This window comes from Shewanella sediminis HAW-EB3 (assembly GCF_000018025.1).
Classification (GTDB): Bacteria; Pseudomonadota; Gammaproteobacteria; order Enterobacterales; family Shewanellaceae; genus Shewanella; species Shewanella sediminis.
The window spans coordinates 1499456-1557126 of sequence record NC_009831.1 but is presented as its reverse complement, the minus strand read 5'-3'; the positions used below and the strand labels follow the sequence as shown (position 1 = coordinate 1557126).

Genomic DNA, 57671 nt, shown 5'->3' with positions numbered 1-57671 from the left:
ATTTTAGTGCTTTGTAGGGGACTATTTTGAATACTAAATTCTTGAAAATATTTGCATCTCTTTATGAAACACAAAACTTTACTCAAACATCAAAAAATTGTTTTATAACTCAACCAGCGGTTTCAAACAGCATAAAAACATTAGAGAAAGAACTTGGAGTTCAATTATTTAAACGCGATAGCGGCCATGTTGAAACAACACGCGAAGCAGAAAACTTGTACCCTAAAGTGATACGATTACTAAGTCAATTTGAGTCACTAAACCAAATTGGCACTGACGCTAAAGAAAATCAGATAACTATTGGATTGCAAACCGATTTATGTGCTGAAAAAGTAGATTTGATTTTGTCCTCAATACGCAAAACATTCCCAACAACCTTGCTACACCTTGTTCGACCTGGTGAAAATTGTGATTTCTACATTGCAGCCGATTTTAATATCAGAGAAGGGGATAAATTGTTGCCTTTATGGCGAGAGCAATATCAATTGTTCGTACATCCAGAGTTAATGTCGCGTGGTGAGCATATTCCTATAATAAGCGATGAGTGTGACAAATTGTCAAGACAACATGGTGGTGATATTCGATTTACCTCGCCTAAGAATGTTGAGTTTGTTGTAGATCGTCATCGAGACGTAGATATTCAAGTTCGTGAATTCGTTAAAGCAGGTTACGGCGCAGCTCGATTCGCCAGCTCATGGGTGACGAATGAAGTATTAAGGCCGATACCTAACACTCAGAGTCAATGGGTTGATATAGGGATAGTATACTCTGAACTCTCTCAACGAAAACAAATTATTAACGCAATAAATACTATTGCAAATATTCATTTTTGAACAGAAATTTAATCCCCCTAAAATAAAATGCCACCTTTTCAAATTAAGTTGGCATTTTGCAATAGGGCTTTTCCTTCCCCCTCTTTAGTTATTCATAGCTACGAAGAATGCTTTTTGTTTGGGGGCAATGGGCACTCCTCTGCGTAAGGCTTTTTACTATAAAACCGCTTGGCATGCTCGACTATCAATGCATGAAACTCCTGATAAATTATTACCAACTTTTCCCCTTTCACTATATTAGATAATTCAGTCTCAACAGCCACTTTTATATCATCATATTTCGCATTTTCTGGAATAAGCTCCAACTGGTGAAAGATTCGTGTAGTATACGCATCAACTTTAAATTGTGGCTGTTTATAGCCGTAAAGCAAAATCGAATCAGCGGTTTCTGGCCCAATGCCTACGCAACTTAACAATCCCTCTCGACTTGGGACACCACCATTGAGTTTAAGGAAAAATGGGATAAATTCACGGATGTAACGCGATTTTTGGTTGTAATATCCGGCAGGACGTATCGCTTGCTTAAAATTATCATAATCTAAAGCTAATATCGCTTCTGGCGTTAAGGCCTTCAAGTTGACCAAATTTATTAGTGCTTTTTCAACTGCAATAAAATTGGTGTTCTGGGTTAAAATTGACCCTAAACATACTTCAAAAACTTGGTCGATATTCTGCGGAAAGTCATACCTTTTTGGGTGATAACCATTGGTGGCCCCACGCTTAGTCGGGTTGCTACCAGCATATCCTGTTTGTGGCCACCAACCTTGAGGACCATATAAGTTATACAAGGTTTGGTAAATAGCGTAAAAAGGCTTCATATTATCAGTCATCAATATAAACGAGTGCTTGTGGGGTTAAGTTTTAAATTTAATTCCCAATCGTTAATCCAAATACGCAACAGTTTGGAGAAGCCTCGATAATACCCAGTGACAGAATTTTCATCGACAGCATCTAAAAATGCACTAACCCAAGGAAGCAAATGCACTTCTAATAATGATGATACGGCTTGAAGGTGCTCTGGGTCTGATTGTTTCAGTAAGGTGCTCAGTGCTCCAAGAAGTAAACCTACATGGTCTGTAGGTTCGTTGCCATCAAGCTCAAATTCGATACCATGAGAGAGACAAAAATGTTCAAAAGCTACAGTTGAATCTCCAAACAGCAACTTTTCCTTATCGGTATAGACAGACCCCCAAGGATAAGCGTGTCGTTTCCCAGGGCCAACAAATAAAGCATGGTAGTCTTCGTCAAGCGTAGTCACATCATCGATTTCTATTGAATTAACAATATGTTCTATGGCCATTTTGCTAGGGACTGTTTGTAACGGCCACTGCTTAAGTATAGATGATAATGAACACAAAAATTCAGGAGTTGGTCGTGAATAAAACACATTATGCAGTATGCCTGAGGCAGCACTTGCCAGTAGTAATTGATGTTTGGTTTGCATAGTAATTATACTCTTTAAAATGCCGGGATGAATCTCCCGGCAGATATTGGTTAGACCTCAGTCAAATTCTCTATTTTACCTTCACTTGAACCGCTAGGACGAGATAAGCGGTTGGTGCTGATCAACAAGTTAGGACTGGTAATGCTGGCTTGTGGCAACGGTGCCACATTAGCAATACTGCTTCCTGGATATTTGGCTTTTAAATCCTCAATAAGGCCAAAATCTAACGCACGCTGAGGGCAGCCTTCTACACACAAAGGTTTGCGGCCTTCTGCTATAAGTTCAAAGCAGCCATCGCATTTAACCATGACCTTTTTAACAGGATCGAGTTGAGGTGCATCATAGGGACACGCCTTGGCGCAACTACTACAGCCAATGCACAAATCCGAAGAAACATGAACTAGTCCATCTTTACTCCTTTTATGCATTGCGCCCGTTGGACAGGCCTTGACACATACTGGCTCGCTACAATGATTACAACTAATCGAGGTGTAATAAGCAAAGGTGTTACTCGTCACAGTGCCATCATTATTGTCAGCATAACCTCCGCCAACGTACTCATAAACTCGGCGAGGTATCACGCCATCTTCACCATCAAAACGACTTTTGCAAATAATGTGACAACCTTTGCAGCCATTGCATTTGCTGGCGTCGTAATGAAATCCGTATTGGGTATTATTAGTCATTGTCAAACTTCCTCTTAAGCCTTGTAAATGCGTACACGGTTGGTGTGTTGTGGATTACCTTTGGCGAGTGGGCTAGGACGACCTTGAGAGGTCAGAGCGTTGACACACCCGCCGACATCGACATCGTTCTTGGGATCAAACCAAGCCCCCTGACTTAAGGACATCACACCCGGCATAATACGATTGGTTACGCGTGCTTTTACTTTAACTTTGCCCCGCAAAGATTCGATGATGGCGTATTGATCGTCGACAATGCCGTATTTGATCGCATCATCTGGATTGATCCAAACTGCGTCACCGTTAACCGCTTCTTTAAGCCATTTAACGGATCCGAAAGTTGAGTGAGTACGCGCCTTGGTATGGTGACCAATTAACTGTAACGGTTTATCTTTAAGTTCAGGTGATGGGTCTTGATAACTCTCTAGGCCCACCCAATATTTAGGGATAGCGTTAAGATAGTTGTCTTTATCCAGCCAGTAATCTGGTACTTCCCAAAGATCTGATAGTTCTTGCAGTGCATGAGAGAATATTTCCAACTTGCCTGATGCAGTTTTTAAGGTTCCACCGTTTTGAACGTAATCCCACATGGCACAATTGACCTTGGCCGACTCCTCGCTATCATCACAAGGGCTAAATGTTTTAACCACTCCAATGTCTTGCATTTCTTTGGCTGTCGCAGGAAATAGCTCTGGGTCTAAAGTACGTACTTTTGTTTGGTAATAATGCTCAATCCATTCATCAGTAGTTCGACCTTCGGTGAAGATTTCTTTAACTCCCATTTTTTCTGCTAAATCGGTACATACATCGAAAGAACCACGGCATTCGCCTAAAGGTTTGATCCCAGTTTTTAATGCCGTCATGTAGCTCACGGCACCTGCATAGTAGGTTTTGTTCGCAAAGTCGGTCGATTCCAACCAAGTATTATCCGGCAGGATATAATCAGCCAACTTGGCCGAAGAAGTCATGTGATTATCGATTACCACTATCATTTCGCATTTAGATTCGTCTTGCAAAATACGAGTAGTCCCAAAGGCATCGCCATGCTGATTAACCAAACACCCACTAGCAAAGTTAATTATCGCCTTGATATTTGTGCCTAATTTACCATCACCATTTTCATCTAACTCTTCTGCTGGTAGCTTAACTCCATCACGGAGAACCGTTAGGTTTTCGCCATTTTCAACGGCTTGAGTCCAACTAAACATAGAAATTTTGGCATCATCAATAGACACTTCCTGCTGTTCACTTACAGTAGGTAACCCTTTAGAGTAGATTTTTCGTGGTGATTTTGGGTAGTCACCGGTATTGGTGCCGCGCTTGCCAATAGCGCCCACTAACATGCCTAAAGTCATTACTGAACGAATATTATCTTCGCCGTTAATGTGCCGTTGCATACCAAGACCCGGAGCCAGATATGGGGCTTTTGCATTGCCAATTTGGCGGGCAATGTTACGTATTGAGTCTGCGGGGATACCACAAATTTCAGCCGCCCATTGAGGTGTTTTGGGTTGACCGTCTTTAACACCTAAAATGTGTGCTTCATAGCTGTCTTCATATACAACTTCTGGCAACATTTTGCTCGAATCGCGAGCATCTTGAATTGAAGGTTCTGCACGAAAACCGTAACACTTATCAGACAAAAATTGTTCATCTAATAATTCTTCGGTAATTAACACATATGCCATTGCTTCACACAAAGCGGCATCGGTACCAGGACGACAAGGATAGTATTCACTTTCACGGCCCATTGCAGAATCACTGTAGCGGCAATCAATATGGATTACTTTCTTACCTTCGGTAACAGTTTGCACTTCAAAGCCTTCACCACTACCGCTCATGCGAGTTTCTAGCGGGTTGTAACCAAAGAACACTAATAGGTCACTGTATTTCATTTCCCTTGGCGTGGATGACTTACGACTACCGAAGATGTATGGCATGATGGTACGGACCATGGAAGAACTATATGAACCATAATGCTTAAGCCCCCCCCCCATACAGTTTAATAAGCGTCCCCATGCATATTTACCATTAATGTCATAAAACGCACCACTACCGCGATTTTGATAAACTGCACGAGGACCATATTGATCATAAGTTTCCTTTAGCTTCATCCCTATTTCACTGGTAGCCTGTTCCCAGCTGATACGTTCAAATTTACCTTCACCTCGTTTAGCATTTGCAATTCGTTTCATGGGATACATTAGGCGATCGGGGTTATATACACGTGCACGGTTAGCATGCCCACGTAAGCACGGTCGAATATGAGGTGAATCAAAGCTGTCTTCGCCGTAAGTTTCAGGCTCAATACGTGTGATTTTTCCATCTACGGTGATCACCTTTAACGGACAGTTAGAGCCACAATTACCTAGACACGCACTCCAAAAATGTTTTTCAGATACAGGTACTTCGGGAATGATTGTTTCGGTTTTTTTACTGCCGCAAGCAGTAACACATGTTACCGCGCTGGCTGCTGCGCTGAGTTTTAGAAATTCACGTCTTTGCATGAGCTGTTCCTTTGTAGAATTGATTACAATGCGTAACTAAATGTCAGCATTAATTGATGGGCGTTGTAGTTACTCCCCATGTTGCCTAGTGTGGTTAATTCTGAAAATGTCTCGTCGGTAACGTCGCGATAATCGGTGTCGTAATATCTTTCATAGCGATAGTTCGCGTGAACCTTAGCCCGCTCACTTAAGGCGAACTCGGCATATAACCTGAGGTTGTGTGACCAGGAATAATACTCTCCGTATGGCGTCGTTCTTGTCACTGAGGTCTCGGACTCTGACTCGCTGTAGCTGTAGTTAAGACCCACAACTAACAGCTCCTGCATTAACCCACTGTAGCTTGTGCCTAGTCCTATGTGGCTGAAGCTGTCGTCAACATTGCCAGTCCAATCTGCACTGCTGTAACCTTGGCTGCCATATCGGGTTGACTCGATCCATTGTTGACCGCCAAAGGCGTAGATATCCAACTTTGCTATAGGCTGATAACTAATAGACACGTCATAACCATTGTCTATGGACTCACTTAGCCCTAACTCACTTTCACTATAATCGTCCAGTGCGTAACGATAGCTTAGGTTAATCCCGAGGTTGTCAAATGAGGTGTTGCCAACTTTCAACTCTAGCTCAGTGCGATCACGGTCAGCCAAGTGGTACTTACGAAGTAACTCGTTATCTTCCGAGGAGGTGGCCGATGAAGCTTGGTAGGTGGAGCCGTCTCGATTACCATATTCACCTTCCAGGCTAATCCCCCACCCCTTGCTTAGGTTGTACTTTAGCTTGGCAAATACTCTGTCTTCGCTTGTCTTTTCTCGAACTGTATTCGACTGTTCCTTATCCGTACGCTGATAACCACCACTAAACCTCAAAGCTTTACGAAGCCGATAATTAACATCTACCTGATAGCTGCTCTTCTCACTATTTAGCTGCACATTTTCAGTCGCTTTGCCTGACATTTCGTCGTAATCAATACGGTTGAACATTTGCACGGGTGTTTTGTTGTCGCGGTCACGATAGTCTGCTTTAAAGCCGACCTTAAGCCCGCGGCTGAGTCGGGTAGACACCTTGAAGTTTGCGTCCAAGGTGGCGACCTCACCATTGAGATGACTAATGCCATTAGGGACACCCGTCAGGTCGATGTAGTCATCATTTTGATATAACCAGCCTTTTACGACTCGCCCCGTTAGATACGTGCTATCCAGGCGGTATTGCCCTTGTGCTATCACTTGATGTGCTTCGTTACCCGGCTCAAACGCCTGCAGGCTTTCCATCTCTCCGTTGTATAAACCGCCCAGGTCATTCTCGAACAAACTCCCTTGGTAAGACAGTGTTGCAATCCAGTCTTCACCCAGCAATTCGCCTCCTGCTTTCAAGATTTGACTAGTGCTATCAATGGGCTTTACAAAGTTCACCGGTCGCTTGTTAACCTGAGTAGAACTGGCTTGTTGCCCCGTTTTCTGTTGATAAAGGTAGTCCGCAAATCCACGCCAGGCGATCCCACCTCCCATTCCCCAGTCTTGAGCTTTTACTTCCGTACCCAGGGTCCATGTCTCTCGTTTCTTCTCAAGATCGGTACTGCGTACATTGCCAGTATCCACCAGGTTGTAGCCGCCATTACCGCGACTTTCCATGCCGTAGTCCGTCAGCGCTTTATCAGTATCGACTCGCAATTGACTCTGGTAACCCACGTCAAAACCGTATCGTTCACTGTCGTAAGCGATGCGTCCATTGCCCGTTTCCATGCCAAGGTTATTGGCCTGCACACGAATTCTCGCACCCTCTTTTTGATACAATGCATCGGCTTGCAGCGCCCCGGCAAATTCACTGTCTTCGCCAAAACTGTTCGCTGCACGTGCATTATCAGTATCCGTTCCAACAACCGACACGCCCATCTCACCGCTCACCGCCGTCGACTCACAGCTTCGACAGCGCCACTTGACCGTGTTAGCTTGCTCAAGATTAGCGCCAGACAAGCTGAAACCCACTGCGTTAGCGCTACCCACTTGCACTATCGCAAGCGCGATTACACTTAATTGAAATTTCATAATGATTCTCCTTATCGCTGAAACGCGTTGCCCAATGGATGGTTGGAACCATGAATAGAGCCGTGACAGTTCAGACAACTTTGACCACCACCACTAAAGGCGGAATTGTCGTCACCATAGGCACGACTGGCGTGACCATCACTGGCATGACAGTCTTGGCATAAAAGGGGAGCACGAGAATTTAGCAGGGGTTCGTTAACACTGCCGTGAGGGTTGTGACATGTTGTACAATCTTCAACAACAGGTTCATGCTCCCATAAAAAGGGACCGCGCTTTTCAGCATGACACTCATAGCAGGTTTCATTGATACTGACTTGTTTGAGGCTAGCATCGGTCATTGAACCATGGCTACTGTGACAACTAGAGCAGGTCATTGAACCTACTTTGGTGCCGGTGGCCAAAGGATGACTGCTGCGCTTATTGATATCGAGCTTTTGCTCGGTATGACATTCGGTACAAATAGATACCTCAAATGCCGGGTTCATTATTTTGTCCTGGCCCGTATGAATATCATGGCAACTGGCACAGGATTGCTCCTCAGCGTGTAATGCGTCGTGCCATCCCATGCGTTTGCTGTCTTGATGACAAGATAAACACACACTATCTTGCAGTTCATTGGTCACATTGCTGTTGGCACCAAAGGTTATCATCGGCTCATTTTTGCCTCTGTGCTTTCCTTGAGGTCCATGGCAAGACTCGCATTGCAGCTGCGCCATAGGGCTCTCGCTGTTGCCCATTTCACCATGCACACCATCAAATAACGCCATCACTTTGGAATTATTCTTGTGGCACATCAGGCAAGTGTCCGCCCCCTTGTTTGAATATTTACCGACTTCAAATTTGTCTAATAATTGCTGCTCCGTAGTATTGCTTAAGGCAACATTGGACCAACATCCAGTACTGAATACAGCGGTTAAAAGTAGTTTAAATAAAAGACGTCTCATCTCTTTTTCTCTGTGTTAAAGCCCAGTAAAACCGAGCGGTACATTAATATACCCACTGAAGGCCTGACATTATTAAACCCTAAATAACTTAAACCTTAAGTTGCATACATAATTTGTTTTCATTGTTAAATGCAATTATCTTGTCTGCGGCAAACATTTAACATTAGACAGGCATTACCTTTCCAATTGATTAACTTTATAGGGTGTTATTAGTTTTTTATAAAAATACATTTACCAAGTAAAACGCTGAAATGACTTGAAATCTTCTATACTTAAGCGGTTAACCCTGTGTCTAGCTCGCATTTTTTTAACAAAAATGATATTTATCACTATTTGGCCTCATCAAAACGATAACGAAAACATAGGTGTAATCATGAAGATTAAAACGAAATATTTTGCAGAGAGCTTTATACACACGCATGCTTATTGTTCAGATCACAAACAAACCATAAATCGTTAACTTCGAACGCAATGGTATAATTTTTTTTGATATTGAAATATAAATAACAAAAATAGGCTCACATCTATTATTAATGTTATCTTTATTCAATGAGAAACAGCTTTAAATCACTTATAAATAATTGCGAGCATATAAACATGCCAATAACATGCTTTATTCAATACAAGATAAACCCTTATAAAGTCGACTTATTTGAACAGTATGCTAAAAACTGGGGGGAAATAATCCCGCATTATGGCGGTGATTTATTGGGATACTTCATGCCTTACGAAGGAACTTCAGATATCGCATTTGGCTTAGTTAGCTTTCAAAGCCTGGCCGATTACGAACGTTATCGGGATAAACTTAGGCAGCTACCTCAAAGTGTAGAGAACTTCGAGCTGGCTAAAGCGGGAGAATTCATTATCGAAGAAAATCGTAGTTTTCTTCGTTCTGTCGAGGGCACCTATAAACAAGCCCCAACATCTGCTATATAACATAAGGATTAGAAATGTACGCCGTGATATTTGAAGTGACACCGAAAGAAGATGGAATAGAAGAATATCTGGATATAGCCAAAAAATTGCGAGTTTTACTAAAGGATAATCCAGGGTTTATTTCTATAGAGCGGTTTCAAAGCCTGACAGAGCAAAACAAGTTGTTAAGTTTGTCATTTTGGGAAACAGAAGCTGCAATTGCCAATTGGAAGGAAAACATTGACCATCAATTGGCCCAGCAAAGGGGTAAGGACAGTTTATTCAAGTCTTATCGTATCCGGGTCGCTAAAGTGGAACGTGATTATGCATCAATCGCATAAACAGTGCCAATTATAAATATTTATTTTCAATATAACTTGTCTATGTATTTTCAGTACATTTGCATAACTAGCATTTTGACGCTTTACATTTTACTGAGCCAAACTCTATCATTTTAAATTTTATCATAAGCATCTGTTAAACAGACGATATTTTCTGCGACCTAACTATTTACATTGAAGTTGTAAAATAGTTAGGAGCAATGATAGTTTAATTATTTACTAAAGTGCGGCTTTATAGGCGAATAATGCCAATCAAAAAATTCAATTCATTCTAATTAGTTAATAATTATTGGTTTAGCTGAATATCCATAAATCATAAAAATCTTAAGCAGATCTAAAACTTTGCATTCATACTTGTGGTTCTTGGTGAAGATGAAAGGATAGGACAATGTATTTATATGCAATGTATTTAAACGCTAGAATTACTCACAAAATTTTACAAAGGATAAACCCTTGAGCGTCATTCGTTCCGCTAGTTATCAATGGAAAAAATCAGAGTATTCAAATCAACTGCAAACTTTCTTTAGTCAAGAGCCCAAGCTGAATGAGTTATTCATTGGTGCGACGAACAGTGAGACTATATGCAACTTAATATCAGCTTTGATTATACTACCAGAAAAAAACAAAGGTGAGGCTTATGAAATTGAGTTTGAACAGGCTTTCGATGCTCTATTTCAATGTTTTACTCTGCTATTCATTAAAGAAGTTGAACATGAAAACTTATCTCAAGCTGAACAACTAGTGCAATCAATTACTCTTTATTATGCAAAAAAAGTAAACCAAAACCATGATACCTATAGTCCCTTTACCGTTAATAAAGCGCAAAAAACGACCATTGCTTTAAAGGCATTAGAAGAACAAAGAAAACAACTTCGTAAAGAAAATCTGAATATGAGGAGCTCTTAATTTCGTAATAAGAAGGTGTATTACGCCCTCATCTTTATCTTTGAAAACATGTACTCGGTGCGCATAATCGCATAGCTAACACACTATGCGGCATTTCCTTGTTAGCTAACTAACAAATATAACTTAAATCGAAGAAACAAATAAACAAGTGTAGATAATGGAATGGACCCATCCCCTTTTAATCGGCCTCGCAATGGGCCACGATGAAGTTGCTCCAACTCATCAGAAAGAGGACAGGTCCATCATGAAGATTACTACAATTGGTTTAGATATCGCAAAGTCTGTTTTTCATTTTGTTGGCATAAACAAAGTAGGCAAGGTAATTATAACGATGCGCTTGCTATAGCTGAAGCGGCTCAAAGACCTAACATGCGTTTTGTTCAACTAAAGCCAGTCAAGCAGCAAGACTTACAGATGCTTCATCGAATGAGGGAACGTTTAAACAAACAGTCTACCGCCTTAATTAATCAAGTTAGAGGTATGTTGACCGAGTACGGCATTGCGATAGCAAAAAGCAAAGCGGCTTTTAGGACGACTTTTCCAGATATTTTAGCTGATGAGGACAATGAACTTACAGTGAAGGGGCGGTTTATATTTAATGAGCTTTATGAAGAGTTTACAGATATCGAGAAGCGACTCAAAAGCTGCGACGACCAAGTGCTAGAAGAGAGAAAAGAGAACCAAATTTGCCAACGTTTAGAAACTGTTCCCGGCATTGGTCCTGTGACTTCAACAGCTTTTTACGCAGCAGCTGGAGAAGGAAAAGATTTTACCAACGGTAGACATTTTTCAGCTTGGTGCGGCTTAGTGCCAAAGCAACATAGCAGTGGCGGTAAAGATAACCTGCTAGGAATAAGCAAAAGAGGCAAGGTTAATGATATCTTTATCCAGCCCCTTTTGGGCCATAACCAGCCTTATCCGTGTCGGACCATGGCCTTTACTGATGTGACTGCAGATGAGTAACTCAGCATAGCGACTATCATCGAGAAAACCACTGGCCACATCTGCCTAACACCTCTTCAATCTCAACGGCTTCAAAGCCCTTGAGTCTGAGCTTGCTCTTAACTTCAACGCAAAAAAATCGCGGCGCGCAAGTTGCGCCACCGCGAAATAGTGTGCCGAATGGCTTTCAGCTTTACTCATTTAAACGTTTAAACGCTTAACTCACTGGCGTGATTAAAACACTTCACCCGTTTCAAGATCGATGTTTTCATCTCCGGTTGCAGAATCTGCAACTGGCGCTGCCGGTGTTAGCAGTAAGGCACGAAGGGCTACATCAATTTCTTGTGCAACGGCAGGGTTCTCAATCAGGTACTTACCGGCATTAGCACGACCTTGGCCGATCTTATCCCCTTTATAGCTGTACCAGGCACCCGCTTTTTCAACGAGCTTATGGGCAACACCCAGGTCGACAAGCTCGCCGGTGCTGTTGATACCCTGACCGTAAAGGATCTGGAACTCAGCTTGCTTAAACGGCGCTGCAATCTTGTTTTTCACAACCTTAACGCGAGTCTCGTTACCAATAACTTCATCACGGTCTTTGATTGCACCGGTACGGCGAATATCGAGACGAACCGAAGCATAAAACTTCAACGCATTACCACCCGTGGTGGTTTCAGGATTACCGAACATCACACCAATCTTCATACGAATCTGGTTAATGAAAATAAGCATGGTGTTGGTTTGCTTGAGGTTACCCGCAAGCTTACGCATCGCCTGGCTCATCATACGAGCCGCAAGTCCCATATGGGAATCACCAATCTCACCTTCAATCTCGGCTTTAGGCGTCAATGCCGCAACCGAGTCGACAACGATAACATCGACGGCGCCTGAGCGAGTTAAGGCATCACAAATCTCCAATGCTTGCTCACCGGTATCAGGTTGAGAACAAAGTAGGTTATCGATATCCACACCTAACTTTTTAGCGTAGATAGGGTCCAGTGCGTGTTCCGCATCGATAAAAGCACACACTTTACCCTCACGTTGGGCTGCAGCAATAACTTCAAGCGTCAAAGTTGTTTTACCCGAAGATTCAGGGCCGTAAATCTCGACGATACGTCCCATCGGAAGACCGCCGGCGCCCAGGGCTATATCCAGAGAGAGTGAACCGGTAGAGATAGTCTCAACATCCATTGAGCGATTCTCGCCCAACTTCATGATAGAGCCTTTACCGAATTGCTTTTCGATCTGCCCTAAAACGGCGTTAAGTGCTTTCTCTTTGTTCGCGTCTATCTTCATTTCAATATCCTCAGAGGCACAGCGATTACGCTGATATAAATCTCGTGTTGACTCCACGACTTAACTTTATCAAGTAAACATATCCAGTCGGGGAGCCTCAATATGCAAACTAGTATACTGTACAATCATACAGTATCAAGTACTGTTCATGATTATTTTTTCTCGCACTCAATTCGACTATCGAAGCCTCTGTTACGGCTAATAAAATTCAATCTCACGATTTTTCACGACAAAAGGCTCAACAATGGCGAAAATATTGATAATATTGGCGCCAACTATTTATGGCACTCAATTCGTTGAGGTAGCCTGTTTAATACGTCAGAAAAGAGACGACTTGTAGATGAATGCTATCGATACCCAAAATTTAGAAAAACACACACCTATGATGCGTCAATACCTGACGCTAAAAGCTGAACATCCGGAGATGCTGCTCTTTTATCGCATGGGTGATTTCTATGAACTTTTTTATGATGACGCTAAAAAGGCTTCTGAATTATTGGGGATCTCACTCACTGCCAGAGGAAAAAGTGGCGGCGATCCCATTCCTATGGCGGGCCTGCCTTATCATGCGGTTGAAGGATATTTAGCCAAGCTGGTCCAACTCAGGGTGTCTGTCGCCATTTGCGAACAAGTGGGCGATCCGGCGACATCTAAGGGACCGGTTGAGAGAAAGGTCGTACGCCTTGTGACGCCCGGTACATTGACCGACGAGGCCCTGCTGCAAGAAAAACAGGATAACTTGCTCGCCGCCGTTTATCATGGCAAGAGCGGATATGGGTACGCCACCTTAGATATCAGCTCGGGTCGATTTGTCGTCGCAGAACTTGCCTCGACCGAGGCACTTGAAGCCGAGCTGCAACGGACTAACCCTGCCGAGCTACTCTATAGCGAAGATTTCTCTGAGATGGGATTAATCTCCGGTTTTAACGGTAAACGCAGACGTCCTGAATGGGAGTTTGATTTCGATACCAGCCAAAAATTACTTCTGGATCAATTCGGCACAAAAGATCTCCGTGGTTTTGGCCTGGACAATGCGCGCCTCTCACTTCAAGCTGCCGGCTGTTTAATGCAGTACGTGAAAGACACGCAACGAACGGCATTGCCACATATTAATTCAATCGTTCGCTTCAACCAAAGTGACAGTATCGTCCTTGATGCCGCAACCCGGCGTAACCTCGAACTCACGGTAAACCTCCAGGGCGGTCATGAAAATACCTTAGCCTCTGTACTGGATAATACGGCAACGCCTATGGGTAGCCGTATGCTTCAGCGCTGGATCCATGAGCCACTAAGAAACCAACAGCAGATCGAGTCTCGTCAGAGTGCATTAACCGAGATATTAGACACTAATCTGTTCGAGACCCTCGAACCTCAGCTAAAAGCTTTGGGCGATGTCGAGCGGATCACCGCAAGGTTGGCCCTTCGTAGCGCAAGGCCAAGAGATTTTGCCCGCCTGAAGCAAGCCATATCCCTGTTACCCGAAATTCAGCAATCTCTTGCTAACTGCCAATCGGCTCACCTGCATCATCTGGCAAGAATGCTCGGCGAATTCCCCGATGAACTTGAGCTATTAGAGCGCGCGATTGTAGATAACCCTCCAATGCTTATCCGCGACGGTGGCGTACTTAAAGAGGGCTATAATGCCGAGCTGGATCAATGGCGAGCACTGAGTCAAGGCGCGACCGATTATCTGTCTGAGCTCGAAGCCAGAGAGAAAGAGCAAACCGGTATATCGACACTTAAGGTCGGCTATAACCGGGTCCATGGCTACTATATTGAGGTCAGCCGAAGAGAGTCTGATCTGGTTCCACTGAGCTATCAGCGCAGACAGACACTCAAAAATACTGAGCGCTACATCATCGCAGAGCTTAAAGAGCATGAAGAGAAAGTGCTATCCAGTCAGGGAAAGGCGCTGGCACTCGAGAAACAGTTGTGGGAACAACTCTTCGATCAGATACTGCCTAAGCTTCATGACTTACAACTATTTGCACAGGGCGCCGCCGAGCTCGATGTAATAAATAACTTCGCCGAGCGTGCCGAAACATTAAATTACAGCTGCCCGACACTATCACAAAAATCCGGTATACATATAGAAGGCGGGCGTCACCCTGTTGTGGAACAGGTGAGCCAAACGCCATTTATTGCTAACCCGGTCACCTTGAATCCTGCACGAAAAATGTTAATCGTGACCGGACCGAATATGGGCGGTAAATCTACCTACATGCGCCAGGTAGCCTTAATTACTTTAATGACGCACATAGGTTGTTATGTACCCGCCCAGAGTGCAGTAATCGGTCCTGTTGACCGCATATTTACCCGTATCGGTGCAGCCGACGATCTTGCTTCGGGTCGTTCAACTTTTATGGTTGAGATGACTGAAACGGCAAATATTCTTCATAATGCCACCACGGAAAGTCTGGTACTGATGGATGAGATTGGTCGAGGAACCTCGACATATGATGGTCTCTCTCTGGCCTGGTCAGCTGCCGAATATTTAGCTCAGAAAATTGAAGCTATGACCCTATTTGCCACTCACTATTTCGAACTGACTCAACTTCCCGAGCTCATATCCAACGTTGAAAATGTGCACCTTGACGCTATCGAGCATGGTGACACTATTGTGTTTATGCATGCTGTTCAGGAAGGCGCTGCAAGTAAAAGTTATGGTTTGCAGGTTGCCGCACTGGCAGGGGTTCCAGGCAAGGTCATTACCGCCGCAAAGCATAAGCTACACCACTTAGAAAGTCGTGACACGAACAGCGCCGTAGACTCGATGACTACCTCAAATCAACAGAGTATGGTATTTGATGAACCAGTAAATTCCGCCTTAAATGACGCATTAGATAAGATACATCCCGATGAATTGAGCCCAAGACAGGCACTCGATATCTTGTATGAGCTTAAGCGGTTAACGAGCTAATACCAATCAGAAATGGTTGTATTTCAAATAACAAAAAGCGCACATAAATGTGCGCTTTTTAGTTATCCTGAATGCCTGATATAAATCATCATTTATCTACAACGAATACTGACAAACCAAAACCGATAAATATGATTATAAAGAGATAAGGACTCATCAGAGCATTATCATATTAAGTAATTAACTGCCTAAAAAAGTCAGAACTCTCAAATGCGTTAAGCAGTTATACAAGCTAAATTTTAAAAATAGCCTCAACCGATAATCCCTGAGATCCGAGCAGATCTTTGAGTCGTTTTAATGCTTCTACCTGGATCTGACGAACTCGCTCTCTGGTTAACCCAATCTCTTTGCCCACATTTTCAAGTGTCGATGGTTCATATCCCAACAATCCAAAACGGCGCGCTAACACCTCTCTCTGTTTTGTATTGAGTTCATCTAACCATTTTACTACCGATTTAGACATATCCTCATCTTGAACTTTATAGTCCGGGCCAACACTATCATCATCGGCAAGCACATCGAGTAATGCCTTATCATTATCTCCACCTAAGGGCGTGTCAACTGAAGTGATCCGTTCATTTAGCTTTAACATGCGGCTGACATCTGCACTGGGAAGATCAAGCTTTTCTGCGATCTCTTCAGCCGTTGGCTCATGATCTAGCTTATGTGCCAGCTCTCTGGCAGTACGCAGATAAACATTGAGCTCTTTAACCACATGGATCGGTAAACGAATCGTTCTGGTTTGATTCATGATCGCACGTTCAATAGTCTGCCTGATCCACCAGGTTGCATAGGTTGAAAAACGGAACCCTCTCTCGGGATCAAACTTCTCAACAGCCCTGATCAAGCCTAGATTTCCCTCTTCAATGAGATCCAATAGCGCTAAACCACGATTGTTATAACGACGGGCAATTTTGACGACAAGTCTTAGATTACTTTCTATCATGCGATTACGAGATTTTCCGCAGCCTTTTAGGGCTTTACGGGAAAAATAAACCTCTTCTTCCGCACTCAGTAGGGGGGAAAAACCAATTTCACTTAAGTACAGCTGAGTAGCATCCAGATTTTTTTGTAAATCATCCTGCACTTGCTGTTCAAGCTCATTTTCTTGTGCTTTATTTCCTTTCTTAGTGACACTATCAGACTCGTTCTTAGACAAGTCCACTAAAGGCTCCGCTATTGCGGTACTGTTTTTACGACCCATAAAATGATCTCCCAAATTTTTTCAAAAATTACTGCACTTTACTATCCTCCAAATGCCAAAATTGGCTCCTAAACCATTATTGTTTAGGTAAATATTTTAGTGGGTTAACGGATTTTCCATGGTAACGGATCTCAAAATGTAGCATAACCCGATCAGTACCCGTACTACCCATTTTTGCCAGCGTTTGCCCTACTGCTACAAACTGCTTCTCTTTGACTAAGATCTTATCAGCATGTGCGTAGGCGCTTAAGTAATCATCACTGTGTTTGATAATGACTAAGTTTCCATAGCCTCGAAGTGCACTTCCCGCATAAACAACACGCCCATCGGCTGCGGATTTTATGATGTCACCACGATTCCCTGCTATCTTAATTCCTTTATTCCCCTGCTCTTTGGCAGAGAAAGTGCCAATCAACTTGCCTCTCCTTGGCCACTGCCACTTGCTTACCTTCTTTGGAAGGGTACTCGTTGGCCTGTGGATAGGCTGGTTAACATCTTGTTGATTGCTTGTTACAGAATACGCAGACTTGCGATGTTGATCAAGTGATTTTTTTGACTGTGTCGCTTTTACTTCCCGAGCCGAAACATGCCTACTATCCACCTGTTTATTAGCGACTTTCTGCTTCACAGGTACAACTTTCGGACTATTATTTGACGCGCTTTTAGACTGTTGACTATTTGTAACAGGGCGTGTCAAATTAAGGTTAAGTTTCTGACCGGGGAAGATAGTATAGGGCTTTTTCAGCTTGTTTTTATTAGCTAATTTAATGAAATCATTGTTAGATGCCCACGCTATTGAGTAGAGGGTATCACCTTGCTTTACGCGATAAGAATCAGATTTTAATGAACCTTTGTTATAAGCTGTCTTAACAGGAATATTGACGCTTGCCACAGGTGCAGGCCTATCAGACTGAAAACTGCAGCCGACTAAAATTAGCGATAGGAAGCAAAAAAACAGACCGCCCCAACAGGTCTTAAACGCAACTACCAAAAAATGCTCCTAAACTTAATTCTCGGCCACAAGCAGAATGCTATGCCAGTTCACCATTAACCAATGGCACAAACCGAACCATTTCGACCACTTCAGAACTGAAGGTATCGCCATGACGGACCACTTTGAGTAATTGTTGAGACTCATCACCTACAGGTATAACGAGCACGCCTTTGTCCGCTAATTGAGTAAGCAACGCCTCAGGGATAGTGCTGGCAGCGGCCGTAACCATAATGGAGTCGAACGGCCCTTTATTAGCCCAGCCTTTCCAACCATCTCCATACTTAAAAGAGATATTGTGAAGATCCAGCCTCTTAAGACGCAGTCTTGCTTGGATCTGTAAGCTCTTTATGCGTTCAACCGTGCATAGTTCAGGAACAAGCTTTGCTAAGATGGCGGCTTGGTAACCTGAGCCAGTGCCTATCTCTAACACTCTTTTAGGTGCATTTTCCAATAAAAGTTCAGTCATTCTTGCGACAATATAGGGTTGAGAGATAGTTTGTCCCTGCCCTATGGGTAATGCTGTATTCTCATAAGCCTTGTGACCAAGCGCCGCATCCAAAAACATCTCTCTTGGCGTATCAGCCAAGGCTTTTAAAACACCTTCATTTTTAATCCCTGCCTCATACAAGCTTCTCGCCAGATTCAACGCGGACTTTGTCGCTACCCCATTCATATCTTATCTATCCATTGTTGCATTGTTGAGATCTGTTCAAAAGCTGTCAAGTCAACCGTCAATGGCGTTACAGACACATAGCCATTAGTCACGGCATGAAAGTCGGTGCCATCACTGGCATCTTGCTCATCACCGGGCGGACCCAACCAAAAAATATCACGCCCGGCGGGGTCTTGAGTACGTATCATACCTTCGGCTTTATGCCTTGCCCCCAGGCGCGTCACCCTGATCCCCTTCACCTGTTCGATGGGAAGATCGGGTACATTAATATTTAAAATTTGATCTTGTGCGATCGGTTTCTTCAACAATCCGGCTATCACCTTACAGGCGAAATGAGCCGCAGTTTCGTAGTGAGTAAGCGTTGAGCCAACCAATGAGATGGCAATTGCGGGTAAGCCGAGAAACCGCCCTTCCATCGCCGCAGCAACGGTGCCTGAGTACAAGGTGTCATCACCTAAGTTTGCCCCGGCATTGATGCCGGATACCACCATATCGGGCTCATCAGTGTATAGTTCACGAATGGCAAGGTGTACACAGTCAGTTGGCGTTCCGCTCACCGAGACATACCCATTGCTCAAGGTATTGATACGTAGAGGGTTCGTCAAGGTTAAAGAGTTACTCGCCCCCGAACAGTTTCTGTCAGGGCCAACCGTCATCACCTGATAAGAAGTGGATAGAGCATCTGAAAGTGCCTTTATGCCCGGCGCCGTAACACCATCATCATTACTTACTAGGATCTTTATCATTAATACTGGCCCCGGTTTTACAATTTTATACTTAACTTTAACCCATGCTTAATTAACTCGTTATTTAAGCATTGATTCCTCTTGTCTTGCTTGCTGGCGCAATCGAAACTCGCGGTCGTTGACATCTTCATAGTCAAACAACTCTCTTAGTACTGAAGTCGCAAAGCTCCCGGCAGGCAGGGCAAATTTGATGACTAAGACATCGTCGCCCTCTTGTTGATAGCTGAAATGTTGCGGCTCTAATAACAAGGGGCGTCGCTCCTGACTCAAGCCTGCGTGTTCCAGACCGTCACGATCTTGTTCAAGTTCGGCCAGTACCTTAGATTCAAATTCAGCCGCCTCCCCTTGAGGTAAAGCAGCCCCTCTTCCCCACATTGGAGCCGACAGTTGAATATCTTTCTCAGCAAGACGATTCAGTAGCGTTTCATCCCATTGTTCTGCGACGAAATAGCTTTTACTCCCTGCCAGCATAACGCTATCACCATCGAGTCTGGCTAACCCATGTTCACAGAGTCTTGCCGACACAACCAGGTTAAACAGGTAGGAGCGCACGGCAGATAGATACATACTGCTTTTTTTTCTATCTTTAACTTTACGTCCGGCAAACATCTGACGACCAAAGATCAAGTTTTTGCCATCATGACCAAACCTCTGCTCACCAAAGTAGTTAGGCACGCCGGTCTGTTTGATCTTTTCAATTCTGGCAATCACATCTTCCATATCTGAAACCTGACGCAGTGTCAGAGTGAAGCGATTCCCGGCCAATGCGCCGATACGTAACTTCTTACCGTGTCGGCTGCTCGAAAGGACGGTTAGCTGTTCGCTGTTGAGACTCGCCCAATCCGGCGTATCCTTACCGGGAATACGAACGCCAAACCACTGCTCGGTGATCGCATTTTTATCTTTCTGACCGGCATAGGTCACCTCTTTAGGATGAACATGAGCGAAACCCGACAGAATTTTTGCCACATCAGCGGTGTTCAGGCCATCTTTGCGAATATGAAGCAGATGATGTTCACCTTCCCCCGTCGGCGCAAAGGGTAATATCTCCTGCACAATAAAATCGCTGTTATGTGTACGTAGGTCTGCTTTAGAAACAGGTTTACCGTGTAAGTAATGAAGTTCAATCATGGTCGCTCTTTATCCCGGTCATATGTACCGAGTTGCTGTTATTAAGTGTAGTAAGTATGTTCAGTTAATCGGCTGACTTAACGAGAAGCACAACGGCTTCAACGGCAATGCCCTCTTTACGTCCCGTAAAGCCAAGTTTTTCGGTCGTTGTTGCCTTTACATTGATATTGTCAGTATCGGTTTCAAAATCGAGCGCTAAAACCTCACGAATCGCCTCAATATGGGGGGCCATTTTAGGGGCTTGTGCAATGATAGTGACATCGAGGTTACCCATCGAATAGCCCTTTTCTTTCGCTAATCGATAACAATGACGCAGTAGATGACGACTATCGGCTCCCTTAAACTCCTCATCGGTATCGGGAAAATGCTTGCCGATATCTCCAAGCGCAACGGCTCCGAGAACAGCATCTGAAATAGCATGTAGCACCACGTCACCATCGGAGTGCGCAATAAGGCCTGTCTCATAGGGGATATGAACCCCGCCTAACAAGAGGGGAGAGCCGCCACCAAACTTATGCACATCGAAACCATGACCTATACGTATATTCATTTGCAGTCCATATTTGTGTTCATAACGCCCGTTGCCATACGGGCTGCTCTGGAATAGAGCGTCACTTAGAGGAATAAATGAAGCTTTACCGCTCTAAGCTGTGCGCATTTCCTAAGAATAATCCAGCCAATAAAAGGTCATCCGGATGAGTGATCTTGATATTATCGACTCTGCCGTCCACCAATCCAGGAGACACGCCGGCCCACTCCATCGCAGAGGCTTCATCGGTAATATTAGCCCCCTGAGCTAACGCTTGTTCGAGATTACCTTTAAGAAGGGCAGCCGGAAAAAGCTGAGGGGTTAACGCATGCCATAATCGTTCACGACACACAGTCTCTTTTACGGTTCCGTCAGCATTGCCACGTTTCATTGTGTCCCTGACCGGCGCTGCTAAAATTGCACCTTGCGGAAAACGTTGCCGCGATGCAATGAGCTTATCGATATCACCATGAGTCAAACAGGGGCGAGCGGCATCGTGCACCATAGCCCAACAATCACCACCGAGATGATTCAAGCAAGCCAGAACTGAATCGGCTCGCTCAGAGCCGCCAACAACTGTGTGTAACTTGTGATGTGATGAAAGGGGTAAGCCTTTAAAAAATTGATCTTCCGGATGGAGTGCAACGACCACACAATCTATTTTTGGATGAGTTAACAGCAGTTCCAGTGTTAATTGTAAAATGGTCTTCTCATCAATCAGTAGATATTGCTTGGGGATCTCGGCTCCCATTCGGCTACCTATTCCGGCAGCGGGTACGATAGCGACAATCTTATCTTGGCTGTCATTCATTTTAGAAGGCTCATGCTATTTCTAGTTGGTAAAATAATGAGGAGTTATTAGTTTGACGCATTTAGAGACTGACGTTGACCTCCAACGACTCTGAAAAATGTCTCACCTTTCTTTACCATGCCTAATTCATTCCGGGCACGCTCCTCTAATGCCTCAGTGCCGCTGCGAAGATCGCTGATCTCCTCCCGCAAGACTTCATTTCGCGCGACTAATTTAGCATTACTCACTTGCTGGAAACCTATCTGCTCTCGCAGGTGAAACGATTCAGGTAGGCTATTTACCCCTAACCAAAGCTGGTATTGAAGTAAGCCTAGCAGGGCTACTAATACAAACAGGAGACGTTTCATAGCTAGTTCAATACTCAATATTGAAAATTCGATGATATTGAATGGATAGTAACAAAAAAGGCCACCTAATGGTGACCTTTTCAATTTTCACAGTAATTTAATCGCTTTTTGCTGTCTCTATCATCTTAACTGCCTGTTATAGCACTTAAGAATCGATATACAAATATCACTTAACGATAATTTGTCAGCTAAAAGTAAATCGATAAATTATGCTTTACCTTTAATTTCGCTGCGACCACGGTATGGTGCTTTTTCACCTAACTGCTCTTCGATACGAAGCAATTGGTTGTACTTAGCAACACGGTCACTACGACATAGAGAACCAGTCTTAATTTGACCAGCAGATGTTGCAACAGCAAGATCGGCAATCGTTGAATCTTCAGTTTCACCACTACGATGAGAGATAACAACGGTATAACCGGCATCTTTAGCCATACGGATAGCCGCTAAAGTCTCAGTCAGAGAACCAATTTGGTTGAACTTGATCAAGATTGAGTTAGCGATGTTGTTATCGATACCACGCTTTAAGATCTTAGTGTTAGTAACAAACAGATCGTCACCTACAAGCTGGATCTTGTCACCCATGATTTGAGTCTGGTATGCCCAACCATCCCAATCTGACTCGTCAAGGCCATCTTCGATAGAAGCAATTGGGTACTGCTCAGTCAATGACTTAAGGAAGTCTGAGAAACCGTTAGCGCTGAAAACTTTACCTTCACCGGTAAGGTCATACTGGCCATCTTTGTAAAACTCAGAAGCGGCACAGTCCAGAGCAAGAGTGACATCTTCACCTAACTTGTAGCCAGCTTTCTCAACAGCAACTTTAATCATTGCTAATGCATCGGCATTCGAAGCTAAGTTAGGAGCGAAACCACCTTCGTCACCAACAGAAGTACTCAGACCTTTCTCTTGAAGTACTTTCTTCAAGTTATGGAAGATCTCGGCACCTACCTGTAGTGCTTCACGGAACGTTTTAGCGCCAACAGGCTGAACCATAAACTCTTGGATATCCACGTTGTTATCAGCGTGCTCACCACCGTTTAAGATGTTCATCATAGGTACAGGCATAGAGTACTGACCAGCAGTACCATTTAGCTCAGCGATATGTGCATATAAAGGCAAGCCTTTAAATGACGCTGCAGCTTTAGCCGCTGAAAGCGAGACAGCCAAAATAGCATTAGCGCCTAGCTTGTCTTTGTTCTCAGTACCATCAAGGTCAATCATGATCTGATCGAGTTCAGCTTGATTAGTTGCATCTTTGCCCATTAAAGCATCACGGATAGGACCATTGATGTTAGCAACAGCTTTTAATACACCTTTGCCCATGTAGCGAGTTTTATCGCCATCACGTAATTCTAATGCTTCACGACTACCGGTAGAAGCGCCAGATGGCGCTGCAGCCATACCGTTAAATCCACCTTCAAGATGAACTTCAGCTTCTACTGTTGGGTTGCCACGTGAATCCATGATCTCACGACCAATGACATTAATGATTTTAGACATAATTACCTCGATTTAAGTTTAAAAATTAAAAGTTAAAATAAAATCTGGTCACCAAAATTTACATTACCAAAAAACAAAAAGGCCGCTTCCAGTTAACGGAAGCGGCCTTCAAATTGGTTTAGCCTAAATCGCGTTTCTGATACGCGGTGGCTGCAGCAACAAATCCTACGAATAATGGCTGACCATCACGAGGTGTTGATGTAAATTCCGGATGGAATTGACCTGCCACAAACCATGGATGGTTTGGCAGTTCAATCATCTCAACTAGCTGGCGGTCGGAAGAGAGACCACTAAATACTAAGCCTGCTTTTTCAAGACGATCTTTATAGTTGTTGTTGACTTCATAGCGATGACGGTGACGTTCTACACAAGTATTACCATCATAAGAAATCGCCGCTTTAGAACCTTCAGAAAGATGACAAAGCTGAGCGCCTAGACGCATTGTCCCACCAAGATCTGATGTTTCATGGCGTTGCTCAACATTACCCTCTTCATTGATCCACTCGGTGATTAAACCAACCACTGGATGCGGCGTTTCTTTGTTAAATTCTGTTGAATGAGCGCCTTCTAGACCTGCAACGTGACGTGCAAATTCAATTAAAGCAACTTGCAGACCTAAACAGATACCAAAATAAGGAAGGTTATTCTCACGGGCATATTTAGCCGCAAGGATCTTACCTTCTACGCCACGCTCTCCGAATCCACCCGGAACTAAGATACCATCTAAGCCCTGAAGTACCTCTTCGCCTTTAGCTTCAACCGTTTGTGAATCGATATACTTGATGTTCACTGAAACGCGATTAAAAAGACCGGCGTGTTTCAACGCTTCATTTACAGACTTATAAGCATCGGGGAGTTCAATGTACTTACCGACCATACCGATAGTCACTTCACCCGTTGGGTTAGCTTCTTGATAAATCACCTGTTCCCACTCATGCAGATCGGCTTCAGGACAAGTAATACCAAAACGTTTAACCACGAGTTCATCTAAACCTTGCGCCTTAAGTAGTGCAGGGATCTTATAGATACTATCTACGTCTTTAAGCGAGATAACAGCACGCTCTTCTACATTACAGAAGAGAGAAATTTTTGCTTTTTCATTCGCTGGAACAGGACGGTCACCACGACAAACCAGTACATCCGGTGCAATACCGATGGAGCGAAGCTCTTTCACTGAATGTTGTGTCGGTTTAGTCTTCACTTCACCAGCAGCGCCAAGGAATGGCACCAGAGTCAAATGCATAAAGAGTGAACGTTCACGCCCTAACTCAACACTTAACTGACGAATAGATTCCAAGAATGGAAGAGATTCAATATCACCAACGGTTCCGCCAATCTCGACGATAGCAACATCATGCCCTTCGCCGCCCGCAAGCACTTTCTCTTTGATCGCATTGGTAATATGAGGAATGATCTGAATAGTCGCACCTAAGTAATCACCACGACGCTCTTTACGAAGTACCTCTTCATAGATACGACCGGTAGTGAAGTTATTACGACGATTCATCTTGGTACGAATAAAACGCTCATAGTGACCTAAATCGAGATCGGTTTCAGCGCCATCCTCTGTAACAAACACTTCACCATGCTGCGTCGGGCTCATAGTACCCGGATCTACATTGATATAAGGATCCAGCTTCATCATAGTTACATTAAGGCCACGGGCCTCTAAAATTGCTGCTAAAGATGCTGCTGCAATGCCTTTACCTAGTGATGAAACCACGCCACCAGTAACGAAGATATACCTTGTTGTCATTATGAACCTGAGAAAGTGAGTTGGAAATATGTGCTTGTATGAAAGCACTAGGACGGGGCGTAATTATACCAAAGCCCTAGCGATTCGACAAACAAGTTAAACAATAAATTTGATCTAAATGGCTATTCCTGTAATTTTATTTCACCCCAATAACACTCCAGTTCCTCTAAACTGTGCTCTTGCATCGACTTGCCACTCAGCTCTGCTAACGTTTCAACGCCTCGAAAGCGACGCTCAAACTTAGTATTGGCCTGCCTGAGGGCCTGCTCTGGTTCGACACCAAGATGCCTCGACAGATTGACGACCGCAAACAACAGGTCTCCCATCTCATCTTGTACCTTAGATGGGATCACCTCCTCTTGCTCAACTTCATGCAAGACCTCGGCTATCTCCTCATGAATTTTATCGACTACTGGCGCAAGCTCATTCCAATCGAAGCCGACCCGAGCGACCCTTTTTTGAATTTTTACCGAACGAGTCAACGCAGGCAAGCCAAGCGGTATATTGTCCAGCACCGAATGTAGCTGTTTATCACTACGTTCATTTGCCTTAATCTTCTCCCAGCTATCTTTCACCTGCTCTTTGGTCGCCCCTTTCAGTTCACCAAAAACATGTGGATGCCTTGCAGTGAGTTTAGTACAGATTTTCTCTATCACATCATCAAAATCGAATAGCCCTTGCTCTTTTCCCAGTTGGCAATAAAACACCACCTGAAAAAGCAGATCGCCTAACTCATCGGGGAGATCATCGAGTGCCATACGCTCTATGGTATCGGCAACTTCATAGGCCTCTTCCAGCGTAAAAGGCACTATCGTTTCAAACGTCTGCGCCCTGTCCCAGGGACAACCATTATCCGGGTTTCTGAGCTTAGCCATGATATCGAGAAGGGGCTGCATATCGGCATTATTATGCATCGAAGGTCCTTGAATGAATGTTGTAAAAAGAAAATGACGACCTAAGCCGTCATTTTATCTTGTATGAACTGATAGTTATCACCAGTTCAGATTTAATCTTTATAGCCTTCTGGCTTCACTCACTCCATCAATTTGAGTCAGCTTAGCGATCACTCTCGATAAATCATCTAAATTGTAGAGTTCGAGTTCCAGCTCAATCGCTGCGGTTTGAGTTTTAACATCTGATGAGGAGCTCATCGCCATAACATGGGTTTTCTCGGCCGCAAGCACAGAGGTTAAGTCACGCAGTAACCCTGAGCGATCACTGGCTATAATTCGCATACGGATCTTGTATCCCCCGGAGTAGTTCTCTCCCCACACAACATCCACAACACGTTCCGGATGAGCACGCATCAACTCTTTTACCTGTTCACAATCGGCTCTATGAACTGAAATACCACGCCCTTTGGTGATAAAACCGAAAATTTCATCTCCCGGTACAGGTTGACAACACCGGGCAATATGGCTCATTAAGTTACCTACGCCATTGACCTCAACCTGGCCTTTACCCTTTCGGGTGGACTTGCTCTGGCTCTTTTTAACCAGGTCTTCGACCACTTCCTCTTCAGTCAGATCGTTGATCCGCATCTGGCTTTGAACATGGTTTACCACCTGATTGAGACGAACATCGCCGCCACCAATTCCAGCAAGAAGATCATCCATGCTAACCATATTAAAGCGCTCAACGGCACTTTGCGCATCTTTGATTTTCAAACCGGAACGTGAAAGCTCCGCTTCGAGCATCTCTTTACCGGCAACGATGTTTTTATCTCTGTCTTGCTGTTTAAACCAGTGCTGGATTTTCGAACGTGCACGAGAGGTACGAATGTAGCCTAAGTTAGGGTTTAGCCAGTCTCGTTTTGGATTTGGATGCTTAGAGGTAATGATCTCAATCCGCTCACCGGTTTCGACCTGATAGGTAAATGGCACAATTCTGCCATCGACCTTAGCGCCGATACATTTGTGGCCAACGTGAGAGTGAATGTAGTAAGCGAAATCCAGCACGGTTGAGCCCAAAGGCAGGTCGACAACTTCACCGTTAGGGGTAAATACGTAGACGCGATCCTCGAAAACCTGACTGCGAACCTCTTCGACCAGGTTGCCACTTTCAGCGACATCCTCTTGCCATTGAAGAATTTTACGCAGCCAGTTAATTTTCTCCTCATAACCGCTCTGCTTGCCACCACTCGCCCCCTCTTTATATTTCCAGTGGGCTGCAACACCAAGCTCGGCATCCTCATGCATCTGCTCGGTACGGATCTGAATCTCTACCGTTTTCCCCTCCGGCCCGACGACAATAGTATGAATAGATTGATATCCATTAGGCTTAGGGTTCGCAACATAGTCATCGAATTCGCGTGGAATATGGTGCCAAAGTGTATGAACAACGCCGAGAGCACCGTAACAGTCCTGAAGCCTGTCCGTCACAATTCGAACGGCTCTGACATCGAATAGCTCATCGAACGTGAGATCTTTGCCCTTCATTTTTTTCCAGATGCTGTAGATATGCTTAGGACGACCATAGACTTTCGCTCTGATCTGATCTTTATCTAATCTGGCCTGAAGCCGAGCGACAAAGTCATCGATAAAGGTTTCACGATCGAGTCGTTTACCATCGAGTTGCTTGGCGATCTCTTTGTAAGTTTCAGGGTGGAGATAGCGAAATGAGATATCTTCAAGTTCCCACTTGAGCTGCCCGATACCGAGTCGGTTCGCTAACGGTGCATAGATATCGGCAATTTCACGGGCCAACAAAACCCGAGTCTCTTCTTCGGCATTTTTCACCTCCCGCAGCAGACAGATCCGTTCGGCGAGTTTAATCACGACGGCGCGTACATCTTCGACCATGGCCAGAAGCATACGGCGAATATTATCTATCTGGGGCTCTCCGGCCCGGGATTGGTTATCGATTTTAAGGGCACCAATGGCATTCATGGTTTCGACACTGCTCACCAATCTAGCCAGCCCGCTCCCGAAGGTCTCCTCTAATTTTTCTTTAGACAAGATCCCCGCATCGAAAATTACAAACAGTACCGAAGCCTGGAGCGTCTCAATATCCATATTCAGCGGTGCCAAGATCTCAATCATCTCTCTTGCACGTTGGTTAAGAAGATCATTATCCTCTTTACTCTCGGCCACCATCATCTCGATACGGCTGATCAGTTCAAGTAAAGTCTGGGCTTCATCCGTATCACTAATGTAGCGATTGACCCACTCCTCCAGCTGAAAATCCGGATCACTAAAATGTGCTTCTCGAACTGATACCATCTCAATAACGTCCTTAACTTATAATTAAAAGAGTATATACCCAAGCCACTTCAAAATGCTCGTTTCAGACCTCCCGTAGGATAGCAGAACAAGGCAGTGATTGAAGAGAATGGTGAGTCCCTTGTCACTCATGAAAGTAATCTACCTATCTTCAGCATTGTGCTTTACTTGTCAATTAACAAACGCTGACAAATAAGACAATTAACTGTTTAACGGTAAATTAATCCAACTCAAACAACGCCATGGCTTCGATATGGTGGGTTTGAGGGAACATATCGATTAAGCCAAGCTTTTTAAGCTTATAACCATGCTTTAATAATGGCTCACTGTCCCGGGCTAAGCTCGAAGGGTCGCATGACACATAAACTATCGCTTTCGGCTTCATCTTTTTCAACCATTGCAGGCTCTCAAACGCTCCCGCTCTGGCAGGATCTAATAATAATTTATCTACCTTTCCTAACCACGTCTCTTTAGAGAGGTCAGCACTGAGATCGGTATGAAAAAATGAAACATTATCTAATCCGCTGTCTGCAGCATTCTCTCTGGCCTGTTTAACCATCTCGGGAACACCTTCGACACCAATGACTTCGGCGCCGGATTTTGCCAGTGGCAGGCTGAAATTACCTACACCGCAAAACAGGTCTAACACCCGTTCATTTGGCTTTACTGACAGCCAATCTACGGCCTGCTTCACCATAGATTCATTGATGGCAGCATTGACCTGAATAAAGTTACCGGGAGTAAAGTTTAGCTTCACATCGTCCAAAGCGTAATATGGCAACTCATTACGATCACCCAGAATAGTGAACTCACCTTCATTTCCCTGAACAATCAAGCTGATGCTTTTCTCATTCGCGAAGGCCGTGAGTTTTTTTGCATCTTTATCAGATAATGCCTTGGTCATCCTTAATACGGCAAAATAGCCATTATCGGCATCAATTAACTCAAGATGGCCCAGGGCCTTTTTACCCGAAAGTTGATTCAGCAACAGAGATAATGGCGCAATTAAGTCAGATAATGGCTTAGCCAGTACCGGACACACATCGATATTGATAACCTGTTTGCTCGCAGAGGCCCTGAAGCCTAAGGTTATTTGCTTACTCTCTTTATTGTAGTGAGTCGCTAACCGAGCACGCCTGCGATAATCCCACTCCTGGCCTATTAATGCCGGCGCTAACGACTCGGCTTCGGTATGACTCAGCTTTGCCATAAGATCGACCAATGCAGACTGTTTATAGCTGCGTTGTTTATCTATAGAGAGATGTTGAAGATCGCAACCGCCACACTGTTGGTAATGAGGGCACTTGGGTTCGACTCTGTCATTTGAATCAGACTCTATCTTAAGCAGCTTGGCGCGGGCGTGACGCTTTTTTTGTTCGGTGAGCTGTACGGTCACCTTTTCGTTGGGAAGCGCACCGGGAATAAATACAATTTTCCCCTGATGCTGTGCCATTCCTGCACCCAAATGATCCAATTTAGTCACTTCTAATGTAACTTTTGCCGATAGTTGCTTAGAACTGTTTGGTTTTGCTTTAAAAAACTGTGCCATTTAGGCCTCTAAATAAATAATAATACTGGCCAAGACAGCCTCTCTTCTGGCAGTCTAGTGTAACGTTTGTCAAGAAACTGGTAAATCAGCTAACCTAATGAATAATGCCAAAAACATGACCAAATACAGTCTCCGTTCCTGGGTTCTGGTACTGGCGTTAGCTCCGACAATTCTGGTCGGGATATTACTGGGCAGTTATTTTACCATAAATCGTTTCTATGAACTCGAAGAAACACTCATAGAGCAAGGCGGCAATATTATTGAGCCTTTGGCGATAGCTGCCGAAATAGGACTCGAAAAGAAAGATTTTGAAACCACGAAGAAACTGATCACCGCAGCTCAACTGAATAAATCGTCATTAGTACAATTTATTGCCATTTTCGATACCAACAACCGAGTCATCGTCACCTCTCACCACTATAAAGATCACGAACTCATGCGCTATGATCAGCCCTTGAGTAGCTTAATGCGAACCGAACTCGAGCAAGTGGGTGATAGCCTCATTTTACGTAGCCCGATTTTCTCATCTGAACATGAACTCAAAGTTAACTCATTCGATGAGCAAGATGCAGAACAGCTTATTGCGACTAAGCTGGGTTATATCGCCGTACTGATTAATAAAGAAAATGCACTGTTGGAACAACACCGAGCCGCCGTTGCCGCATTTATCATCGTATTAATCGGCGTTCAGCTTAACCTGCTATTTACCTTCAGACTGGTAAAAAATGTCACCCAGCCGATCACCGAGATGGTGAGGGTTGTCGCGAAAATTCGTGAAGGTAAACTCGATACCAGAGTGGATGGCAATCTGATCGGAGAACTGGATCTGCTTAAGCGTGGTATCAATGCCATGGCAGGTTCCCTGTCCGACTACCACGACGAAATGCAGCAAAATATCGATCAGGCCACCTCAGATCTACGAGAAACGCTCGAGCAAATTGAGATCCAAAACGTCGAACTCGACCTGGCGAAAAAGCGAGCTCTGGAAGCCAGCAGAATCAAGTCAGAGTTTCTGGCTAACATGTCCCATGAACTCAGAACCCCACTCAATGGCGTTATCGGCTTCGCTAAACAGCTACTAAAAACGCCGTTACACTCCAGCCAGCAGGACTACATCAATACCATAGAAAAGAGTGCAACGACTCTTCTGGGTATCATCAACGATATTCTCGACTTCTCCAAACTAGAAGCGGGCAAGATGGTGCTGGAAAACATGCCATTTGCGCTCAGAGAAATGCTCGATGATACCATCACGCTTCTGTCAAACAGCGCACGCGAAAAAGATATCGAGCTTGTTGTCGATATCGAGTCTGACGTCCCCGAAGACCTATCCGGCGATGCAATGCGAATAAGCCAGATAATGACGAACTTGGTCGGAAATGCCATCAAGTTTACCGATCAAGGTAGCGTGCACCTCAAGCTGCAATTAACCGAATCCAATAATGAACAGGTTCATTTACGATGTGAAGTCACCGACACCGGAATTGGTATTGATGATAGCCAGAAAGAGGTGCTGTTTCAGGCGTTTGGGCAGGCAGACTCCTCTATCTCTCGTCGTTTTGGTGGAACGGGTTTGGGATTAATCATTACTAAGCGTCTGGTCAATAGAATGGGCGGACAGATAGGGTGTATCTCTAAGCTCGATAAAGGCTCAACATTTTGGTTCACTCTTCCTCTGCAGACCAGTCAATATCCTATAGGACAAATATTGCCCTTAGATAAATTGCAAGGCAAGAGCGTACTCCTGCTAGAGCCGAGAGAGTTATCGAATAATACACTCAATAGGCTCGTTAACCACTGGGAAATGAAAGTGACTAACGCCCACTCTTTCGAGCAATTAGGCAACGTCTTCAATCAAAAAACGAGTACTTTTGATTACGCATTAATCAGCTGTAAAGGGCTAAAAGCAAGTGGGAATATTTCATCTCAACTGAAAGAGATAAAAGCACATTGCCAATATCTGGTCCTACTATGCAGCAGTAATGAAGCCATAACCCATAATTTATTGCCTTTTGTCGATAAGGTGCTCCCTGCGCCAATTGGCGAAAAAGCATTAGCCAAAATCCTCATCGATCCTCAACCCGATACAGATAGTGCCTCTTTATTGGAAGACTTAGGCATACCGGAACCCATTGAAAGGCAACCTTTACGGGTACTGGCCGTCGATGATAACCCTGCAAACTTAAAGCTTATCGACACCCTACTTAAAGAGCTAGTCAATCAAGTTACCGTGATTGATAGTGGCCAAGGGGCTGTGAGTATCGCCCAGGAGCGTAGCTTCGACTTAATATTTATGGATATTCAAATGCCGGGTACCGACGGTATTAGTGCCACCAAGCTTATCCGTCAGGATTCATTAAACCGGAATACGCCCATTATTGCTGTCACAGCCCATGCCATCGCCGAGGAGCGTGAGCGAATTCAACAAAGTGGTATGGATGGTTATTTACCTAAACCTATCGATGAAGCGGCCTTAAAAAGCGTGATAAGTCGCTGGAAGACCAGACCTAAGTTCACCCACTTCGATCAATTCACACTCAATTGGGAGCTATGTCTAACCCAAGCAAGCCATAAGCAGGATTTAGCCCTCGACATGCTGAAAATGCTATTAGATTCTCTTCCTGAAACGACTCAACAGATAGAGAGTGCGCTTGAGCAGTTCGATGATAAGCAGATGCTGACTACCGTACATAAATTACATGGCGCTAGTTGTTATTGTGGCATTCCAACCACACAGAAGCTATGCCAGGAGATTGAGTCAACATTAAAGCAAGGCACAAGTGTAACCGATGTCGAACCTGAAATACTTGAGTTACTTGACGAGCTAACTAAGGTAGAATCGGCTGCAAATCAAGTAATATCCCAGTTATCAACGGACATAATCGATGACAATCAAACCAGGCTTCTTTAAGCGCGTAAAAGCATTAGATTTCCAACAGAAAAAAGTATTTGCTGTTGCCTTATGCCAACGCATGCTTCCCAATTATCAGTTGTTTTCTCAAGTTTGTGAATTTGGCGATCCTCAGATTTTAGACACTGTCTTAAACTTGCTATGGCAATCTTGCTATGATCAAAAACTCAAACTGAACATCGATATCTACCTGGAAAGATTAGAGCTTAACACGCCAGATGCTGCAGACTTCGATGTCTACGGAGTCTATCCGGCTATGGATGCTTCTACAGCACTCATCTCACTTCTCAGTGCAATTCAGGGGAAAGTCGAAGAGGATATTGTCAATATCAGTAAGCTTTCGTCGAGCACAGTAGCAAACTATATTGAAGCGATTTCTGATGTAGAGATGGACGAAGAAGCTTTCGATGACTACATTTTTAATCATGAAGTCATGGTCGAAGAGAAGACTCTTCAGGACTCTCTACTGCAACTTATCGAAGACAGCCCAAAATTGGATGCGGGGTTTATCAAGGCATTACGTAAGGAGATCATCGAGGCAGGCGTGTCGAATATCGGCATAGCAACACCGGAAGTTTAGCCTTCACTTAATACCAATTGCATCAAGTACCTGACCATTCAGCGAGAAATCAAAGCTCTTTAGGCAAGTAGGATGATTGAAGCTAATAGTTATTCTATATCGAAAGCATCCAGTGCAGCATAAAGGGCTTTGAAGCTCGCACTACGTGAGACCCTCAGGCTTCCCACTTCTGCTTTGCATTGACTTAAAAGGGAATAACCATTTTCTCTCATCAATGTGCCTTGAATTGAAAATCCTGAGGGGCTCTGAATTGGTTAATTATTTAATGCAATTGGTATAATATATAACTATGCGTAAACTGATTTATGAAGGTCATGTTCTAACAAACCCTGAGGGATTGACAGATACCTGGAAGCTCACCATTGGGACGCAGAGCCGTATAGGCTCTCTGTTTGAATTAAGAAGGCAAGTAAGCTTCTATCAAGAGCTTGGCGTACTTCCTCCTCTAAGAGTGAGTTTGTTAGCAGCAAAATCAGCTAAGAATGATAGCGGAAAAAAGATAGGCAAGCCCGTATCAACCAAAAGAGGCAAGTCGAATTAATCTTGATTCGGCTTATCTTCTACTGAGTCCCCTTTCCGTTCAGATACACCTTTAACAGCCAAAGTAATAACGAATTAAGACCTTAGGGGAATACCAAACTCCTCATATTTTATGGTATTTGTAGCACTTAATCGTTTCAGAGATGCTATTGATGTCGCCAATCTTGACCCCACTATTTTCAGTCCTCGGGATTATGTTATTAGGTTCACTGACCCAAAGGCTCAGAGTATTGCCGAGCGATACCGATCAGGTGCTAAACCAATATGTCTATTACATAGCCTTCCCGGCTATAATGCTGTTCGCATTGGCGCAGACCCCCATAGAGGAGATCCTTCAATGGGGATTCATTGCCGGTTACAGTATCGCGATGCTGCTGACATACTTGTTGGTTGCCGTTCTCTCCCTTCTCACCAATAAGAATCGTTCTGATATCGCCGCAGTGCGGGCATTAAACACCACCTTCGGCAACACCGCATTTATTGGCATTCCACTGCTTTCAATGATGTTTCCAGGTCAACAAAGTGCGTTCGCGGCGGCAGCAATCGCGAGTTTATTGTCGGTTGTGGTATTTGCAATTGTACTGGTGACACTTGAGCTGTACCAGGGCGGAAAAAAGCAATCTCCACTATTAACTATTGCCCAATCCCTACTACAGAACCCAATCGTCATTGGCAGTGGCATAGGCGTTCTTCTTTCTGCGTTACAGATACAGATGTTCGATGCCATATCGATGATGGTAAAACAGATTGGTATGAGCTCCAGCCCATGTGCACTTTTTGCTATAGGTATGGTGCTGGCAAAAGCTCGAGCAACCAATCAGCACCAGCACACCAACAAAATAAACCAACTTATGGAATTAAGCTGGATTAACCTCTGCAAACTAATCATTCAGCCCTTTCTCGCCTATATTTTATTATCAGCCTTCTCCATCAAAGGAGATTACCTGATCATGGGCGTTATTTTAGCTTCACTCCCCACAGCGGCCAGTGTCTACCTGCTGGCGCAAAGGTATCAAGTCAAAGCGCAGATCAGCGCTATGGCGATTGTGTTGGGGACCTTATTCAGCATTTTGACGCTACCTATCATCGAAACATTACTTAAAGCTCACTGACGGACTTAGTCGGGTAATATTCACACAAGGCTTTACTGTATATAAAATCAGTATATACTGTTTAAAAACACAGTACATTTAAAAAGGATGTCGCTATGCTTTGCCAACTCAGTATCAATAACTTTGCCATCGTCCGCTTTCTGGAGCTTGATTTCAAACCTGGAATGACGAGTATCACAGGCGAAACGGGTGCGGGTAAGTCGATAGCAATTGATGCTTTAGGACTCTGTCTGGGTAATCGAGCCGATACCAATACGCTCAGGCCTGGGGCGACTAAGGCTGAGTTTAGTGCCAGGTTTTCTCTGGGTGATGTGCCACTGGCGAAGCGATGGCTTGAAGATAATGACCTTGAGTTGGGTGATGAATGTATCCTGAGGCGCACTATCGGCGGTGACGGCCGCTCCAGAGCTTACATTAATGGTAACCCTGTGCCATTAGCCCAAATTAAAAACCTTGGACAGCTCTTAATCGGGATCCACGGCCAGCATGCTCACCATGCAATGCTAAAAAGTGAACACCAACTGACCCTACTCGACAGCTACGCCAACCATAGGCTATTGCTGGAGTCTGTATCGAGCAGTTTCCAACGGAGTAAGCTTATCGAAAAAGAACTTAAGATACTTCAACAATCACAGCATGAACGCATAGCCAGAAAACAACTGCTTCAGTATCAGGTTGAAGAGCTGAACGAGTTTGCCCTATCCGACGGAGAGTTTGAACAGATAGAGGCAGAGCATAAGAGACTGGCAAATGGTACTGCGCTGATTGAAGCATGTCGTAATGAACTCTTTATCCTGCAAGACAATGACCAAGGCAGTGTAGAGTCACTCATCAACGCCGGAATAGGTCAGGCTCAGGAACTAGAAAGCTATGATCCACAGCTAAATAGTGTGGTTAACATGCTAAACGAGGCACTCATTCAAGTTCAAGAGAGCAGTAGCGAACTGGAACGTTATCTTGAAGGATTGGAACTCGACCCGGAGCACTTTTCCTACCTCGAGCAACGACTTTCGAAAGTCATGCTCCTGTCTCGAAAACATCAAGTGACTCCCACTGATCTCTATGCACACCACCAGACTCTGGTCGGCGAGCTTACATCACTCGATTCTGACGAGGAAGCACTCACTTCACTGCAGGAGCAGGTTGATGCGAGTCGGGCAAACTTCATCGCTCATGCAAAAAAACTCAGCCTGAGCCGCATCCGTTATGCCAAAGAGCTTGATAAGAAAGTCACTCAATCTATTCACGAATTGAGTATGCCCAAAGGAAAGTTCTGTATCTCGGTAAACTTCAATGAATCTCATATCTCCCCTAACGGCTGTGACAATATAGAGTTTCTGGTTACCACTAACCCGGGGCAACCACTACAACCCATATCTAAAGTCGCTTCGGGTGGTGAATTGTCACGTATCGGTTTAGGTATTCAGGTGATCACCGCCAAGAAGGTCTCCACGCCGACACTGATATTCGACGAAGTCGATGTAGGGATATCGGGCTCGACCGCAGCGGTCGTAGGTAAAATGCTTCGTAGCTTAGGTGAATCGACTCAGGTTCTGTGTGTAACTCACCTGCCTCAAGTGGCTGGTAAGGGCCATCAACATATGTTCGTCAATAAGCAGAGCAGAGCCGGGAAAACAGAAACCTCTATGGTGCCATTAGATAAGACACAGCGCATCGAGGAGTTGGCTCGGTTACTGGGTGGCGATGTTATCACCAGCAACACACTAGCCAATGCGAAAGAGCTTTTACACTCCTAGTGCCCAAATAATTGAGCGATCTTATTAATTCAATAATATACAAAGTAGACATAAGCTGCTCAAGTTAAGGAAGGTAGACATTTCTGTCGACCTTCCTCTAATACAGACTGGTATAAATATTTAAGGGATAAAAATAATCTCTTTCTCAAGTAATTCGTAAATCACCCCAATAGCCGAGTTTTTATCTGCACCATTCTGACCTAGTACATTAATCATCTCACCACCGGTGAAACAGGTGGTTTGTTCGGTAAGCAGTAGCATGACTTGAGCCAGAGTCGGATCCGTTACCGTTTGACTTTTCCTGTTTCTCACCTTAAAGCTGACGCCCTCAATTCGTTGGGAATGATCTAAGTTCCGCTTTTCTACAGAAAATGAGGCTTCCGGATTCACGGCAAATTGACTCGATTCAATCTCATCTATTGTAACCACCGGTGCCGCATAATTATCGGCTTTACATATGATGAACTCCAACTTGGGCATTTCGAACAACCTTTCAATCACCCTATACTGCTCAGTCAGACTCAACTCCTTTAACCTGGCTAACAGTTGAGGATCTTTAAAACGTTTATCCACAGACCAGGCATCGGGGTCGGTCCAACGAATAAACTTCATTCCAGCATTATCTATAAACTGCCATAACGAGGTTATATCATAACTAATCTCGTTTACATTCAAGCAGGTATCGACAAACTCGACATCAGGGTTTCTGTAGGTGCCTTGCCAATAATTACCCTTAAAAATGCTAGTATCAGCCACCTCAGTCAATGCTCTAGCCAGTGGTAAGCGGCTCTCTATGGCATCTTCATTAGAAGAGAGGATATCTATCCCTTCAATGAGTCTATATAGGGCTTGTCGTCCATAACTGCCATAGAGCATTAAAGAGATCACACCATGGGGAGCAAGAATTGAAGTCAGGTTATTGAGGCCCATTTGAGGATCGGCTAAGTGATGCAATACTCCCGAAGAGTAGATGACATCGAAACCACCTGGAGGTACTTCCACCCCCTCTAAGGTCATAAGATCGGCTTGCACGAAGTTAATATTGGTGAGCCCACGAGCCTGAGCATTGGCTCGTGCTTCGGCTAAACCAACACTGTTGATGTCGATAGCGGTAAACATCACATTGGGTTGAAGCGAAGCGGCGCCAAGGACACCAGGACCACGCCCACATCCTGCATCTAAAACCTGAAGAGGCCTGTCCGTCCCTCTTTTCTTTGCGACATAGCTCAAGAGTAATCTGATATCAAATCCCGCCCTAATGGTCGGGTCGCCTGACGGGTAGGGATATTGCTCATACATATTCTTTACTTTGCTGGTCGTTTGATCCACGGGCCATCTCCATATTAGCTACAATCGATAATCTGGTGCGCGCGAAGAACAAGAAGCTAATTTAAATAAGCTCAACTTCATCGCACTCACTAAATAGTCTGAACTCGGATTAAATAGAGTAGAGTTAACAAGTTAATGCTACCCAATCTAAGTTATTTTCACAGTGTTGGCAAAAAATTGGCTACATAAATATCTATAGATGTTAAGGAAGTGTGCAATGGAGTCTAAAATTCTGTTATCTGAGACAGAAACTGGAAAGGTAGTAAGCGTGAAAAATGGTGAGCGGAAACAAAGCTAAGTTTACAATCAATTTAGCCCTGAAGATGTCAAAATCAATTATGGCACTCATATCGAGTGCCATAAGTATCGATAATATTGAAGTCGTTACCCCAAATAGTAGGCTAGCCCCTGCAGGCAAGCAAGAGCGAAGCCCCCCGCAAGTACATCATCTATCATGATACCAAAGCCACCTTTTACCTTGGCATCTAACCAACGAATAGGCCAAGGCTTAATGATATCGAAAAAGCGAAACAGGGCGAAACCAACCAGTAACCAAACCCAGCCAGCTGGCGCCGCAATCATAGTGATCAGCAGACCGGCTATCTCATCCCAGACAATTGCGCCATGGTCATGTACGCCCATATCTTTAGCTGCCTTGTCACAGATATAAAAACCGGCAATCACACTCAAAAGTGTTAGCGCCAGATACCAAGGCAAGCTCAAGGGAGCCATGATTAGGTACAAGGGAATGGCAGCCAAGGTGCCAAAAGTCCCGGGAGCCTTAGCTGCCAGGCCAGAACCAAAACCTAAAGCCAAAAAATGAACGGGATTAGCTAGTGAAAGACGAGTTAACGCTTCATCTTTGGAGAATATATTCATCAGGAAAAATGCTCAAAACCTATGTTATTCGGTATAAAACGCTCTCCGTCGCGAATTAATTTTACAGAATCACCCGTAGTGATCTGTCCTACTTGAGTAAACTGGACTCCGGCATTGGCCAAGGCCGTTTCGAGCGCTCCCTTCTGCGCTTCCGGAACACTAAACAGTAACTCGTAATCTTCTCCGCCCATTAAAGCGTAGTTTAATGCTTCATCCTTTGACACGGAGTCTGTCACCGCACTCGATATGGGCAACCGATTAACATCAATCACGGCGCCGACTTGTGAACGTTTAAGCATATGTTTAATGTCAGATGCCAAACCATCGGAAAGATCGATAGCACTCGATGCCAGCCCTCTTAAAGATTGTCCCGCAAGCACGCGCGGCGTCGGGTAATAATGCCGGTTAACCAGATATTCATGGTGCTCAGGATCGACGTGTCGCTTACCACGAATCACATCGAGTCCAAGGGCCGAATCACCAATGGTACCGGTGACGTAGATCCAATCACCATTTTTGGCTCCGCCACGGGTTAACGCTTTTCCCGTAGGAACTTGGCCGTTTATCGTAATAGTAATTGAGCGAGGTCCGCGAGTCGTATCGCCCCCAATTAATGCCACCCCATAATACTCGGCTGCATCGAACAAACCTGAGCTGAACTCTGTCAGCCATTGCTCATTCACATCCGGTAGGGTTAATGCCAGTGTCATCCAGGCAGGTTCTGCGCCCATGGAGGCGAGATCGGAAAGATTGACTGCTAGTGATTTGTACCCCAGAGCCTGAGGTGGAATATCGGGATAAAAGTGGACATTCTCAACCAAGGTATCGCAAGAGATGGCGATAGATTTATTCACAGCAGGCTGAACCAACGCGCAATCATCACCTATGCTTAGCTCTACATCACGGCGAGAGAGAGAACGATTAGTGAAGAAGTTTTCTATTAATTGGAATTCTTTCACGGTAATAGGAACCCGTTAGATATTTGAGATGAGTTTAAGAGAGTCGGCAATATCATTAAAAACGATAAATAGAATGAACAAAAAAAACGGCATCCTGGGATGCCGTTATCTTGTATTACTTACGACCTACAATCTTGTCGAGAATACCGTTTACAAACTTATGGCCATCTTCAGCACCGAACGCTTTAGCTAATTCGATAGCTTCGTTAATTGCAACTTTATAAGGCACATCTTTACGGAATGTAAGCTCATAAGTCGCCAGTCTTAACACGGCTTTCTCAATTGGAGAGACCTCATTATAAGGACGCTCAATGTGAGGGATAATTTGCTCGTCTATTTGAGCCTGTTTTGTCGCTGTTCCCGATAGTAGCTCACGGAAGTAGGCAACATCGATACCATCAATCTTTTGCTCAGTTAGAAATTCATGCTCAACATCAGCAATGTTATTTCCACTTAACTGCCAAGAGTAAATGGCTTGAACGGCTAAACGGCGGGCCTTACGGCGCTCAGAAGGCTTCATTTATATTCCTAATCTTGCAACTGCTGTTCTAGTTCTTGCAGTACATTAACCATTTCAAGCAGGCCAAGTGCAGCTTCGCCACCCTTATTACCCGCTTTAGTACCAGAGCGCTCAATGGCTTGCTCTATGGTATCGGTAGTTAACACACCGAATGAAACAGGAAGATCGAACTCAAGTGCGACTTGAGCTAAACCTTTGTTACACTCACCTGCAACAAAATCAAAATGTGGCGTACCACCACGGATAACTGCACCCAGTGCAATAATCCCATCAAATTTACCGCTGGCAGCAACACGACGCGCTGCAAGTGGTAACTCAACCGCTCCAGGAACACGTACTACTGTGATATTTTCATCAGAGACTTGACCGAAACGTTTAAGCGTATCAACCGCACCTTCAAGTAGGCTCTCAACAAGGAAGCTATTGAAGCGTGAAACTACGATAGCGATCTTGGCGTTTTTCGACTCGATATTACCTTGAACTACGTTCATTTATCTTACCTAAATTAGCTTGTTTACCCAGCACGGGCGCGGAAGAGGCGGTATAATAGCACAGCCCCCAGCGTTGATCCCCATGCAATTCATCAGAATTGTTCAATTATTCTTACTAACGTTTCCACCCGGCACTATTTTTCGCTTAAAAAAACAGTTTAAGGTAGAACGAATCTTCATTACTCGGCGATATAGCCTGTGACTTCTAAACCGAACCCGGAAAGTGAATGATAACGCTTTGGCGAGCTTAATAAACGCATCTTTGTCACACCGACATTAGCAAGGATCTGTGAACCGACCCCGACCTGACGAGAAGTCCCATGCCATTTAGCAGGTGCAACCGCTTGACCGCTATCTTCCAGTTCAAATGTTTTTACTTTCGCCAGGATGTCACTGCTATGTTCTTGATGACCCAGTAACACCAATACACCACCATCATCGGCAATACGTTGCATTGCCTTTTCGAGTGGCCAGCTACGCTGTTGATCGCGTTCTGAATGCAACAGGTCATTGAACGTGTTCTGCAGATGCACTCGTACCAGCACATCCTCTTTGACCTCCCCCTTAATCAGCACGTAATGCAGCTGATTATCTATGGTATCTCTGAAGGTCAACATATCGAACTCACCGAAACGAGTTGGTAACTTACATTGCGCTTCACGCACAACACTGGTCTCTTTGGTATTTCGATATTCAATCAAATCGGCAATGGTACCCATCTTAAGACCATGCTTTTCGGCGAAGATCTCAAGATCGGGACGACGGGCCATAGTGCCATCGTCATTAAGAATTTCAACGATTACCGCCGAAGGTTCAGAGCCTGCCAAACGTGCTAAATCACAACCCGCCTCAGTATGGCCGGCACGAATAAGCACTCCGCCCTCTTGCGCCATCAATGGGAAAATATGACCAGGCTGAACGATATCCGTAGGTTTCGCATCTTTACCTACAGCCGCAAGCACAGTAACGGCTCGATCTTGAGCAGAAATACCCGTCGTAACCCCTTCTGCCGCTTCGATAGAGACGGTAAAGTTAGTTGAAAACTGAGCATTATTGTTCGTTACCATCAAGGGCAAGTTCAACTGCTGACAACGTGATTTAGTTAAGGTCTGACAGATCAAACCACGGCCATAGGTCGCCATAAAGTTAACGGCTTCAGGCGTCACCATGTCGGCAGCCATGATCAAGTCACCTTCGTTTTCTCTATCTTCATCGTCCATCAAGATAACCATTTTACCGAGGCGAATATCTTCGATGATCTCTTCTATACTGTGTAACGACATTGTAAGGCCTTAATTTTTATTGTGACGATTCCCTATTCAGCAATAGAAATAACTGAATAGATATATTCTAGTAATAATTTAATCTTCTATTTACAGGTTTTGCCAGTGTTTAACGCAAAAAACCTGAGCGAGCTAACAGATCCATAGTCACATTGGACTCTGGCACTCCGGCCGTGTCGCTTGAGTAAGTCATTAATCTTTCTAAGTGACGTGCAATAAGATCCACTTCGATGTTTACTGCATCACCCGCCTTCAGACTGACCAGTGTCGTTTCACCTGCGGTGTGAGGCACTATGGTTAATCTAAAGCGATTATCGATCACTTCATTGACTGTAAGACTGACACCGTCAATAGTGATCGAACCTTTATGAGCAATATAGCGTGCTAAGATCGAAGGTGCTGTGAGCCAAAACTCAATAGCCTTACCACGGAACTGTCTGTCATCAACAGAAGCGATGCCGTCTACGTGACCGCTGACCATATGACCACCAAGACGGGTCGTCGGGGTCACCGCTTTTTCCAGATTGACCATAGTGCCGACCTGATACTTGGCAAACCCGGTTAAACTTACGGTTTCAGCCGAAATGTCTGCAACATAACCATCACTCAGACACTCAACGACGGTGAGACAGACTCCGTTGGTTGCAATACTGTCGCCTAAACGAACATCGCCTAAATCGAGTTTACCACTGGCAACGTTCAAGCGAATGTCATCACCTAAACGTTCAATTTTTCTCAGTGTACCGACTGACTCTATGATCCCAGTAAACATGAACTTATGACCTTATTTTTAACGTTAAACGGGTATCTTTACCCAATTTACGCTCATCAATTAACTCGACGGCTGGAATGTCTGCCATCGCTTCATAGCCGGGCAGTGAGATTAAATTACGCCCGGCCGACCCTAATATTTTCATCGCTTGATATAATACCAGCTCATCCCCATGGCCTTGCTCGATAACACTCCCCGCCAAGGTCGCACCGGCTTCGATAAGCACTGAGTTACATGATTGTCCAAGATGCTTAAACAGGAGTGATAAAACGACACGACCGCAATCATCGGCTGGCAACTTGAGATGGGATACATGCTCAGGCCAGGCCGTTTGCTCTTCGAGAGGGTAATCGGTACAGGAGACCAGCAAGATGGGACTATTGACTGAAAAAAGTTTAAACCCCTTGGTTAACCTTGCTCTGCTATCCAGTATGACCCGAAGTGGTTGATGGATCTCACTCGGGGCAAGCTCGTTGGCCAACACGCCCAGCTCACTATGACGCACATTCAGCGATGGGTCATCAATAAGCACAGTCTCGATGCCGGTTACTAAGGCGCAATGCCTGGCCCTTAGGCGCTGAACATCACGTCTGGCTTCACTGCCTGTTATCCACTTGGAGACGCCATTGTTAAGGGCTGTCTTACCATCTAAGCTAGACGCTAACTTCACAGTGATCTTTGGCAGTCCGGACTGCATACGCTTCATAAAGCCCGGATTGATATCGCCGGCCTCGACATTCAACAGGCCAACGTCAACCTGGATACCGGCGTCCGTGAGCATTTTAATCCCGCGTCCGGATACCTGAGGGTTTGGATCTTCTATTGCCACAACCACACGTGCAACACCAGCCTTTATCAAGGCTTCTGCGCATGGAGGAGTGCGGCCATGATGACTGCATGGCTCGAGCGTGACATAGGCGGTAGCGCCCTTAGCATTGTCGCTCGCCATGGCTAATGCATACACTTCGGCATGAGGGCCACCCGCCCTGATATGAAATCCTTCACCAATGACCTGACCTGCTTTAGTCACCACACTGCCAACACAAGGGTTAGGCCTGGTGGTGTATAGCCCTTTACGCGCAAGTTTAATTGCGCGGCTCATCATTTCAATATCTTCTACAGACCACATATTATTCAAACCAGATTTTGTTCAGAGTAAGTAGCTCTTGAAACTATTCACACCTTATATACCATTTATTTCTGCAGTTTAGCGATAGCATCACCGAATTCAGATACATCTTCAAATGCACGATAGACCGAGGCAAACCGAATATAGGCCACCTTGTCCAGATTAACCAGCTGATCCATCATCAGATTACCGATCATCTCCGACTTAACTTCACGCTCGCCAGTTGCACGTAGAGTCGATTTAATTTTAGTCAGCGCCTGCTCAATTTGATCCATCGACACCGGACGTTTTTCAACGGCCCTTAGCATACCGCCTCTGAGCTTCTCTTCATCGAATGGTTGACGGCTGCCATCTTGCTTGACGACTCGCGGCATGACAAGTTCGGCCCCTTCAAATGTGGTAAATCTCTCATGACATTCGGCGCACTCACGGCGACGCCTGACTTGATGACCGTCTGCGACCAAACGTGAATCGATCACTTTTGTATCTGTTGCGCTGCAAAATGGGCAATGCATAGAGCCTCCGAAGAAGTTAAGAATTGGAATGACTGTTTAGAGGATTTACTCTACTCGGCGGTCAGGAGTAGAGATCACTGATGATACGGATCTCCTGACACAAAAATGGCCGCTAAATAGCGGCCATTGAAGTTTACCTGATTTAACCTACAAGGTTAACCGTAAACAGGGAACCTGGCGCACAATTCAAGCACCTGATTCTTAACACGCTCAATCGTGCCTTGATCTGTGATGTCATCAAGTACATCACACATCCAATTAGTCAACTCAACCGACTGCTCCTCTTTGAAGCCACGACGAGTTATTGCCGGAGAGCCGATACGAAGACCCGAAGTCACAAACGGAGAACGCGGATCATTGGGAACTGAGTTCTTATTAACCGTGATATTAGCAAGTCCTAAGGCAGCATCGGCGTCTTTACCTGTGATATCTTTGCTTATCAAATCAAGTAAAAACAGATGGTTGTCTGTACCACCAGAAACGACATCATAGCCACGCTCGATAAACGTCTTAGCCATAGCCTTCGCGTTCACAACGACCTGCTCCTGATAAGCAGTAAACTCCGGCTCGAGTGCTTCTTTAAACGCAACCGCTTTAGCAGCGATAACGTGCATCAAAGGACCGCCCTGACCACCAGGGAAAACGGCTGAGTTCAGCTTTTTATAAATAGCTTCATCATCGCAAGCAGATAGGATCAAACCACCACGGGGACCGGCAAGCGTCTTGTGAGTTGTCGTCGTTACAACGTGAGCGTGCGGGAGTGGATTCGGGTAGATGCCGGCAGCAACCAGGCCTGCAACGTGAGCCATATCAACAAACAGGTAAGCCCCTACTTTGTCGGCGATTTCACGGAACTTGCCCCAGTCGATGATACCTGAGTAAGCACTGAAACCTGCGATGATCATCTTAGGCTTGTGCTCAACGGCAAGACGCTCAACTTCGGCGTAATCAATCTTGCCTGTCGCCTCATCGATCCCGTACTGAACGGCATTATATAGCTTGCCAGAAAAACTCACATGTGAACCATGAGTTAAGTGACCACCGTGAGCTAAGCTCATACCCAATACCGTATCGCCACCTTGAAGCAGTGCCATAAATACAGCTGAGTTAGCCTGAGAACCTGAGTGAGGCTGTACGTTGGCATAGGTAGCACCAAATAGCTCTTTGGCGCGAGAAATTGCGAGTTCTTCTGCAATGTCTACGTGCTCACAACCACCGTAATAACGCTTACCCGGATAACCTTCGGCGTATTTATTGGTTAGCTGAGAACCTTGAGCTTCCAGAACACGTGGACTGGTGTAGTTTTCTGAAGCGATAAGTTCGATGTGCTCTTCCTGACGACGAGTTTCATCTGCAATCGCTTGAAACAGTTGTGGATCAAAGTCCGCGATATTCATATCTTTTTTCAGCATTAAAATCACTCCAGCTGTAAATTCTTATAGTAGGGTTGCGCGGTATTCTACAGCGCAATTGATCACAATCCCAGCATTTAGAACATGAAATTCCTTGCTATTCGTTGTGAGCAGTGCTCACAAACTGACAGAACGGCAACAATTTGCCCATTGAGTGACTGTTTTCTCTGTTTTATTCGAGTTTTCGAAGGAAACTCATTGGCTTGAAGACAATTCAAGAAAACACTTTTTCATTTTCAACCTTAGTTTAACTCTAGATTAACTCCGTCAACCCAGCCCAAAGGTGTTTTTTTGGGTACTTACGGCCCAATACTCTCTCAAACCGGAGAACAATCATCGAACGCTCCATTTTATCGGCTCGGGTTGATTGACATCACACCAGGCAATGATGAGTGGTAAAAATATCGATGACGGTTCGATCTATGAATATCAGATTAAATACCAATTGGTATAAGTTCACTCTCGATTCGAGTAGAATTAGCCCAATTCTTCTATCAGATAAGATGATAAATATGGCTCAGTTTGTTTATAGCATGCTTAGAGTGGGCAAGATTGTTCCCCCCAAGAAGCAGATCCTAAAAGATATCTCATTAAGCTTCTTCCCAGGAGCTAAGATCGGTGTACTCGGTCTGAACGGCTCGGGTAAATCAACCCTGCTTCGCATCATGGCGGGTCTGGATACCGAGATTGAAGGTGAAGCACGCCCGATGCAAGATCTTAAAATCGGTTACCTGCCCCAAGAACCTAAACTCGATCCGACTCAAACGGTTCGTGAAGCGATCGAAGAGGCGGTTTCTGAAGCTAAAAATGCCCTCACCCGACTCGATGAGGTTTACGCGCTATATGCTGAGCCCGATGCAGACTTCGACGCACTTGCTAAAGAGCAGGGACAACTGGAAGCCATTATTCACTCGCAAGATGCCCATAACCTCGACAACGTACTCGAACGCGCGGCTAACGCACTGCGTCTTCCCGATTGGGATGAAAAAATCGAAGTACTGTCGGGTGGTGAACGTCGCCGTGTCGCCATCTGTCGCTTGCTGCTAGAGAAGCCTGATATGTTGCTTCTCGATGAACCTACCAACCACTTAGATGCTGAGTCTGTCGCATGGCTTGAGCGATTCCTGCAGGATTATACCGGCACAGTTGTGGCCATTACCCACGATAGATATTTCCTGGATAATGCAGCCGGTTGGATCTTAGAACTCGACCGCGGTGAAGGCATACCGTGGGAAGGCAATTACTCTTCATGGCTTGAACAGAAAGACGCCCGACTTCAACAGGAGTCGGCAACCCAGAGTGCTCGTCAGAAAACCATTGCCAAAGAGCTTGAATGGGTACGACAGGGTGCTAAGGGTCGTCAATCTAAGGGTAAGGCACGTATGGCTCGTTTCGAAGAGCTTAATACCAACGATTACCAGAAGCGTAATGAAACCAACGAGCTGTTTATTCCACCAGGGCCACGCTTGGGTGACAAGGTGATCGAGGTTAAAAACCTAACCAAGTCTTACGGCGATCGTGTACTCATCGACGACCTGAGCTTCTCGGTTCCTAAAGGCGCTATCGTGGGCATTATCGGCGCAAACGGCGCAGGTAAATCGACGCTGTTTAAGATGATATCCGGTGCAGAGCAACCCGATAGCGGCTCGGTCGAAGTGGGTGAAAGCGTACAGCTTGCCTCTGTCGAGCAGTTCCGTGATTCGATGAATGACAAGAACACGGTATGGCAAGAGATCTCCGAAGGCCAGGACATCATGCGCATCAATAACACAGAGATCCCGAGTCGTGCCTATGTTGGCCGTTTCAACTTCCGTGGTGGCGATCAGCAGAAGATCATCGGCACTCTATCCGGTGGTGAACGTAACCGTGTTCATCTGGCTAAGCTGCTGCAAGCCGGCGGTAACGTCTTACTCCTCGATGAGCCAACCAACGACTTAGACGTTGAAACCTTGCGAGCACTGGAAGAAGCCCTGCTTGAGTTCCCTGGCTGTGCCATGGTCATCTCCCATGACCGTTGGTTCCTCGACCGCATCGCGACTCATATTCTTGATTATCGGGATGAGGGAAAGGTCAGCTTCTATGAAGGTAACTACACCGAGTACTCAACCTGGTTGAAAGATACCTACGGTACCGATGTCGTCGAGCCTCATCGCCTTAAGTACAAGCGAATGAACAAATAGACCCGAGTTAGTAATCGCTCGATACTCGTAACTGAGGTTGAGCATTTAAAAGTTGAGTCCTTAAAAAAAGCGAAAACCTAGGTTTTCGCTTTTTTATGTCTGGAACATTTATGGAGATTTACCAGGGATGGGTATAACTCTTCGTTATCTCTGCTTTAAACAGGTCAGTTTTTATGCGTTTCAATCTGAGACAGGTTTTAACAAGAATGTTAATATCATCAGTCCACCCGAGAGTGGCATTCAACAGTTCTAGAATAAAAAAAGTAAAATAACTAATAATAACTAAAATATAGAGAGCCCTCATTGAAAAAGTTCATCGCCTTACCTTCACTCGCCTTGCTGGCTTTCACTCAATTAACCATAGCCTCTACAACTGCTACCACACCGGCCATAGAAACTTTACCTGTGACCGATGGCCCCTATCTGTTTGAGCAAACAGATAGGGGCGCGCCCAGAACCGCTTACTGGATCTGCTCAGACAAGCTACGCACCACCCAAGTTCAAGGTTTACGGCTCGTGAGTCCCGATAACTGTGGGGCGCTACCGCAGCCTACACTGAACCCGAAGGCCTTTGATGTCTCTACCAATACCTACTCCGATATCAAAAAAGTCGTGGCACTCAGTGATGTCCATGGGCAATACGATATATTGATCACCCTGCTGAGAAACCAGAACATTATCGATAAAGACAACAATTGGGCCTTCGGAGATGGCCATATGGTGATGACGGGAGATATGTTTGACCGAGGCCATCAAGTCAATGAAGTACTCTGGTTTATGTATCAGTTAGACCAACAGGCCATCGAGGCAGGCGGAAAGCTTCACCTCTTGATGGGGAACCATGAGCAGATGGTGATGCGCGGCGATCTTCGTTACGTACATGAACGTTACCAAGTGGCTGCTAAGCTGCTTGAGAGAAGTTACGATGAGCTTTACGACAAGAGCAGTGAGATAGGCCAATGGCTGCGCGCGAAACATACACTGGTCAAAATCAACGACACCCTGTTCTTACACGGCGGGATCAGTGGCGAGTGGCTCGACAGAGGACTGACATTAGATGTCGCCAACGACCTTTACCGCAAAAATATCGATAGATCTAAGCCTGAGCTGAAGCAGGACGATCTGCTCAACTTTCTCTTCTTCGGTAACGGGCCGACCTGGTACAGGGGCTACTTCAAGCCGGGTTATGATGAGGCAGAGCTGGACAAGATACTGAGCTACTTCGATGTCAAACATATCGTCGTCGGTCACACCTCACAAGAGCGTGTACTGGGGCTGTATAACAACAAAGTCATAGCGGTCGACAGCAGTATCAAAGAGGGGCTTTCCGGTGAGCTATTGCTGATGGAGGACAATACCTTGACCCGTGGCCTGTATAACGGGAGTCGCATCGCGTTATAACCCAGCAGCAGCTACAGGTGAATCAGGACAGAGGCCTGCGCTTTTTGGGTCATCTTAGCCACAACCAAGAGAAAAGAATTATCTATCATGCGCTCGATTTCACCTTGTGGGATCGAGCCATCGAGAATGACGGTATTCCATAATGCCTTGTTCATATGATAGCCGGGGATCACCGAAGGGAAGATATCTCTGAGTATCGCCGCCTCATCGGGATCGCATTTCAGGTTCATCCACCAGCTCTGCTGCTCTGAAACAGGCCTTGTCTCAGGATCAGCCTTAGCCTTAGCCTCAGCTTCTTTACCCACCTTACCGATAGAGAGAGTCGCAAACATCTTGCCTTTGACCTTAAAGACATAAACCCCCTCCCCGAATGGGAAATCGAGTTCGGTCTGGGGCTTTGACAGCAGGTAGGTTTTAGCACGTTCAAAATCCATCTCAATCAGTCCATTATCAGCCAAGATGATACGTACGTTATCACTCAATAACTTGCTTTAATATCAATATCTGCCAAAAAGAAAAACCTCAATAACCTCTTATACACTTTCAACTAGAAAGAGAAATGATTACTGAGGTTTTCTTTTAAGTTACTAGAAACTAGAAACTAGAAACTAACTTATTTAATCTCGGCTAATCTCTGAGCATCCAGCGCACTGTTAAGCTTATCTTCGACGAATCCCGGTGAGTGAGTTGCACCCGATATCAGTCGGTACATGGCCGGGATAACCAGCAGGGTCACAAAAGTCGCAAATGCCATGCCGAAGAAGACCACGGTACCCACGGCGATGCGACTCTCCGAACCTGCGCCGGTTGACATAATCAAAGGTACTGCGCCAATTAAGGTGGTAAATGCCGTCATCAAAATAGGACGTAACCTTCGGGCCGATGCGTCGATAATCGCCTGATCCAACTCTATGCCTCTGTCTCTGAGCTGATTGGCAAACTCGACAATCAAGATGCCATTCTTGGTGACCATACCGATCAGCATGATCATGCCTATCTGACTGTAGATATTTAGCCCCTGACCGGTTAGGAATAACCCAAGGAATCCACCGAATACCCCCATAGGCACGGTAAACATCACTACCATAGGGTTAATAAAGCTCTCGAACTGCGCCGCTAACACTAAATATGCCACCAGCAAGGCCAAGCCAAACACCATCAGCACACTGCTCTGATTCTCTTTAAAGTCTTTCGATTCACCGGTATAGCTGACCGAAATGTCGCTGGGTAAAATCTCTATTGCCGTCGCATCGAGGAAGTCCAGCGCCTCACCTAAAGTATAGCCTTCGCCCAGGTTAGCTTTCAGGGTGATAGATTTCTGCTTGTTAGTGTGGCTGAGCTTATGGGCCGAGGCTACCTCTTCGATATGCGTTATCGAGTCTAAGGTGATTAACTCCCCCTTAGCCGAACGCATATAGATCTGGCTGAGATCCGCCATGCTATTGAAACTGTTCTCATCGCCTCTGAGGTAGACATCGTACTCCTCGCCACGCTCAACGAAGGTGGTTTCACTGCGCCCTCCCAGCATCACCTCTAAGGTCTCCGATACCTCCGAGACACTGATCCCAAGCTCGGCCGCACGCTCTCTATCGACACTGACCACCAGCTCTGGTGTGGTTTCGGCATAGTCGAGATCGGCACCTTCCAGCATAGGGCTGTGTATCGCCTCCTCTTGCAGAATTTCGGCCCACTTAAACAGCTCTTTATAGTCGGAGCCGCCAATCACAAATTGCACCGGCTCGCTGGATTGTCCCCTGAAGCCCGGCAACATAGGGCGCACCATCACATCGGGGATCCCCTCAAGTGCCTTAGATACGACTCCCAATGCCTGCTGGGCATTAATGTCTCTCTCTTCCCAGTCTTCGAGCTGCATGATCACAAAGCCAGTCTGATCGCCCGCTCGTCCACCGAAGGCGGGGGCCTGCACGCTGAATGACTTAATCACCCCCTTTCCTAGCAGGGGCATAAGCCTCTGCTCGACGATATCCATATTGGCGGTCATACGGTTATAACTGGTGCCCTCAGCCCCCTTAACGAAGGCGAAGATAACTCCCCTGTCCTCCTGTGGTGCTAACTGAGAAGGCACACTCTGCATCAACAAACCACTGCCGATAATACAGAGCACAATTACCACCGGGGCGACAAAGCGAAAACGCACCGCCTTGGCCACTAACACCCGATAAATACGTTCAAGCTGACTAAAGATCCCTTCGATCCACAGGTTGAAACGATTAGGTTTGACGTTGGCCTTAAGGATCTTGCTCCCCAGCACCGGCGTCAGTGTAAGCGCTACTATCGATGAGAAGATCACCGACATGGCTAACATGACCGAAAACTCGGTAAAGAGGCGTCCCACCATCCCCTCCATAAACGAGATTGGAAGAAACACCATCACCAATACCGCAGTGGTCGCAACGACGGCGAAACCTACTTCACGGGTGCCCTTGTATGCGGCCAGCAGTGGCTCTTCGCCTCTCTCGATATGATGGAAAATATTCTCCACCACCACAATCGCATCATCGACCACCAAGCCGATAGAGAGAATCAAGGCCATCAGGGTCAACAGGTTAATGGAAAAGCCGAAGAAGTTTGCCGCGATAAAAGCGGAGATCAATGAAACCGGCACCGTTACCGCGGGAATAAGCGTCGCACGCGCCTGGCCGATAAAGATATAGAGGACCAATACCACCAAGCCGCCGGTGATAAACAGCGTGTTGTAGACTTCGGTGATTGAACGGTCGATAAATACCGTCGAGTCATAATCGACCACCAATTGAGTCCCCTTTGGCAGGAACTGCTGGATCCGCTCAACCTCTTTATGAGCGGCTTTTGCCACCTCCAAAGGGTTGGCATCGGACTGGGCGATAATCCCCAGACTCAAGTTAGGTACGCCATCACTCTTAAAGGTCGAATTTTCATTTTCAGCTCCGATAAATACCGAGGCCACATCTTTAAGATAAACGGGGGTGCCATCACTGGCCGTACGTACGACTAAATAGTCAAAGTCTTCGGGGTGATAATAGAGGCGTGCGGTTCTCACCGTCATCACAGTCGTGTCATTACGAACCTCACCACCCGGCGTTTCCACATTCTCTTTTTTCAGGCTTGCGATAATATCGGCAGTGGTTACATTACGTCCCGCCATAAGCTCAGGTTTTAACTGAACGTACATCACCTTATATAGCCCACCTGAGATACTCACAGAGCTGACACCTGTGATCAGACTAAATCTGTCTTCCAATACCCGTTGTGCATAATCGGTGAGCTGGGTTCTGTCCATCACAGAGGAGCTTAGGTTGATATAAACCGAAGGCTCTCCGGAGCCATTATCCTTAGAAACAATGGGGTCGTTCGCCTCATCGGGCAGGCGACGTTGAGCGCGGGCTACCGCATCACGAACGTCACTCACACCTTCGGTAAGATCCCAGTCCAGATCGAAGGTGATGGTGATACGCGACATGCCGTTTCGGGTCACTGAGGTGATCTCATCGATACCACTGATACCGGTAAGTTCATCTTCGAGTGCCGTGGTGATCTGACTCTCCATGATGGTCGCCGAAGCCCCTTCATAAGTCGTCATGACCGTGACGACCGGGTTTTCAACGTCGGGCATTTCACGTACGGCTAATTTTGAAAACGATACGGCGCCGAACACACAAAGGAGCAGGCTTAAAACAATTGCGACAACGGGACGCTTAACCGAGATATCCGAAATTAACATTAACCTCTGTCTCCTGCGCGCTCAATTAACTCATTGTCGGCTGAAGCCAGTTGCTCGGTGAGATCGTTGACCTTAAGGCCATCACGCATATTGACCAGTCCCTGAACAACGATACGCTCTCCCACATCTACGCCTTCGGTAATGAGGACTTCATCCTGAATTCTGGCACCGAGTGTCACTTGGGTGCGTTTGGCAAGCTTATCCGCGCCGACAACATACACGAAGCGCTTAGTGCCGGAATACTCGATGGCCTGAACCGGGATAACGGGTTCAGATACAGCAGGGAAACCCAGACTGGCCGACATCAACATGCCAGGCATGAGCTTATGACCTTTGTTGTGGCTTTGATTTCCAAAGCTAACCCTAACTTTTAGGTTCAATGTTTCCTGATTGATACGCGGATCGATAGCCACTAACTCACCGGTAAAGACTTCACCGGGCCAGGCACGGTTCGTCGCCGTTACTGTCATACCTACACTTAACATAGAGAGGTAATTTTCCGCAACCTGAAGGTCGAGTCTCATGGATGACAGGTCATCGAGCGACAACAGCTCACTGCCGGCGGTAACCATCTTCCCTAAGCTGAAATCGAGTAAACCCGCGGTTCCGGAAAACGGCGCTTTAATATAATGAAAATCGAGCTCGGCTTGTGCAGCGGCGAGCCTTGCCTTTGCAATATCGACACTGGCCTTCTGCGCATCAATTTCCGTTTGAGTGATTGCACTTTGGCTTATCAGTTTCTGAAACTCTTTTAGCTTACGCTTTTCATCGAAGAGGTATGCCTTAGCCTCTGCAACACTGGCCTGAGGCTTAGCATCTTCGAGCTGGATCAGCAGTTGCCCAGCCGTTATCTCCTGATTAGCCGTGACCTTAATGGCTTTAATCTTGCCTGCCACCTCGGGAGCGATAAATACCGACCTGTCCGCCTCCAGCTTTCCTATCAGTGCAATTTTTTGAGAAAGCATATGTTGCTCGACTACGCCAGTGACCACTGGAACCACTCTGGGGGCGCGGGTAGATTTATCCCCGGGCTTCTTGGCCTGAGTGAAACTGCTGAATGAAGCAATAACGGCGAACAACAAAATAATAGGGAGCAAGATCAGACTTTTTTTCATCGGGTAATTCTTTTATTGCTGATTAAATTAGTTGCCACTATTTTAAAGAAAAATCAGGCTTTGTAGGGTAAAGCTGTGTAAAGCAGCGCAAATGAGAAGAGGGTTTTGGCGAAAATCTTGTAACAACTCATTGCAAGCAACAAAGGCAAAACCAAACACTTACCCAAAGTTAAATACAGACTAAAATCTGCAACACAGGATACAGAGTGTTAGTACAATTTGAATGATGAGTTTCGCTCACGGAGATCTGACTCCATTAAGCTTTTGCCAGATCTCTGGTAATCTTCATGGTGAGGAAATTAACCTTAAGGACCCACATTGAAACTTTGCTGGTTAGACACTGACAACAGGCGCGATGCATATATTTTCTATAAGCGTTTTTTACCCTATGCCCGACTGAGTAAAAAAGAGAGAGTAGGTGTTTTATATGCCCGAAAAGATGTCGATGAGCGGCAGGTTATTGCAGCTGTCAGGCTAAGACCGATTGGCAGTTTCACGCTTCTCACCGGCATGCTTGTGCATCCGTACTATAGAGAACAAGGTTTAGCTCACCAAATCATGACATCTCTGGCATACATATTTGAAAACAACAGAACGTTTCTCTTCTCACTTCCCTCTCTGGTCGGCTTTTATCGACAGCACCAGTTTATGCCGACAGACGATGTACCTAATGATATTTTGCAGCTTTTTTCAAAGTATCGAGGTCAGGGAAAGGAGCTGGTCTTGATGAAATTCAGTGATGACCTTAAGTGATGCAATGCAGTGACGCCGACGAGCCGCCACTTGTTAAACACTTTCATCCAGAAGGTTAATGCCTGGTTGTTTTTTCCTGTAATACGATTAAAGTAAACTGCTTCTGCATAAGCCCGTTTGGGTTAAATCATCAAGTTAAATAATCATGCCAGAGCCTATGTGGCGGGCCCATTTCATTTCAAAGGTGTTTCATCTTGAATAATCACTGTTTTGACCGTCCTATCATAATCTTGTCGGCCCCGCGCTCAGGCAGCACCCTACTGTTCGAAATTCTTTCTAAGAGCCGCTCACTGTGGACTATAGGAGGAGAGAGTCACGCAATTATAGAGGGTCATAGAGAACTTAATATCACTTCGCGAAACTTCGATTCTAACGCCTTAGACGAGAGCGACTGGAATAACGAGTTACATCAATCTCTGCGTCAGGGGTTTAAAGCACAGTTACGAAACGCAGATGACAAGCCATATCGAGAGGCTGATGGGCCTGTCAGGTTTCTTGAAAAGACGCCAAAAAACAGCCTCAGAATCGACTTTCTCAATAAGGTTTTCCCCGACGCCATCTTTATCTACCTGATCAGAGAGCCTAAAGAAAATATCAGCAGCATAATGCAGGCATGGAGATCGGGCCGATTCCGTACCTACCCTATGCTCCCGGGCTTTGGTGGGGATTGGTCACTCCTGCTGCCAAAAAATTGGCGAGCACTAAAAGGACTACCGCTGGAAAATGTTGCCGCATTTCAATGGCTGCAAGCCAATGAATCGATTATGAACTCCCTGTCCAAGCTACCCGATGAAAAGTGGCATATGCTCTCTTACAGAGATCTCGTCGGCTCCCCCTATGAAACCATCTCATCCTTGACCGAGTTCTGCCAAATCCCATTCGATGATGAGTTAAAAAAGATCTGTGGCGACGCCCTCCCCCACTCCAGATATACCGTTTCCGCTCCGGCAGTAAACAAGTGGCTGCAGAACTACGATGCGATAAAAAGCATATGGCCTGGCCTGCTATCTTGCATCGACAAAATGAATAGCCGGTTAACTAAATTCGGCCTCACTCATCTGGACAGAGAGTTGCAGGATAATCTGGCACCTTCGGTCTCACCAAAGAGTACTGCCGGTGTCTCATTTTCAGGTATATCCAGAAACGCCCCCTGCCCATGTGGTTCACAGAAGCGCTTCAAACATTGTCACGGCCTAGCCCGATAGCACTGGCCAGATAGTAGTGCTTCAAAAATACTGACCCGGTAATATCAAATCGAAAAACAGATAATAATAAGTCATCACCAATGAGGATGCCCTGAATGCAGTTGGAAAATGAGTTTTACAAACTACCTTTAACCTTCGATGTTGAACGGTTAAAGAGAGAGGTTCTACAATTCGATGAAAGCGATTGGGCTCCTCACCATGAACATTTCGAAGGCAACTCTGCGATCCCATTAATATCGGTGGGCGGCGGGTTTAATAATGAGTTCAAAGGTGAGATGAGTCAGACCCCAGCATTAACGCGCTGCTCATATATTCAGCAGGCCATTGCCTCCTTTGGCGAAGTGGTCGGTCGCTCGAGGTTAATGCGGTTAGCACCCGGCAGTGAAGTTCCACTGCATTGTGATATCAATTACCACTGGCATAAACGAGTCAGGATCCATATTCCCATCGTCACCGAAGAGAGCGTCATTTTTCATTGTGGCGAAAAACAGGTCCATATGGCTGCCGGAGATTGTTGGATTTTCGACTCATGGAAACATCATAAGGTCATCAATAACAGTGACTGCTTTAGGGTACATCTGGTCATTGATATTATTGGTTCGAGTCGCTTCTGGTCTATGATTAGAGACCGCTCCACAACTTCACCTTCGGTGGCGGCTCCTCATAATCCCAGCCATTTCCTGGCATACTCTAATGATCGCCCCACACCATTGAAAACTGAAAAATTCAACTTCCCGGTCATCATGTCACCGAGTGAAATTGAAAATCTAACGAATGAACTACACTCTCAAGTCATGGCATTTTCGCTCAATAAAGCTGATTTAGCACAAGAGTTCATCAGGATAATTAAAGACTTCAGCTTAGACTGGC

50 protein-coding genes and 1 pseudogene (2 of these 51 running past the window's edge) are annotated in these 57671 nt (G+C 45.3%); 17 read left to right on the top strand and 34 right to left on the bottom strand.

Annotated elements, in window-relative coordinates:
• Together SSED_RS06740 and SSED_RS06735 are read left to right on the top strand one after the other, a co-directional pair.
• On the top strand, positions 1-17 hold the 3' portion of the coding sequence (locus SSED_RS06740) for a LysR family transcriptional regulator (protein WP_012141659.1). 826 nt of this gene lie to the left of the window's left edge; the window shows 17 of its 843 coding nt (coding positions 827-843); the start codon falls outside the window, past its left edge; it ends in the stop codon at positions 15-17.
• 9 nt (positions 18-26) lie between these two features.
• Positions 27-833, top strand: a complete 807-nt coding sequence (locus tag SSED_RS06735) for a LysR family transcriptional regulator (protein WP_012141658.1) — start codon at positions 27-29, stop codon at positions 831-833.
• A gap of 98 nt (positions 834-931) precedes the next feature.
• Here SSED_RS06735 and SSED_RS06730 read toward each other — a convergent pair whose 3' ends face one another.
• Genes SSED_RS06730 through SSED_RS06705 form a run of 6 tightly spaced genes read right to left on the bottom strand, consistent with a single transcriptional unit; the run spans position 932 to position 8453 of the window.
• Entirely contained in the window at positions 932-1663 is a 732-nt protein-coding gene (locus SSED_RS06730; RefSeq protein ID WP_012141657.1) for an endonuclease III domain-containing protein, read from the bottom strand.
• The gene (locus tag SSED_RS06725) at positions 1663-2277 is read right to left on the bottom strand and encodes a TorD/DmsD family molecular chaperone (protein ID WP_012141656.1); all 615 of its coding nucleotides are present in this window, start codon (positions 2275-2277) and stop codon (positions 1663-1665) included. Before SSED_RS06725 ends, SSED_RS06730 begins: the two co-directional genes overlap by 1 nt.
• A 50-nt stretch (positions 2278-2327) precedes the next feature.
• Complete coding sequence (locus tag SSED_RS06720; protein ID WP_012141655.1) at positions 2328-2963, bottom strand: DMSO/selenate family reductase complex B subunit; 636 nt, start codon at positions 2961-2963, stop codon at positions 2328-2330.
• Positions 2964-2977: 14 nt separating this feature from the next.
• On the bottom strand, positions 2978-5467 hold the full coding sequence (locus tag SSED_RS06715; protein WP_012141654.1) for a DMSO/selenate family reductase complex A subunit: 2490 nt from the start codon (positions 5465-5467) through the stop codon (positions 2978-2980).
• Positions 5468-5490: 23 nt separating this feature from the next.
• Positions 5491-7509, bottom strand: a complete 2019-nt coding sequence (locus tag SSED_RS06710) for an MtrB/PioB family decaheme-associated outer membrane protein (protein ID WP_012141653.1) — start codon at positions 7507-7509, stop codon at positions 5491-5493.
• An 11-nt stretch (positions 7510-7520) separates the two neighbouring features.
• Positions 7521-8453, bottom strand: a complete 933-nt coding sequence (locus SSED_RS06705; protein WP_012141652.1) for a DmsE family decaheme c-type cytochrome — start codon at positions 8451-8453, stop codon at positions 7521-7523.
• Positions 8454-9050: 597 nt separating this feature from the next.
• On the opposite strand from SSED_RS06705, the gene SSED_RS06700 reads away from it, so the two are divergent.
• The 4 genes and pseudogenes from SSED_RS06700 to SSED_RS06680 form a co-directional block, all read left to right on the top strand.
• Positions 9051-9389: an NIPSNAP family protein gene (locus SSED_RS06700; RefSeq protein ID WP_041422013.1), complete on the top strand. Its 339-nt coding sequence runs from the start codon at positions 9051-9053 to the stop codon at positions 9387-9389.
• A gap of 14 nt (positions 9390-9403) precedes the next feature.
• The gene (locus tag SSED_RS06695) at positions 9404-9709 is read left to right on the top strand and encodes an antibiotic biosynthesis monooxygenase family protein (RefSeq protein ID WP_012141650.1); all 306 of its coding nucleotides are present in this window, start codon (positions 9404-9406) and stop codon (positions 9707-9709) included.
• 453 nt (positions 9710-10162) lie between these two features.
• Complete coding sequence (locus SSED_RS06690; protein ID WP_012141649.1) at positions 10163-10615, top strand: hypothetical protein; 453 nt, start codon at positions 10163-10165, stop codon at positions 10613-10615.
• A 244-nt stretch (positions 10616-10859) separates the two neighbouring features.
• A pseudogene (locus SSED_RS06680) lies at positions 10860-11482 on the top strand (IS110 family RNA-guided transposase); the annotation flags it as partial.
• Here SSED_RS06680 and SSED_RS23930 read toward each other — a convergent pair.
• Both SSED_RS23930 and recA read right to left on the bottom strand, forming a co-directional pair.
• Positions 11462-11617, bottom strand: coding sequence for a RecX family transcriptional regulator (locus SSED_RS23930; protein WP_083758928.1), 156 nt, complete (start codon positions 11615-11617; stop codon positions 11462-11464). The pseudogene SSED_RS06680 and the gene SSED_RS23930 sit on opposite strands and share 21 nt — an antisense overlap.
• 174 nt (positions 11618-11791) lie before the next feature.
• Positions 11792-12853 carry a recombinase RecA gene (recA, locus tag SSED_RS06675; protein ID WP_012141647.1) on the bottom strand — a complete coding sequence of 354 codons (1062 nt, stop codon included), beginning with the start codon at positions 12851-12853 and terminating at the stop codon, positions 11792-11794.
• 340 nt (positions 12854-13193) lie between these two features.
• Between recA and mutS the strand changes: the two genes are divergently transcribed.
• Complete coding sequence (gene mutS / locus SSED_RS06670) at positions 13194-15773, top strand: DNA mismatch repair protein MutS (RefSeq protein WP_012141646.1); 2580 nt, start codon at positions 13194-13196, stop codon at positions 15771-15773.
• Positions 15774-16005: 232 nt separating this feature from the next.
• Here the strand turns inward: mutS and rpoS are convergent, their stop codons facing one another.
• The 13 genes from rpoS to rlmD form a co-directional block, all read right to left on the bottom strand.
• Positions 16006-16977 carry an RNA polymerase sigma factor RpoS gene (gene rpoS / locus SSED_RS06665; protein ID WP_012141645.1) on the bottom strand — a complete coding sequence of 324 codons (972 nt, stop codon included), beginning with the start codon at positions 16975-16977 and terminating at the stop codon, positions 16006-16008.
• 76 nt (positions 16978-17053) lie between these two features.
• Positions 17054-17968 carry a peptidoglycan DD-metalloendopeptidase family protein gene (locus SSED_RS06660; protein ID WP_012141644.1) on the bottom strand — a complete coding sequence of 305 codons (915 nt, stop codon included), beginning with the start codon at positions 17966-17968 and terminating at the stop codon, positions 17054-17056.
• A gap of 40 nt (positions 17969-18008) precedes the next feature.
• The gene (locus tag SSED_RS06655; RefSeq protein ID WP_012141643.1) at positions 18009-18644 is read right to left on the bottom strand and encodes a protein-L-isoaspartate(D-aspartate) O-methyltransferase; all 636 of its coding nucleotides are present in this window, start codon (positions 18642-18644) and stop codon (positions 18009-18011) included.
• Positions 18641-19390 carry a 5'/3'-nucleotidase SurE gene (gene surE / locus SSED_RS06650; protein ID WP_012141642.1) on the bottom strand — a complete coding sequence of 250 codons (750 nt, stop codon included), beginning with the start codon at positions 19388-19390 and terminating at the stop codon, positions 18641-18643. The genes SSED_RS06655 and surE overlap by 4 nt, the downstream gene beginning before the upstream one ends.
• 60 nt (positions 19391-19450) lie before the next feature.
• Positions 19451-20521, bottom strand: coding sequence for a tRNA pseudouridine(13) synthase TruD (gene truD, locus SSED_RS06645; RefSeq protein ID WP_012141641.1), 1071 nt, complete (start codon positions 20519-20521; stop codon positions 19451-19453).
• A 64-nt stretch (positions 20522-20585) separates the two neighbouring features.
• Positions 20586-21071, bottom strand: a complete 486-nt coding sequence (gene ispF, locus SSED_RS06640; protein WP_012141640.1) for a 2-C-methyl-D-erythritol 2,4-cyclodiphosphate synthase — start codon at positions 21069-21071, stop codon at positions 20586-20588.
• Between the two features lie 85 nt (positions 21072-21156).
• Positions 21157-21861: a 2-C-methyl-D-erythritol 4-phosphate cytidylyltransferase gene (gene ispD / locus SSED_RS06635; protein ID WP_012141639.1), complete on the bottom strand. Its 705-nt coding sequence runs from the start codon at positions 21859-21861 to the stop codon at positions 21157-21159.
• A 47-nt stretch (positions 21862-21908) separates the two neighbouring features.
• Positions 21909-22208, bottom strand: coding sequence for a cell division protein FtsB (gene ftsB, locus SSED_RS06630; protein ID WP_012141638.1), 300 nt, complete (start codon positions 22206-22208; stop codon positions 21909-21911).
• Between the two features lie 207 nt (positions 22209-22415).
• Positions 22416-23711, bottom strand: coding sequence for a phosphopyruvate hydratase (eno, locus tag SSED_RS06625; protein ID WP_012141637.1), 1296 nt, complete (start codon positions 23709-23711; stop codon positions 22416-22418).
• A gap of 118 nt (positions 23712-23829) precedes the next feature.
• Positions 23830-25467 carry a CTP synthase gene (gene pyrG / locus SSED_RS06620; RefSeq protein ID WP_012141636.1) on the bottom strand — a complete coding sequence of 546 codons (1638 nt, stop codon included), beginning with the start codon at positions 25465-25467 and terminating at the stop codon, positions 23830-23832.
• Positions 25468-25589: 122 nt separating this feature from the next.
• Positions 25590-26381 (bottom strand): nucleoside triphosphate pyrophosphohydrolase, encoded by a 792-nt coding sequence (gene mazG, locus SSED_RS06615; protein WP_012141635.1) that lies wholly within the window; start codon positions 26379-26381, stop codon positions 25590-25592.
• A gap of 99 nt (positions 26382-26480) precedes the next feature.
• Positions 26481-28688 (bottom strand): GTP diphosphokinase, encoded by a 2208-nt coding sequence (gene relA, locus SSED_RS06610; RefSeq protein ID WP_012141634.1) that lies wholly within the window; start codon positions 28686-28688, stop codon positions 26481-26483.
• Between the two features lie 220 nt (positions 28689-28908).
• Positions 28909-30237, bottom strand: coding sequence for a 23S rRNA (uracil(1939)-C(5))-methyltransferase RlmD (gene rlmD / locus SSED_RS06605; protein ID WP_012141633.1), 1329 nt, complete (start codon positions 30235-30237; stop codon positions 28909-28911).
• 97 nt (positions 30238-30334) lie between these two features.
• Between rlmD and barA the strand changes: the two genes are divergently transcribed.
• The 5 genes from barA (at position 30335) to recN (ending at position 37137) form a co-directional block, all read left to right on the top strand.
• Positions 30335-33148: a two-component sensor histidine kinase BarA gene (gene barA / locus SSED_RS06600; protein ID WP_012141632.1), complete on the top strand. Its 2814-nt coding sequence runs from the start codon at positions 30335-30337 to the stop codon at positions 33146-33148.
• Positions 33123-33728 carry a YjaG family protein gene (locus SSED_RS06595; protein ID WP_012141631.1) on the top strand — a complete coding sequence of 202 codons (606 nt, stop codon included), beginning with the start codon at positions 33123-33125 and terminating at the stop codon, positions 33726-33728. Before barA ends, SSED_RS06595 begins: the two co-directional genes overlap by 26 nt.
• A 289-nt stretch (positions 33729-34017) precedes the next feature.
• Entirely contained in the window at positions 34018-34269 is a 252-nt protein-coding gene (locus SSED_RS06590; protein ID WP_012141630.1) for a hypothetical protein, read from the top strand.
• A 151-nt stretch (positions 34270-34420) separates the two neighbouring features.
• Positions 34421-35380: an AEC family transporter gene (locus SSED_RS06585; protein WP_041421568.1), complete on the top strand. Its 960-nt coding sequence runs from the start codon at positions 34421-34423 to the stop codon at positions 35378-35380.
• A 95-nt stretch (positions 35381-35475) separates the two neighbouring features.
• Positions 35476-37137 (top strand): DNA repair protein RecN, encoded by a 1662-nt coding sequence (gene recN / locus SSED_RS06580; RefSeq protein WP_012141628.1) that lies wholly within the window; start codon positions 35476-35478, stop codon positions 37135-37137.
• A gap of 120 nt (positions 37138-37257) precedes the next feature.
• Here recN and SSED_RS06575 read toward each other — a convergent pair whose 3' ends face one another.
• From SSED_RS06575 to glyA, 10 genes are all read right to left on the bottom strand, one after another.
• Positions 37258-38466: a class I SAM-dependent methyltransferase gene (locus SSED_RS06575; protein WP_012141627.1), complete on the bottom strand. Its 1209-nt coding sequence runs from the start codon at positions 38464-38466 to the stop codon at positions 37258-37260.
• Positions 38467-38850: 384 nt separating this feature from the next.
• The gene (locus SSED_RS06570; protein WP_012141626.1) at positions 38851-39345 is read right to left on the bottom strand and encodes a phosphatidylglycerophosphatase A family protein; all 495 of its coding nucleotides are present in this window, start codon (positions 39343-39345) and stop codon (positions 38851-38853) included.
• Entirely contained in the window at positions 39345-40304 is a 960-nt protein-coding gene (gene thiL, locus SSED_RS06565) for a thiamine-phosphate kinase (RefSeq protein WP_012141625.1), read from the bottom strand. The genes SSED_RS06570 and thiL overlap by 1 nt, the downstream gene beginning before the upstream one ends.
• A 115-nt stretch (positions 40305-40419) precedes the next feature.
• On the bottom strand, positions 40420-40824 hold the full coding sequence (nusB, locus tag SSED_RS06560) for a transcription antitermination factor NusB (RefSeq protein WP_012141624.1): 405 nt from the start codon (positions 40822-40824) through the stop codon (positions 40420-40422).
• A gap of 8 nt (positions 40825-40832) precedes the next feature.
• Positions 40833-41315, bottom strand: a complete 483-nt coding sequence (gene ribH / locus SSED_RS06555; RefSeq protein ID WP_012141623.1) for a 6,7-dimethyl-8-ribityllumazine synthase — start codon at positions 41313-41315, stop codon at positions 40833-40835.
• A gap of 179 nt (positions 41316-41494) precedes the next feature.
• The gene (ribBA, locus tag SSED_RS06550) at positions 41495-42598 is read right to left on the bottom strand and encodes a bifunctional 3,4-dihydroxy-2-butanone-4-phosphate synthase/GTP cyclohydrolase II (RefSeq protein ID WP_012141622.1); all 1104 of its coding nucleotides are present in this window, start codon (positions 42596-42598) and stop codon (positions 41495-41497) included.
• A 109-nt stretch (positions 42599-42707) separates the two neighbouring features.
• Positions 42708-43370, bottom strand: a complete 663-nt coding sequence (locus tag SSED_RS06545) for a riboflavin synthase (RefSeq protein WP_012141621.1) — start codon at positions 43368-43370, stop codon at positions 42708-42710.
• Between the two features lie 4 nt (positions 43371-43374).
• On the bottom strand, positions 43375-44499 hold the full coding sequence (gene ribD, locus SSED_RS06540) for a bifunctional diaminohydroxyphosphoribosylaminopyrimidine deaminase/5-amino-6-(5-phosphoribosylamino)uracil reductase RibD (protein WP_012141620.1): 1125 nt from the start codon (positions 44497-44499) through the stop codon (positions 43375-43377).
• 65 nt (positions 44500-44564) lie between these two features.
• On the bottom strand, positions 44565-45014 hold the full coding sequence (nrdR, locus tag SSED_RS06535; RefSeq protein ID WP_012141619.1) for a transcriptional regulator NrdR: 450 nt from the start codon (positions 45012-45014) through the stop codon (positions 44565-44567).
• 155 nt (positions 45015-45169) lie between these two features.
• Positions 45170-46426, bottom strand: a complete 1257-nt coding sequence (glyA, locus tag SSED_RS06530; RefSeq protein WP_012141618.1) for a serine hydroxymethyltransferase — start codon at positions 46424-46426, stop codon at positions 45170-45172.
• Between the two features lie 512 nt (positions 46427-46938).
• Here glyA and ettA point away from each other — a divergent pair.
• Positions 46939-48606 carry an energy-dependent translational throttle protein EttA gene (ettA, locus tag SSED_RS06525; RefSeq protein ID WP_012141617.1) on the top strand — a complete coding sequence of 556 codons (1668 nt, stop codon included), beginning with the start codon at positions 46939-46941 and terminating at the stop codon, positions 48604-48606.
• A 303-nt stretch (positions 48607-48909) separates the two neighbouring features.
• Positions 48910-50007, top strand: a complete 1098-nt coding sequence (locus tag SSED_RS06520) for a metallophosphoesterase (RefSeq protein WP_012141616.1) — start codon at positions 48910-48912, stop codon at positions 50005-50007.
• A gap of 11 nt (positions 50008-50018) precedes the next feature.
• Here the strand turns inward: SSED_RS06520 and SSED_RS06515 are convergent, their stop codons facing one another.
• The 3 genes from SSED_RS06515 to SSED_RS06505 form a co-directional block, all read right to left on the bottom strand.
• A complete protein-coding gene (locus tag SSED_RS06515; RefSeq protein ID WP_041422009.1) occupies positions 50019-50441 on the bottom strand; it encodes an MmcQ/YjbR family DNA-binding protein in 423 nt (140 codons plus the stop codon).
• A gap of 179 nt (positions 50442-50620) precedes the next feature.
• Entirely contained in the window at positions 50621-53728 is a 3108-nt protein-coding gene (locus tag SSED_RS06510) for a multidrug efflux RND transporter permease subunit (RefSeq protein WP_012141614.1), read from the bottom strand.
• Entirely contained in the window at positions 53728-54843 is a 1116-nt protein-coding gene (locus SSED_RS06505) for an efflux RND transporter periplasmic adaptor subunit (RefSeq protein ID WP_012141613.1), read from the bottom strand. Before SSED_RS06505 ends, SSED_RS06510 begins: the two co-directional genes overlap by 1 nt.
• Positions 54844-55161: 318 nt before the next feature.
• On the opposite strand from SSED_RS06505, the gene SSED_RS06500 reads away from it, so the two are divergent.
• The 3 genes from SSED_RS06500 to SSED_RS06490 all read left to right on the top strand — a co-directional run.
• Entirely contained in the window at positions 55162-55596 is a 435-nt protein-coding gene (locus tag SSED_RS06500; protein ID WP_012141612.1) for a GNAT family N-acetyltransferase, read from the top strand.
• Between the two features lie 194 nt (positions 55597-55790).
• Positions 55791-56801: a sulfotransferase family protein gene (locus SSED_RS06495; RefSeq protein WP_012141611.1), complete on the top strand. Its 1011-nt coding sequence runs from the start codon at positions 55791-55793 to the stop codon at positions 56799-56801.
• Positions 56802-56896: 95 nt separating this feature from the next.
• On the top strand, positions 56897-57671 hold the 5' portion of the coding sequence (locus SSED_RS06490; protein ID WP_012141610.1) for an aspartyl/asparaginyl beta-hydroxylase domain-containing protein. 344 nt of this gene lie beyond the right edge of the window; the window shows 775 of its 1119 coding nt (coding positions 1-775); it begins with the start codon at positions 56897-56899; its stop codon lies off the right edge, out of view.

Bases quoted from the DNA above. Each gene is read 5' to 3' on its own strand.
- SSED_RS06730 (WP_012141657.1), bottom strand. From the start codon at position 1,663: ATGACTGATAATATGAAGCCTTTTTACGCTATTTACCAAACCTTGTAT.
- SSED_RS06725 (WP_012141656.1), bottom strand. From the start codon at position 2,277: ATGCAAACCAAACATCAATTACTACTGGCAAGTGCTGCCTCAGGCATA.
- SSED_RS06720 (WP_012141655.1), bottom strand. From the start codon at position 2,963: ATGACTAATAATACCCAATACGGATTTCATTACGACGCCAGCAAATGC.
- SSED_RS06715 (WP_012141654.1), bottom strand. From the start codon at position 5,467: ATGCAAAGACGTGAATTTCTAAAACTCAGCGCAGCAGCCAGCGCGGTA.
- SSED_RS06710 (WP_012141653.1), bottom strand. From the start codon at position 7,509: ATGAAATTTCAATTAAGTGTAATCGCGCTTGCGATAGTGCAAGTGGGT.
- SSED_RS06705 (WP_012141652.1), bottom strand. From the start codon at position 8,453: ATGAGACGTCTTTTATTTAAACTACTTTTAACCGCTGTATTCAGTACT.
- SSED_RS06700 (WP_041422013.1), top strand. From the start codon at position 9,051: ATGCCAATAACATGCTTTATTCAATACAAGATAAACCCTTATAAAGTC.
- SSED_RS06695 (WP_012141650.1), top strand. From the start codon at position 9,404: ATGTACGCCGTGATATTTGAAGTGACACCGAAAGAAGATGGAATAGAA.
- recA (WP_012141647.1), bottom strand. From the start codon at position 12,853: ATGAAGATAGACGCGAACAAAGAGAAAGCACTTAACGCCGTTTTAGGG.
- mutS (WP_012141646.1), top strand. From the start codon at position 13,194: ATGAATGCTATCGATACCCAAAATTTAGAAAAACACACACCTATGATG.
- rpoS (WP_012141645.1), bottom strand. From the start codon at position 16,977: ATGGGTCGTAAAAACAGTACCGCAATAGCGGAGCCTTTAGTGGACTTG.
- SSED_RS06655 (WP_012141643.1), bottom strand. From the start codon at position 18,644: ATGAATGGGGTAGCGACAAAGTCCGCGTTGAATCTGGCGAGAAGCTTG.
- surE (WP_012141642.1), bottom strand. From the start codon at position 19,390: ATGATAAAGATCCTAGTAAGTAATGATGATGGTGTTACGGCGCCGGGC.
- truD (WP_012141641.1), bottom strand. From the start codon at position 20,521: ATGATTGAACTTCATTACTTACACGGTAAACCTGTTTCTAAAGCAGAC.
- ispF (WP_012141640.1), bottom strand. From the start codon at position 21,071: ATGAATATACGTATAGGTCATGGTTTCGATGTGCATAAGTTTGGTGGC.
- ispD (WP_012141639.1), bottom strand. From the start codon at position 21,861: ATGAATGACAGCCAAGATAAGATTGTCGCTATCGTACCCGCTGCCGGA.
- ftsB (WP_012141638.1), bottom strand. From the start codon at position 22,208: ATGAAACGTCTCCTGTTTGTATTAGTAGCCCTGCTAGGCTTACTTCAA.
- eno (WP_012141637.1), bottom strand. From the start codon at position 23,711: ATGTCTAAAATCATTAATGTCATTGGTCGTGAGATCATGGATTCACGT.
- pyrG (WP_012141636.1), bottom strand. From the start codon at position 25,467: ATGACAACAAGGTATATCTTCGTTACTGGTGGCGTGGTTTCATCACTA.
- mazG (WP_012141635.1), bottom strand. From the start codon at position 26,381: ATGCATAATAATGCCGATATGCAGCCCCTTCTCGATATCATGGCTAAG.
- relA (WP_012141634.1), bottom strand. From the start codon at position 28,688: ATGGTATCAGTTCGAGAAGCACATTTTAGTGATCCGGATTTTCAGCTG.
- rlmD (WP_012141633.1), bottom strand. From the start codon at position 30,237: ATGGCACAGTTTTTTAAAGCAAAACCAAACAGTTCTAAGCAACTATCG.
- barA (WP_012141632.1), top strand. From the start codon at position 30,335: ATGAATAATGCCAAAAACATGACCAAATACAGTCTCCGTTCCTGGGTT.
- SSED_RS06595 (WP_012141631.1), top strand. From the start codon at position 33,123: ATGACAATCAAACCAGGCTTCTTTAAGCGCGTAAAAGCATTAGATTTC.
- SSED_RS06590 (WP_012141630.1), top strand. From the start codon at position 34,018: ATGCGTAAACTGATTTATGAAGGTCATGTTCTAACAAACCCTGAGGGA.
- SSED_RS06585 (WP_041421568.1), top strand. From the start codon at position 34,421: ATGTCGCCAATCTTGACCCCACTATTTTCAGTCCTCGGGATTATGTTA.
- recN (WP_012141628.1), top strand. From the start codon at position 35,476: ATGCTTTGCCAACTCAGTATCAATAACTTTGCCATCGTCCGCTTTCTG.
- SSED_RS06570 (WP_012141626.1), bottom strand. From the start codon at position 39,345: ATGAATATATTCTCCAAAGATGAAGCGTTAACTCGTCTTTCACTAGCT.
- nusB (WP_012141624.1), bottom strand. From the start codon at position 40,824: ATGAAGCCTTCTGAGCGCCGTAAGGCCCGCCGTTTAGCCGTTCAAGCC.
- ribH (WP_012141623.1), bottom strand. From the start codon at position 41,315: ATGAACGTAGTTCAAGGTAATATCGAGTCGAAAAACGCCAAGATCGCT.
- ribBA (WP_012141622.1), bottom strand. From the start codon at position 42,598: ATGTCGTTACACAGTATAGAAGAGATCATCGAAGATATTCGCCTCGGT.
- SSED_RS06545 (WP_012141621.1), bottom strand. From the start codon at position 43,370: ATGTTTACTGGGATCATAGAGTCAGTCGGTACACTGAGAAAAATTGAA.
- ribD (WP_012141620.1), bottom strand. From the start codon at position 44,499: ATGTGGTCTGTAGAAGATATTGAAATGATGAGCCGCGCAATTAAACTT.
- nrdR (WP_012141619.1), bottom strand. From the start codon at position 45,014: ATGCATTGCCCATTTTGCAGCGCAACAGATACAAAAGTGATCGATTCA.
- glyA (WP_012141618.1), bottom strand. From the start codon at position 46,426: ATGCTGAAAAAAGATATGAATATCGCGGACTTTGATCCACAACTGTTT.
- ettA (WP_012141617.1), top strand. From the start codon at position 46,939: ATGGCTCAGTTTGTTTATAGCATGCTTAGAGTGGGCAAGATTGTTCCC.
- SSED_RS06515 (WP_041422009.1), bottom strand. From the start codon at position 50,441: ATGGATTTTGAACGTGCTAAAACCTACCTGCTGTCAAAGCCCCAGACC.
- SSED_RS06510 (WP_012141614.1), bottom strand. From the start codon at position 53,728: ATGTTAATTTCGGATATCTCGGTTAAGCGTCCCGTTGTCGCAATTGTT.
- SSED_RS06505 (WP_012141613.1), bottom strand. From the start codon at position 54,843: ATGAAAAAAAGTCTGATCTTGCTCCCTATTATTTTGTTGTTCGCCGTT.